The organism is Mycobacterium venezuelense (assembly GCF_054919535.1).
In genome coordinates this window covers 1-57,540 of record NZ_JBONDW010000024.1, presented here as the reverse complement: position 1 = coordinate 57,540, position 57,540 = coordinate 1, and the positions used below count along the sequence as shown (strand labels likewise).

General features: G+C 65.2%; 50 protein-coding genes (1 of these 50 only partly in view). 22 read left to right on the top strand and 28 right to left on the bottom strand.

The features are described from left to right. Nucleotides 1-104, top strand: the 3' portion of a protein-coding gene (mscL, locus tag ACRCUN_RS29615; RefSeq protein WP_462145190.1) for a large-conductance mechanosensitive channel protein MscL. Its footprint begins 364 nt before the window's first position; 104 of the gene's 468 nt are visible here — the last part of the coding sequence; its start codon lies off the left edge, out of view; the stop codon is at nt 102-104. Nucleotides 105-185: 81 nt separating this feature from the next. On the opposite strand, the gene ACRCUN_RS29610 is transcribed toward mscL, so the two are convergent. The 8 genes from ACRCUN_RS29610 to ACRCUN_RS29575 all read right to left on the bottom strand — a co-directional run bounded on the left by ACRCUN_RS29610 (nt 186) and on the right by ACRCUN_RS29575 (nt 7,128). After that, nucleotides 186-821 carry a porin MspA gene (locus tag ACRCUN_RS29610; protein WP_067844230.1) on the bottom strand — a complete coding sequence of 212 codons (636 nt, stop codon included), beginning with the start codon at nt 819-821 and terminating at the stop codon, nt 186-188. A gap of 390 nt (nt 822-1,211) precedes the next feature. After that, nucleotides 1,212-1,370, bottom strand: coding sequence for a hypothetical protein (locus ACRCUN_RS29605; protein ID WP_462145189.1), 159 nt, complete (start codon nt 1,368-1,370; stop codon nt 1,212-1,214). A gap of 148 nt (nt 1,371-1,518) precedes the next feature. Further along, on the bottom strand, nt 1,519-2,082 hold the full coding sequence (locus ACRCUN_RS29600; protein WP_462145222.1) for a MogA/MoaB family molybdenum cofactor biosynthesis protein: 564 nt from the start codon (nt 2,080-2,082) through the stop codon (nt 1,519-1,521). A 23-nt stretch (nt 2,083-2,105) separates the two neighbouring features. Further along, the gene (locus ACRCUN_RS29595; RefSeq protein WP_462145188.1) at nt 2,106-3,410 is read right to left on the bottom strand and encodes a S1C family serine protease; all 1,305 of its coding nucleotides are present in this window, start codon (nt 3,408-3,410) and stop codon (nt 2,106-2,108) included. A 160-nt stretch (nt 3,411-3,570) separates the two neighbouring features. Next, a complete protein-coding gene (locus ACRCUN_RS29590) occupies nt 3,571-5,046 on the bottom strand; it encodes a HAMP domain-containing sensor histidine kinase (protein ID WP_462145187.1) in 1,476 nt (491 codons plus the stop codon). 6 nt (nt 5,047-5,052) lie between these two features. Further along, complete coding sequence (locus ACRCUN_RS29585) at nt 5,053-5,739, bottom strand: response regulator transcription factor (protein ID WP_462145221.1); 687 nt, start codon at nt 5,737-5,739, stop codon at nt 5,053-5,055. Between the two features lie 153 nt (nt 5,740-5,892). After that, entirely contained in the window at nt 5,893-6,066 is a 174-nt protein-coding gene (gene rpmF / locus ACRCUN_RS29580) for a 50S ribosomal protein L32 (RefSeq protein ID WP_067844880.1), read from the bottom strand. Between the two features lie 138 nt (nt 6,067-6,204). Next, a complete protein-coding gene (locus tag ACRCUN_RS29575) occupies nt 6,205-7,128 on the bottom strand; it encodes an NADP-dependent oxidoreductase (RefSeq protein ID WP_462145186.1) in 924 nt (307 codons plus the stop codon). Between the two features lie 103 nt (nt 7,129-7,231). Between ACRCUN_RS29575 and ACRCUN_RS29570 the strand changes: the two genes are divergently transcribed. From ACRCUN_RS29570 to ACRCUN_RS29530, 9 genes are all read left to right on the top strand, one after another. Further along, the gene (locus ACRCUN_RS29570; protein WP_462145185.1) at nt 7,232-7,711 is read left to right on the top strand and encodes a MarR family winged helix-turn-helix transcriptional regulator; all 480 of its coding nucleotides are present in this window, start codon (nt 7,232-7,234) and stop codon (nt 7,709-7,711) included. Nucleotides 7,712-7,782: 71 nt separating this feature from the next. Continuing rightward, nucleotides 7,783-9,474 carry an acyclic terpene utilization AtuA family protein gene (locus ACRCUN_RS29565; RefSeq protein ID WP_462145184.1) on the top strand — a complete coding sequence of 564 codons (1,692 nt, stop codon included), beginning with the start codon at nt 7,783-7,785 and terminating at the stop codon, nt 9,472-9,474. Then, nucleotides 9,471-10,619: an acyl-CoA dehydrogenase family protein gene (locus ACRCUN_RS29560; protein ID WP_462145183.1), complete on the top strand. Its 1,149-nt coding sequence runs from the start codon at nt 9,471-9,473 to the stop codon at nt 10,617-10,619. Before ACRCUN_RS29565 ends, ACRCUN_RS29560 begins: the two co-directional genes overlap by 4 nt. Further along, complete coding sequence (locus ACRCUN_RS29555; protein WP_462145182.1) at nt 10,616-12,211, top strand: acyl-CoA carboxylase subunit beta; 1,596 nt, start codon at nt 10,616-10,618, stop codon at nt 12,209-12,211. Before ACRCUN_RS29560 ends, ACRCUN_RS29555 begins: the two co-directional genes overlap by 4 nt. An 8-nt stretch (nt 12,212-12,219) precedes the next feature. Continuing rightward, nucleotides 12,220-14,157: an acetyl/propionyl/methylcrotonyl-CoA carboxylase subunit alpha gene (locus ACRCUN_RS29550; RefSeq protein ID WP_462145181.1), complete on the top strand. Its 1,938-nt coding sequence runs from the start codon at nt 12,220-12,222 to the stop codon at nt 14,155-14,157. Beyond that, a complete protein-coding gene (locus tag ACRCUN_RS29545; RefSeq protein WP_462145180.1) occupies nt 14,154-15,314 on the top strand; it encodes an acyl-CoA dehydrogenase family protein in 1,161 nt (386 codons plus the stop codon). Before ACRCUN_RS29550 ends, ACRCUN_RS29545 begins: the two co-directional genes overlap by 4 nt. Further along, complete coding sequence (locus ACRCUN_RS29540) at nt 15,314-16,084, top strand: enoyl-CoA hydratase family protein (RefSeq protein ID WP_462145179.1); 771 nt, start codon at nt 15,314-15,316, stop codon at nt 16,082-16,084. Before ACRCUN_RS29545 ends, ACRCUN_RS29540 begins: the two co-directional genes overlap by 1 nt. A 71-nt stretch (nt 16,085-16,155) precedes the next feature. Then, the gene (locus ACRCUN_RS29535; protein WP_462145178.1) at nt 16,156-17,397 is read left to right on the top strand and encodes a mechanosensitive ion channel family protein; all 1,242 of its coding nucleotides are present in this window, start codon (nt 16,156-16,158) and stop codon (nt 17,395-17,397) included. A gap of 161 nt (nt 17,398-17,558) precedes the next feature. Then, entirely contained in the window at nt 17,559-18,008 is a 450-nt protein-coding gene (locus tag ACRCUN_RS29530; RefSeq protein WP_462145177.1) for an ester cyclase, read from the top strand. 11 nt (nt 18,009-18,019) lie between these two features. On the opposite strand, the gene ACRCUN_RS29525 is transcribed toward ACRCUN_RS29530, so the two are convergent. Further along, nucleotides 18,020-18,595, bottom strand: a complete 576-nt coding sequence (locus ACRCUN_RS29525) for a chloramphenicol phosphotransferase CPT family protein (protein ID WP_462145176.1) — start codon at nt 18,593-18,595, stop codon at nt 18,020-18,022. A 142-nt stretch (nt 18,596-18,737) separates the two neighbouring features. Between ACRCUN_RS29525 and ACRCUN_RS29520 the strand changes: the two genes are divergently transcribed. Further along, complete coding sequence (locus ACRCUN_RS29520; protein WP_462145175.1) at nt 18,738-20,120, top strand: NAD(P)/FAD-dependent oxidoreductase; 1,383 nt, start codon at nt 18,738-18,740, stop codon at nt 20,118-20,120. Here ACRCUN_RS29520 and ACRCUN_RS29515 read toward each other — a convergent pair. Beyond that, a complete protein-coding gene (locus ACRCUN_RS29515; protein ID WP_462145174.1) occupies nt 20,068-21,453 on the bottom strand; it encodes an HNH endonuclease signature motif containing protein in 1,386 nt (461 codons plus the stop codon). The two genes, ACRCUN_RS29520 and ACRCUN_RS29515, sit on opposite strands and share 53 nt — an antisense overlap. A gap of 431 nt (nt 21,454-21,884) precedes the next feature. On the opposite strand from ACRCUN_RS29515, the gene ACRCUN_RS29510 reads away from it, so the two are divergent. From ACRCUN_RS29510 to ACRCUN_RS29495, 4 genes are all read left to right on the top strand, one after another. Beyond that, nucleotides 21,885-24,050: an alpha/beta hydrolase family protein gene (locus tag ACRCUN_RS29510; protein WP_462145173.1), complete on the top strand. Its 2,166-nt coding sequence runs from the start codon at nt 21,885-21,887 to the stop codon at nt 24,048-24,050. 69 nt (nt 24,051-24,119) lie between these two features. Beyond that, nucleotides 24,120-24,581 carry a hypothetical protein gene (locus ACRCUN_RS29505; RefSeq protein WP_462145172.1) on the top strand — a complete coding sequence of 154 codons (462 nt, stop codon included), beginning with the start codon at nt 24,120-24,122 and terminating at the stop codon, nt 24,579-24,581. Between the two features lie 54 nt (nt 24,582-24,635). Beyond that, entirely contained in the window at nt 24,636-25,397 is a 762-nt protein-coding gene (locus ACRCUN_RS29500; protein ID WP_462145171.1) for an SDR family oxidoreductase, read from the top strand. A 95-nt stretch (nt 25,398-25,492) separates the two neighbouring features. Continuing rightward, nucleotides 25,493-26,074, top strand: a complete 582-nt coding sequence (locus ACRCUN_RS29495; RefSeq protein ID WP_462145170.1) for a DUF1707 SHOCT-like domain-containing protein — start codon at nt 25,493-25,495, stop codon at nt 26,072-26,074. A 56-nt stretch (nt 26,075-26,130) separates the two neighbouring features. On the opposite strand, the gene ACRCUN_RS29490 is transcribed toward ACRCUN_RS29495, so the two are convergent. From ACRCUN_RS29490 to ACRCUN_RS29470, 5 genes are all read right to left on the bottom strand, one after another. After that, nucleotides 26,131-26,688, bottom strand: a complete 558-nt coding sequence (locus tag ACRCUN_RS29490; RefSeq protein ID WP_462145169.1) for a hypothetical protein — start codon at nt 26,686-26,688, stop codon at nt 26,131-26,133. A gap of 241 nt (nt 26,689-26,929) precedes the next feature. Beyond that, on the bottom strand, nt 26,930-28,375 hold the full coding sequence (locus ACRCUN_RS29485) for a hypothetical protein (protein ID WP_462145168.1): 1,446 nt from the start codon (nt 28,373-28,375) through the stop codon (nt 26,930-26,932). Nucleotides 28,376-28,752: 377 nt separating this feature from the next. After that, the gene (locus ACRCUN_RS29480) at nt 28,753-30,711 is read right to left on the bottom strand and encodes a hypothetical protein (protein WP_462145167.1); all 1,959 of its coding nucleotides are present in this window, start codon (nt 30,709-30,711) and stop codon (nt 28,753-28,755) included. A 340-nt stretch (nt 30,712-31,051) separates the two neighbouring features. Beyond that, nucleotides 31,052-32,266, bottom strand: a complete 1,215-nt coding sequence (locus ACRCUN_RS29475) for a PE-PPE domain-containing protein (protein ID WP_462145166.1) — start codon at nt 32,264-32,266, stop codon at nt 31,052-31,054. 156 nt (nt 32,267-32,422) lie between these two features. Next, the gene (locus ACRCUN_RS29470; RefSeq protein ID WP_462145165.1) at nt 32,423-34,027 is read right to left on the bottom strand and encodes an alkaline phosphatase D family protein; all 1,605 of its coding nucleotides are present in this window, start codon (nt 34,025-34,027) and stop codon (nt 32,423-32,425) included. A 150-nt stretch (nt 34,028-34,177) separates the two neighbouring features. Between ACRCUN_RS29470 and ACRCUN_RS29465 the strand changes: the two genes are divergently transcribed. After that, entirely contained in the window at nt 34,178-35,548 is a 1,371-nt protein-coding gene (locus tag ACRCUN_RS29465) for an alpha/beta hydrolase-fold protein (RefSeq protein WP_462145164.1), read from the top strand. On the opposite strand, the gene ACRCUN_RS29460 is transcribed toward ACRCUN_RS29465, so the two are convergent. Continuing rightward, complete coding sequence (locus tag ACRCUN_RS29460) at nt 35,545-36,456, bottom strand: class I SAM-dependent methyltransferase (RefSeq protein ID WP_462145163.1); 912 nt, start codon at nt 36,454-36,456, stop codon at nt 35,545-35,547. The two genes, ACRCUN_RS29465 and ACRCUN_RS29460, sit on opposite strands and share 4 nt — an antisense overlap. Further along, nucleotides 36,443-37,150, bottom strand: a complete 708-nt coding sequence (locus tag ACRCUN_RS29455; protein WP_462145162.1) for a TetR/AcrR family transcriptional regulator — start codon at nt 37,148-37,150, stop codon at nt 36,443-36,445. The genes ACRCUN_RS29460 and ACRCUN_RS29455 overlap by 14 nt, the downstream gene beginning before the upstream one ends. 181 nt (nt 37,151-37,331) lie before the next feature. Between ACRCUN_RS29455 and ACRCUN_RS29450 the strand changes: the two genes are divergently transcribed. After that, entirely contained in the window at nt 37,332-37,934 is a 603-nt protein-coding gene (locus tag ACRCUN_RS29450; RefSeq protein ID WP_462145161.1) for a YdcF family protein, read from the top strand. On the opposite strand, the gene ACRCUN_RS29445 is transcribed toward ACRCUN_RS29450, so the two are convergent. The 3 genes from ACRCUN_RS29445 to ACRCUN_RS29435 form a co-directional block, all read right to left on the bottom strand. After that, nucleotides 37,920-38,816: a type IV toxin-antitoxin system AbiEi family antitoxin gene (locus ACRCUN_RS29445; protein WP_462145160.1), complete on the bottom strand. Its 897-nt coding sequence runs from the start codon at nt 38,814-38,816 to the stop codon at nt 37,920-37,922. The genes ACRCUN_RS29450 and ACRCUN_RS29445 overlap by 15 nt on opposite strands. Nucleotides 38,817-38,932: 116 nt before the next feature. Next, nucleotides 38,933-40,927, bottom strand: a complete 1,995-nt coding sequence (locus ACRCUN_RS29440) for a VWA domain-containing protein (protein ID WP_462145159.1) — start codon at nt 40,925-40,927, stop codon at nt 38,933-38,935. Continuing rightward, nucleotides 40,920-42,302 (bottom strand): sigma 54-interacting transcriptional regulator, encoded by a 1,383-nt coding sequence (locus tag ACRCUN_RS29435; protein WP_462145158.1) that lies wholly within the window; start codon nt 42,300-42,302, stop codon nt 40,920-40,922. Before ACRCUN_RS29435 ends, ACRCUN_RS29440 begins: the two co-directional genes overlap by 8 nt. 113 nt (nt 42,303-42,415) lie before the next feature. Between ACRCUN_RS29435 and lpqN the strand changes: the two genes are divergently transcribed. Next, nucleotides 42,416-44,245 carry an envelope biogenesis lipoprotein LpqN gene (gene lpqN / locus ACRCUN_RS29430; protein WP_462145157.1) on the top strand — a complete coding sequence of 610 codons (1,830 nt, stop codon included), beginning with the start codon at nt 42,416-42,418 and terminating at the stop codon, nt 44,243-44,245. Between the two features lie 10 nt (nt 44,246-44,255). On the opposite strand, the gene ACRCUN_RS29425 is transcribed toward lpqN, so the two are convergent. The 6 genes from ACRCUN_RS29425 to sfnG all read right to left on the bottom strand — a co-directional run bounded on the left by ACRCUN_RS29425 (nt 44,256) and on the right by sfnG (nt 50,732). Further along, entirely contained in the window at nt 44,256-44,906 is a 651-nt protein-coding gene (locus ACRCUN_RS29425; RefSeq protein ID WP_462145156.1) for an LpqN/LpqT family lipoprotein, read from the bottom strand. Between the two features lie 31 nt (nt 44,907-44,937). Next, nucleotides 44,938-46,500, bottom strand: coding sequence for a bifunctional phosphoribosylaminoimidazolecarboxamide formyltransferase/IMP cyclohydrolase (gene purH / locus ACRCUN_RS29420; RefSeq protein WP_462145155.1), 1,563 nt, complete (start codon nt 46,498-46,500; stop codon nt 44,938-44,940). Between the two features lie 10 nt (nt 46,501-46,510). Then, nucleotides 46,511-47,143 carry a phosphoribosylglycinamide formyltransferase gene (purN, locus tag ACRCUN_RS29415; protein WP_462145154.1) on the bottom strand — a complete coding sequence of 211 codons (633 nt, stop codon included), beginning with the start codon at nt 47,141-47,143 and terminating at the stop codon, nt 46,511-46,513. Between the two features lie 10 nt (nt 47,144-47,153). Beyond that, the gene (locus tag ACRCUN_RS29410) at nt 47,154-48,584 is read right to left on the bottom strand and encodes a cell division protein PerM (RefSeq protein WP_462145153.1); all 1,431 of its coding nucleotides are present in this window, start codon (nt 48,582-48,584) and stop codon (nt 47,154-47,156) included. A 60-nt stretch (nt 48,585-48,644) separates the two neighbouring features. Beyond that, a complete protein-coding gene (locus tag ACRCUN_RS29405) occupies nt 48,645-49,454 on the bottom strand; it encodes a DUF5336 domain-containing protein (protein WP_462145152.1) in 810 nt (269 codons plus the stop codon). Between the two features lie 147 nt (nt 49,455-49,601). Beyond that, complete coding sequence (sfnG, locus tag ACRCUN_RS29400) at nt 49,602-50,732, bottom strand: dimethylsulfone monooxygenase SfnG (protein ID WP_462145151.1); 1,131 nt, start codon at nt 50,730-50,732, stop codon at nt 49,602-49,604. Nucleotides 50,733-50,861: 129 nt separating this feature from the next. Here sfnG and ACRCUN_RS29395 point away from each other — a divergent pair, with 129 nt between their 5' ends. Next, nucleotides 50,862-51,710, top strand: coding sequence for an LLM class F420-dependent oxidoreductase (locus ACRCUN_RS29395; protein WP_462145150.1), 849 nt, complete (start codon nt 50,862-50,864; stop codon nt 51,708-51,710). Here the strand turns inward: ACRCUN_RS29395 and ACRCUN_RS29390 are convergent, their stop codons facing one another. After that, nucleotides 51,711-52,466 (bottom strand): sensor domain-containing protein, encoded by a 756-nt coding sequence (locus ACRCUN_RS29390; protein ID WP_462145149.1) that lies wholly within the window; start codon nt 52,464-52,466, stop codon nt 51,711-51,713. It lies immediately after the preceding gene. Nucleotides 52,467-52,645: 179 nt separating this feature from the next. Further along, nucleotides 52,646-54,172: an acetyl-CoA acetyltransferase gene (locus ACRCUN_RS29385; protein ID WP_462145148.1), complete on the bottom strand. Its 1,527-nt coding sequence runs from the start codon at nt 54,170-54,172 to the stop codon at nt 52,646-52,648. Between the two features lie 103 nt (nt 54,173-54,275). On the opposite strand from ACRCUN_RS29385, the gene ACRCUN_RS29380 reads away from it, so the two are divergent. The 3 genes from ACRCUN_RS29380 to ACRCUN_RS29370 all read left to right on the top strand — a co-directional run bounded on the left by ACRCUN_RS29380 (nt 54,276) and on the right by ACRCUN_RS29370 (nt 57,506). Then, nucleotides 54,276-54,863 carry a hypothetical protein gene (locus tag ACRCUN_RS29380; RefSeq protein WP_462145147.1) on the top strand — a complete coding sequence of 196 codons (588 nt, stop codon included), beginning with the start codon at nt 54,276-54,278 and terminating at the stop codon, nt 54,861-54,863. Nucleotides 54,864-54,936: 73 nt separating this feature from the next. After that, nucleotides 54,937-55,554, top strand: coding sequence for a TetR/AcrR family transcriptional regulator (locus tag ACRCUN_RS29375; RefSeq protein WP_462145220.1), 618 nt, complete (start codon nt 54,937-54,939; stop codon nt 55,552-55,554). Nucleotides 55,555-55,634: 80 nt separating this feature from the next. Next, nucleotides 55,635-57,506 carry a S9 family peptidase gene (locus ACRCUN_RS29370; protein WP_462145146.1) on the top strand — a complete coding sequence of 624 codons (1,872 nt, stop codon included), beginning with the start codon at nt 55,635-55,637 and terminating at the stop codon, nt 57,504-57,506. The last annotated feature ends 34 nt before the right edge of the window (nt 57,507-57,540 follow it).

Sequence of the window (57,540 nt, the reverse complement as noted above, 5' to 3'; positions counted from 1 at the left end):
TGCTGGCCGAGAACGGCAACGGATCCACCGGCAAGCACGTCACCGGCCCCGGCACCGGTCCGAGCCCGGATACCGCCAAGCACACGAGCGCTGACCGCACCTGACCGTTACGGCGCACACAAAAAACAGCCCCCGGCCGAAGCCGGGGGCTGTTTTTTGTCTGGGTCGAACTAGTCGTTCATGTACTAGTTCATGTTCCAGGGCTCGCCGTAGGTGGTGACGCTGTCACCGGTCGAGGCGATCAGACGGGCGAACGGACGCAGCAGCACACCGCCGGCCGCACCGGTCACGGTGCCGTGGGCGTTGGAGACCGCCACACCACCGGCCGCACCGGAGACGTCCACCGAGAAGGTGGCGACTTCCTGGATGCCCGGGCCGTTGCCCAGGTCAGCCGAGATCGACACGCCGGGGAACAGGTTCGGGGTGATGACCGACTCCAGGCCGAACGGCGGCTGGGTGATGTTGCCATCGTCGATCAGGATGTTGGGTGTGGTGTAGCTGAAGTTGATGCCAACGCCCAGCGACCACGGGAAGCCGATCTGGTAGCCGAGTTCCAGGGTGCCCTCGAACTCATCGGCACCGGGGCCGGCGACGATGTACTTGGCACGACCGGAGTGGAACCACTCACGGGTCAGGCGGTTGCGGTCCAGGGGGAACACACCGTTGAGGAAGGTGTCCCACTGCTGGATGGTCAGGGTGCGGTCCTGACCATCAACCAGGCTCAGCTCGTTATCCAGACCTGCGTGAGAGGTGCCAGTGCTCGTAAATAGAGCCGCGATGGCCGCAACCAACGCGATCAGCACCCGACTGATTGCCTTCATGTTCTCCCTAGCTATGTCGCCGGCGGATCCCGGAGGTCCGCCGATTTTGTTGTTTGGTGCCCGGCCCTATGCAAGACCACACACCTTGCAAGACCTTCATGTGGTGCGAATTAAAAACTCCACATGCTGCTCTTACGTTTCGCTCATCGTTGACACGAGGAACATAACGGGGAGGCATCCGACCGGCAACGCAAGGACACACATGCGTGGACCCGTATGGCCAGTCGGGGGAACTTTGCTGAGATTGCCCTGAGAGATCAGTAACTGCGGCGCCAGGGTGCGACTTGGCCCACCTGGCAATGATGTGACGTAGTTCGCTTTGCTAATGACGAGCGACGCAGGTCACACACCGCGACCATGCGTTTTAGGCGTTCACTGCCCTGTCGCAGCTCAATCGTGATGAGGCGGAATATTGTCCCGCAGCCACCTGTCGTGGTCGGCGTCGTCGTCTGGCGAAGCCGTGTCGCGTTCGTCGGGCGCGATGCCGGGTAGTTCCTCACCGAAGATCTTGTTAACTGTGCGCCGGGTCAGCTTGTCCGGATTCGTCATCGACATTCCCCTTTGTGACGAAGATCACATTCGACCATAGCGCCGAGTGAGGCACTTGTTAACCTGCTGGTAACCACGAGCACCCCGCTCCTTCCGCGTTCGCCACACCTACGAAAACGGCGGCCGTTTGGCCGCCGTTTCCTCCTGCTTAGATCTCCAAGCTTGATAGCTGGCCGATTATCTGTACGGCCAGCGGACTTAAGGTGGCCATGCCGTCGCGCACAGCCGCTCGCGACCCGGCGATGTTCACGACCAGCGTGCTGCCAGAGATACCGGCCAATCCGCGGGACACACCCGCGTCGACGATGCCCGCCGACAGACCCGACGCACGAAGCGCCTCGGAGATCCCCAGCAGCTCGCGATCGAGGATGTCGCGAGTTGCCTCGGGAGTGACGTCGCGCGGAGTCACGCCGGTACCGCCGACTGACACCACGAGATCGACCCCACCGATAACGGCAGTGTTCAGCGCGTTGCGGATCTCGACCTCATCAGCCGAGACGACGACAACGCCGTCGACGACGAATCCGGCCTCACCCAACAACTCGGTGACCAACGGACCGCTGTGGTCCTCTTCGCCATGCGCTGTGCGATCGTCGACGACGACGACGAGCGCGCGCCCCACCAACTCCCCTGCCTGTTCCATGTCTGCAACCGTATATGTGGGGACGGACAGTGGCCCATCCACCGCTGATGTCACTCGCAACGTGACCATTCCCCGGCCCGGCGTCAGCGTCCTCACTGCTCGGCCCTACCCAAGGTGACCTCCAGGGTTTGTGGTTTGCCAGCCGGATCGAGGTAGGTCAGCGTGACCTTCTCGCCGGGTGCTTTCGACCGGACTGCCGCCACGAGCGCATCGGCGCTGCCGATCACCCGGTCGTCGACTTTCGTAACCACCACGCCACTTGGCAGACCGGCAGCAGCAGCCGCGCCGCCGTTGGTGACCTCGACGATCTTGGCCCCGTCACTGGCTTTGTCGTTGGCCACCTGAACGCCCAACGAGGCGTGCGATGCGGTGCCGTTCTGGATCAGTTCGTCGGCGATTCGCTTGGCTTGGTCGACGGGAATCGCGAAGCCGAGGCCGATCGACCCGCTCTGTGCCTGCGGTGAATCGCCGCCCATCGTGGCGATCGCCGAGTTAACCCCGACAAGTTCGCCATTCATGTTGACCAGCGCACCGCCGGAGTTGCCCGGGTTGATCGCGGCATCGGTCTGGATGGCGTCGAGCACGGTGTTCTGGTTGCGGGTGTCGCCGCCCGCGGCGACCGGACGGTTCAGCGCGCTGATGATGCCCGTGGTGACGGTGCCCTCAAGGCCGAGCGGCGACCCGATGGCCACCACGTCCTGACCCACCCGCAGGTTGGCCGAGGAACCGAGCGTGATCGGCGTCAGACCCGACACGTCCTGTGCCCGCACCACCGCGATATCGCTGCTCGGATCCGTACCGACGACGGTGAAGGGTTTCGTGCTCCCGTCCGAGAACGTCACCTTGGTCTGTGCGGCGGCGGGAGCGCCCGGCCCCTGCTTCGCCGCCTCGACGACGTGGTTGTTGGTCAGGATCAGGCCGTCAGCGGTCAGGATGATGCCCGAACCCTCCTCGGAGGCACGGCCCAGATCGGTCTCGAGCTTCACCACGCTCGGCACCACCTTGGCCGCAACCTGCTCGACCGAACCCGCGGGCAGCGCTGCCGCGGGAACCGTCGGCGCCATGCTGCTCGACGAGCCGAGGCGCGGACTGTCCTGATGCACGAACGTCGCGACACCGCCACCGACCCCGGCCGAAACGACCGCGACAGCCAAGGCGCCTGCGGCCAAACCGGCCTTGGACCGCTTCTTGGTGACCACGACCGGCGGCTGCGGGTTCGCCGGGATCCGGTACGGATCGTATGGCGCGCGATAAGCCTGCTGCGTCTGATGGGACTGCTGGGCATAGCGCCAGTCGTAGTGTTGCTGCTGGTACGGATCAGGGCGTCCACCCGAGTAACCGGGCGCGGCGCCAGGACGCTGGTCCGGCTGCTGTGTGTACCTCGGATGGTTCGTCATGTCGCTGCGGTGCTTCTCTCTTCTTAAGGGTCCTGCGATTGTCTTGTGCTCACTACATCCAACGAAGGTGCTGGCCATCAGGTTGCATAGGCGGACTGAGAATCCACTTAGAGATCATTCGGCCGCACCCATGAACCGCCCCCCGGCTGAGTTAACTGTCTCACCTTTTGTCGGCGCCGACTGTGTCCTCATCGTGGTCGCTGTGCTCGAGTGTCGCGCCGCCGGCCGGGAGCGGTCGGCCGGGCAGCATCATGTGAATCGACGTGCCCGGCGGATTGCCGCCCGGCACGGTCTCGTCGATGCGAAGGGCGCCACCGTGTTTCAGCACTACCTGCTGCACGATGGCCAGCCCGAGACCCGATCCTGGCATCGCCCGTGCCGCTGCCGAGCGGTAGAACCGCTCGAACACCAGACGCCGTTCCTGGGGCGGGATGCCTGGCCCGTGGTCGGACACGACAAGCTCGGCGTGCACCGGGTCGATCTGGTACAGCCGCACGCCGACGCGCCCGCCTGGCGGGCTCCACTTCGCGGCATTGTCGAGGAGGTTCAGCACCGCGCGGCCCAGCCCGGGACCGTCGCCGAACACCTGCCAGCCGATCACGTCGACGTCGAACTCGATGTCGTTGCGGCGCCGCCGGACCCGTTCGAGGCTGCGGTCCACGACGTCGGTCATGTCGACCGGCTCCGGCGTGATACCGCCCGCGTCGTCGCGGGTGAGGTCAACGAGGTCGCCGACCAGAGTGGACAGCTCCTCGATCTGGGCGATCACGTCGGCACGCAGCCCCGCCATCTCCTCTTCGGGGAGCCGGGGCGCGCCCGGTTCCTGCGCGGCCATGAGCAGCTCGACATTGGTGCGCAGTGAGGTCAGCGGGGTTCGCAGCTCGTGGCCGGCATCCGACACGAGGCGGCCCTGCCGGTCGCGGGATTCCGCCAGGGCGCGCAACATCAGGTTGAACGCCTCCGTCAGCCGGGCGAGTTCATCGCTGCCGACGACGGGTATGGGCCTCAGATCGTCGGTGCGCGCCACCCGTTCGGCGGCTTCGGTGAGTCTGCCGACTGGGCGCAGCCCCGCTCTGGCGACGGCACCACCTGCCATCGCGGCAACGGCCACGCCGATCCCGCCCACGATGAGCAGCACCGTGCCGAGCCGTCGCAGCACCTGGCCGGTGGGCGCCAAGCTCTTGGAGATCAGCAGCGAGCTGCCGTTGGCCAGATGCACCGCGAGCACTCGCTGGTGATTGGCGGTGCGCAACGACATCAGCAGCTCGCCGGAGATGACGTCTTTCTCCGGTTGCCCGAGCGGCAGCATCTGGCCCTGCTGGTTGGCCGTGTATATGGATCGGCCGGGGATCACGAGCATCGCGTTCACATCGGAGTAGGCGGTGCCCTCGATCGCCTTGCCGGGATCGGCGGCCAGCGATCCACTCTCGATCAGCAGTCGAGCCCGGCTGTGAAGCTGATTGTCGAGGTCGTCGTAGAGCGCACGCGACACCACGGCATAGACGGCCACCGCCATCAGCACCACCACCATGGCGACCATCGACATCGCGAGCATCATGACGCGCCAGCGCAGCGACAGTGAGCTGGTGTTCGGCAGCGCGGTGGTGGGCCGCCAGAAGTTGGAGTTGAGTGCCATCACCGATCAGGGCGGGGTTTCGCGCAGCACGTAGCCGACCCCGCGCACGGTGTGGATCAGCCGGGGCTCGCCTTCCGCTTCGGTCTTGCGGCGCAGGTATCCGATGTACACCTCAAGAGCATTGCCCGAGGTGGGGAAATCGAATCCCCACACCTCTTCGAGGATTCGGCTACGGGTGAGCACGCGCCGCGGATTCGCGATCAGCATCTCGAGCAGCGAGAACTCGGTGCGCGTGAGGCTGATCTGCCGCTGGCCGCGCGTGACCTCACGGGTCACCGGGTCGAGCGTCAGATCGGAGAACGACATGATCTGCGATTCGGCCCCGTCATCGGTGACCGTGCGACGCAGCAACGCCCGCATGCGCGCGAGCAGTTCTTCGAGAGCAAACGGCTTGGGCAGGTAATCGTCGGCCCCGGCGTCGAGCCCGGCCACCCGCTCGGAAACCGAGTCGCGGGCCGTGAGCACCAGGATCGGCAGATCGTCGCCGGTGCTCCTGAGCTGACGGCACACTTCCAGCCCGTCAAGCCGCGGCATCATCACGTCCAATACCACGGCGTCGGGCCGGTCGTTCGCGATCAGATCGAGGGCTTCGACACCGTCTTGGGCAAGCTCGACCGAGTAACCATTAAAGGAAAGCGACCGGCGCAGAGATTCGCGCACAGCGCGATCGTCATCAACGACAAGAATGCGCACAGGCACAGTCTCATCCTGCTATCTGAGAGAGGGCTGAGAGGCGCGCCGCAAATTGACCCAACATTTGTGCCCGCACGTCGAATGCTCACCGAATCCGCACACGCGAAAAAGCGCTATCACACGTGATAGCGCTTTTCGGTTGCGTGCGGAAGGTTAGCGCTTGTCGAGGTCGATCAGACCGAGGCGAGCGGCCTTGAGCAGACGACGCGGCACCTTGCGCTGCTGACCCGCGACATTGACGCTGACGAGACCCGTGGCCTCGGCCTTCCACTGCGCGCGCCGGCTACGGGTGTTCGCGCGCGACATTCTGCGCTTGGGCACAGCCATGACGTGCATCTCCTTGCTTGGGGTGGTGCGGCCGCGCGAACGTGTTCTCTCGCCGGCGGCGACGATTGCACTACAGAGTAACGGTTGACCTGCGTCGGCTCCAAAACGTCGCCGTGCCGGCGCAGGCCCGTCACACAATCACGGGGTCAGGATCGTCTTACCCGCCAACCGCCCGGCGTCGGCCTCGGCGTGCACAGCGGCCGCTTCAGCCAGCGGGCGACGGTCGGCGACGTGGATACGTAACTGCCCCGCGTCGACTCGCCACACGAGGCCACCCAACTGCTCGGCGTCGCTCCGGGCGAACACGCGCACTGTGCGGACCTTGCGATCCTCCGGCGCCGGCGTGGTCGTGCTGACGAGCACACCACCGTCTTTGACCAGGCCGACGAGCGCGGCCGTCTCCTCCGGCGTGGTGCTGACCAGGTTGAGTACGACGTCGAACGGCGCACCGTCGACCGGAAAAGCCGAGTAATCGAGATGGCCGATGATGCGGTCGGCGCCGTATGCCTCGACACGCTCGGCGCTGCGCGCACCGGCTGTAGCGGTGACGACGGCGCCGGCCTGCTTCGCAAGTTGGACGGCGTATCCGCCGACCGCTCCCCCGGCACCGTTGACCAGGATGTTCTGGCCGGCCTTCAGTTCGGCATGCTCGAACAGCGATTGCCAAGCGGTCAGCCCGACGGCAGGCAGTGCGGCCGCGTCGGCCAACGGCACGGCGTTCGGCGCGGTGGCGAGCACGTCGGCGGGTGCGACGACATAGTCGGCGGCGGCGCCGTCGGCGTTCATGGGCAGGAACCCCACGACCGAGTCGCCCACGTGCCAGTTCGACACTCCGTCGCCGAGCTGTGCGATGGTGCCGGCCACATCGATGCCGGGTACATGAGGAAAACCGATCGGGAACGCGTCGGCGAGATACCCGGCCCGGATGGCCGCGTCGACCGGGTTGAACGACGTGGCGGCCACCTCGATCAGCACTTGGCCTTCGCCGGGTACCGGCCGGTCGACGTCGTCGTACTTCAGGACATCGCTGTCGCCGTAACGGTCGTAGCGGACTGCTTTCATGACTCCTCCTTCATCGGACTTGCTTCGAGTTCGAAGCATCTACGGCAGGCACAACCGCTTCGAACTCGAAGCAATTCCCGGAACGGCCGAATACCCTGATCCGGTGGGCGACGCATTGGAGCCAGAACAGCTACAGACGTACTTCGCACTGATGGAGGCGGTCAGCCTGCTCCAGCACGCGGTCGCGCAGCAGCTGCGCGCCGAGGGCGACCTCAGCTATGTCCAGTTCCAGCTGCTGGCCAAACTGGTCGATGCCGACAAACCGCTGACGATGACCGAACTGGCCGACGGAGTCGTCTACAGCCGCAGCGGATTGACCCACCAGGCCGGGCTCCTCGAGAAGGCCGGGCTTATCGAGCGACGGCACAACACCGACGATCAGCGCTCAACCCTCGTCAGCATCACCAGAAGCGGACGGGCACTGGTGGCCAAGGTGCTGCCCGGGCACATCGAGGTCACGCGCAGTCTGCTGTTCGACCCATTGACCGACCGGGATCTGCGTACCCTCGGCGACATCATGACCCGGGCCCGCGATCACATGCGCAGCCTGCCGCCCCGCTCGGCGCGCCGGCGCACCCCTTGACGTGAGACCGGCGGTACCCGCTAACCTACCGGTTGGTTGGGTACCGAGGGTCAGCGACGACGGGAGTGTGCGTGACGGTTCGCATCGGCAACTGTTCGGGCTTCTACGGCGACCGGCTTGCCGCGATGCGGGAGATGCTCACCGGCGGAGATCTCGACTATCTCACCGGCGACTATCTCGCCGAGCTCACGATGCTCATCCTCGCGCGGGACCGCGCCAAGGACGCCGACCGTGGCTACGCCAAAACCTTCCTGCGCCAGCTCGAAGAGTCGCTCGGACTCGCGCTCGACAAGGGCGTGAAGATCGTCGCCAACGCGGGCGGCCTCAACCCGCCGGGGCTCGCGCATGCGATCAGGGCCATGGCCGACCGACTCGGCCTGACCGTCAACGTCGCCCATGTCGAGGGCGACGATCTGGTAGCCCGTGCGGGCGAGCTCGGGTTGGGCACCCCGCTGGCCGCCAATGCCTACCTGGGCGCGTGGGGCATCGTCGACTGCCTCAACAGCGGCGCCGACGTCGTGGTCACCGGCCGCGTCACCGACGCATCGGTGATCGTGGGCCCCGCTGCCGCGCATTTCGGCTGGGGCCGAACGGATTACGACGCGCTGGCCGGTGCGGTGGCCGCAGGCCACGTGATCGAATGTGGCACCCAGGCGACGGGCGGAAACTATGCCTTCTTCACCGACGTAGCGGACTTGCGCCACCCCGGCTTCCCACTCGCCGAGATCTCGGCGGACGGCTCGTCTGTCATCACCAAACACCCCGGCACCGGCGGCCAGGTCAGCGTCGGCACGGTTACCGCCCAGCTGCTCTACGAGATCGGCGGCGCGCGGTACGCGAACCCGGACGTGACCCTTCGCGTCGACTCGCTTCAGCTGACCCAAGATGGCGCCGATCGCGTGCGCATCTCCGGGGTGACGGGCGAAGCCCCGCCGCCCACGTACAAGGTGTCGCTCAACAGCATCGGCGGTTTCCGCAACGCCACGACGTTCGTGCTGACCGGCCTGGACATCGAGGCCAAGGCGCAGCTCGTGCGCGACCAGTTGGAGGGCGCGCTGAAAGTCAAGCCGGCCGAACTGGAATGGACGCTGGCCCGCACCGACCATCCCGATGCCGACACCGAGGAGGCCGCGAGCGCGCTGCTGCACTGCGTCGTCCGCGACCAGGATCCCAACAATGTCGGCCGCCAGTTCTCCTCCGCTGCAGTCGAACTCGCGCTTGCCAGCTATCCGGGATTCACCGCGACGGCGCCGCCCGGCGACGGCCAGGTGTACGGCGTGTTCACACCCGGGTATGTCGATGCCGCACAGGTGCCACACGTCGCCGTGCACGCCGACGGCACACGCACCGATATCGCACCCGCCGCCGAAACCCTCGAGCTGACGCCGGTCCCCGAACCGGCTCTCCCGGAACCAGTTTCAGCCGGGCCCACCCGTCGGGCACCGCTTGGCACCATCGCCGGCGCACGCAGCGGCGACAAAGGTGGATCCGCCAACGTCGGGGTGTGGGTGCGCACCGACCAACAGTGGCGGTGGCTGGTCCACACACTCACCGTGGACAAGCTGCGGGAACTGCTGCCCGAGGCGGCCGATCTACCGGTGACACGACACGTACTGCCGAATCTGCGGGCGGTGAACTTCGTGATCGAGGGCATTCTCGGCCAGGGCGTGGCCTACCAAGCCCGATTCGATCCGCAGGCCAAAGGGCTGGGCGAATGGTTGCGCAGCCGTCATCTCGACATCCCGGAGGAACTCATCGGATGAGCATCTGGACCACACCCGAGCGCGAAGAGCTGCGAAAGACCGTGCGTGCCTTCGCCGAACGCGAGGTGCTGCCCAACGTCGGCGAATGGGAACGCACCGGTGAACTGCCGCGCGAATTGCACCGCAAAGCCGCCGACGCCGGTCTTCTGGGTGCGGGTTTTCCCGAGTCGGTCGGTGGCGGCGGCGGGGACGGCGCGGACGCGGTGGTCATCTGCGAGGAGATGCACCAGGCCGGTTCGCCTGGTGGGGTGTTCGCGTCGCTGTTCACCTGTGGCATCGCGGTGCCGCACATGATCGCCTCGGGTGACGAGCGGCTGATCGAGACGTACGTGAAGCCCACGCTGCGCGGCGAGAAGATCGGTTCCTTGGCCATCACCGAACCGGGCGGCGGCTCGGACGTCGGGCACCTCACGACGAAGGCCACCCGGGACGGGGATGACTACATCCTCAACGGCGCCAAGACCTACATCACGTCCGGCGTGCGCGCCGACTACGTCGTCACCGCGGCCCGCACGGGTGGCCCCGGCGCGGCCGGAGTGTCCCTGATCGTCGTTGACAAGGGCACGCCAGGATTCGAGGTCAGCCGCAAGCTCGACAAGATGGGTTGGCGCTCAAGCGACACCGCCGAGCTGTCCTACACCGACGTGCGGGTTCCGGTCGCGAATCTGGTCGGAGCCGAGAACTCCGGATTCCTGCAGATCGCCGCGGCGTTCGTGTCCGAACGGGTTGGCCTTGCCGCTCAGGCGTATTCGAGCGCGCAGCGCTGCCTGGATATTACGGTCGAGTGGTGCCGCAACCGCGAGACGTTCGGCAAGCCGCTGATCGCGCGGCAGTCGGTGCAGAACACGCTTGCGGAAATGGCCCGTCGCATCGACGTCGCACGCGTGTACACGCGCAATGTGGTCGAGCGGCAGCTGGCCGGTGAAACCAACCTGATCACCGAGGTGTGCTTCGCCAAGAACACCGCGGTCGAGGCCGGCGAGTGGGTGGCCAACCAGGCCGTGCAGTTGTTCGGCGGCATGGGCTACATGGCCGAATCCGAGGTCGAGCGGCAGTACCGCGACATGCGGATTCTGGGCATCGGCGGCGGAACGACGGAGATCCTCACCTCGCTGGCCGCAAAGACGCTGGGGTTCCAGTCATGACCACGCTCAAATCCACGCTGGACCCGGCCTCCCCCGCGTATGCCGAAGCCGCCGAGGTCATGGCCACCAAGCTGGCCGAACTCGAAACCGAGCACGCCAAGGCCCTGGCCGGCGGTGGCACCAAGTACGTCGAACGGCATCATTCCCGCGGCAAGCTGACGGCGCGCGAACGCGTCGAACTGTTGCTCGACCCCGATGCGCCGTTCCTGGAGCTGAGCCCGCTGGCCGCGTGGGGCAGCGATTTCGCCGTGGGCGCCAGCGTCGTGTGCGGTATCGGTGCGGTCGAAGGCGTCGAATGCCTGATCGTGGCCAATGATCCGACGGTCAAGGGCGGCACCAGCAATCCGTGGACGCTCAAGAAGATCCTGCGCGCCAATCAGATTGCGATGGAGAACCGGCTTCCGGTGATCTCCCTCGTGGAGTCGGGCGGGGCTGACCTGCCCACACAGAAAGAGATCTTCATCCCCGGCGGCCAGATGTTCCGCGATCTGACCCGGCTGTCGGCGGCGGGCATCCCAACCATTGCGCTGGTGTTCGGCAACTCGACGGCAGGCGGCGCGTACGTGCCGGGCATGTCCGATCACGTCGTGATGATCAGGGAACGGTCGAAGGTCTTTCTGGCCGGTCCGCCGCTGGTCAAGATGGCCACCGGTGAGGAATCCGACGACGAGTCCCTGGGCGGTGCCGAAATGCATGCCCGCACCTCGGGTTTGGGTGACTATCTGGCCAACGACGAGCACGACGCCATCCGCATCGGCCGCCGTATCGTGGCCCGGCTCAATTGGCGAAAGAAGGGCCCGGTGCCGGCGCCGGTCGTCGAGCCGTTGTACGACCCCGAGGAACTCATCGGCATCGTGCCGGCCGATCTGCGGATACCGTTCGACCCACGCGACGTGATCGCGCGCATCGTCGACGGATCGGATTTCGACGAGTTCAAACCGCTCTACGGGTCGTCACTGGTGACCGGGTGGGCCACACTGTACGGCTACCCGGTCGGCATCCTGGCCAACGCACGCGGTGTGCTGTTCTCCGAGGAGTCCCAGAAGGCCACGCAGTTCATCCAGTTGGCCAACCGGGCCGACACTCCACTTCTGTTCCTGCACAACACCACCGGCTACATGGTGGGTAAGCAGTACGAAGAGGGTGGCATGATCAAGCACGGCTCGATGATGATCAACGCGGTGTCCAATTCGACGGTGCCGCACATCTCGCTGCTGATCGGCGCCTCATACGGCGCGGGTCACTACGGCATGTGCGGGCGCGCTTACGATCCGCGGTTCCTGTTCGCGTGGCCGAGTTCGAAATCCGCGGTGATGGGCGGCACGCAGCTCGCCGGGGTGCTCTCGATCGTCAGCCGCGCGGCGGCCGAGGCCCGTGGCCAGCAGGTCGACGAGGCTGCCGACGCCGCACTGCGGGCCGCTGTCGAGGCGCAGATCGAAGCCGAATCGCTGCCGATGTTCCTGTCCGGCCGGCTTTACGACGACGGTGTGATCGACCCTCGCGACACTCGCACGGTGCTCGGAATGTGCTTGTCCGCCATTGCCAATGGCCCGATCGAGGGGACGTCGAACTTCGGCGTCTTCAGGATGTGAGCGGCTCGATGATCACCAGAGTTCTGGTCGCCAACCGCGGAGAGATCGCCCGCCGCGTGTTCGAAACCTGCCGTCGTCTCGGTATCGGCACCGTCGCGGTCTACACCGAACCCGACGCCGGTTCGCCGCATGTCTCCGAGGCCGACGCCCGCGTTCGGCTGCAAGGCAACAACGGTTATCTCGACGCAGCACAACTTATCGCCGCGGCGCGCGCCGCGGGTGCCGATGCGATTCACCCCGGCTACGGATTCTTGTCCGAGAACGCCGATTTCGCGGCCGCGGTCATCGACGCGGGGCTGACGTGGATCGGGCCTCCGGTCGCAGCCGTGCAGGCCATGGGTTCCAAGATCGAGGCTAAGAAGATGATGGCCGCGGCCGGTGTCCCTGTCCTGGCCGAGCTCGACCCGGATACCGTCACGGCCGATCAGCTGCCGGTGCTGGTGAAGGCCTCGGCAGGCGGCGGTGGCCGCGGTATGCGCGTCGTGCGCGAACTTGCGGATCTGCCTGCCGAAGTCGCCGCGGCGCAGCGTGAGGCCCAGTCGGCGTTCGGTGATCCGACGGTGTTCTGCGAGCGGTACCTCGCCGCGGGCCACCACGTCGAGGTGCAGGTGCTCGCCGACGCGCACGGCACGGTGTGGGCGGTAGGTGAACGTGAGTGCTCCATTCAGCGCCGTCACCAGAAAATCATCGAAGAGGCGCCGTCACCGCTCGTCGAGCGCACACCGGGCATGCGCGCCAAGCTGTTCGACGCCGCGCGCCTGGCAGCCGACGCCATCGGCTACACCGGCGCGGGCACGGTCGAGTTCATGGCCGACGATAGTGGTGAGTTCTTCTTCCTCGAGATGAACACACGACTACAGGTCGAGCACCCGGTGACCGAGGCGACAACGGGCCTCGACCTCGTCGAACTTCAGATACGGGTCGCCGAGGGTGCCCGGCTCGACCCCGAAGCACCGCCGTCGCGCGGCCACGCCATCGAGGCACGGCTGTACGCCGAGGACCCGGCGAAGAATTGGCAGCCGCAGGCCGGGACGGTGCACCGCTTCGATGTCACGGGGAACGTACGCGTCGACACGGGCATCGTCGACGGCTCGGTGGTGTCGATCTTCTACGACCCGATGCTGGCCAAGGTCATCTCGTACGCCCCGACCCGTCTACAGGCCGCCGGCGTCCTGGCCGATGCGCTGGCCCGCACCAAGATTCACGGCGTGCGCACCAACCGCGACCTGTTGGTCAACGTGCTGCGGCATCCCGCGTTCCTCGACGGGGCTACCGACACCGCGTTCTTCGACACGCATGGTCTCGACGCGTTGGCCGCGCCACTGACCGATCCGGCGGCCGTGACGCTGTCGGCCATCGCGGCCACACTCGCCGATGCCGCGGATAACCGGGCCGCCGCAACGGTTTTCGGAGCCGCCCCGAGTGGGTGGCGCAACCTGGCTTCGGGCTATCAGTCGCGGATGTTCCACAACGTTGCGGGCGAAGAGCTACCGGTCCGGTACCGATTCACCCGAACCGGTGTCGAGTTGCCCGACAACGCCACTGTCGCGCTCGTGTCGGCCACGCCCCGGCACGTCGTGCTCGCGGTCGACGGAGTGGAGCGGCCGTTCGAAGTGGCCCGCTACGGTGCGGACGTCTTCGTCGATTCGCCCCTTGGTGCAGTGCAATTGACTGCCCAGCCGCGGTTCCCCGATCCCGACGCCGCCGTCGCACACGGTTCGCTGCTGGCGCCCATGCCTGGCTCGGTCGTCCGGGTCGGCGCCGCCATCGGCGACACCGTGACCGCGGGCCGACCGCTGATCTGGCTTGAGGCCATGAAGATGGAGCACACCATCGCCGCACCCGAGGACGGGGTGCTGGCCGAACTGAATGTCGAGGCCGGCCAACAGGTCGAAGTCGGCGCCGTACTTGCCCGCGTCCAAACCCCTGAAGGAGAACAGTCATGAGCGGCTTCATCGAATCCGAGGAACAGCAGGCGCTGCGTCAGGCCGTGGCCGCGATGGCCGCCAACTATGGCCAGGACTACTACCTGGAGAAGGCCCGCGCCGGCGAGCACACCACCGAATTGTGGAATGAGGCAGGCAAACTCGGTTTCATCGGCGTGAACCTGCCCGAGGAGTACGGCGGCGGCGGGGCAGGCATGTACGAGCTCAGCCTGGTCATGGAGGAGATGTCGGCCACCGGCTGCGCGCTTCTCATGATGGTGGTCTCCCCCGCGATCAACGGCACGATCATCTCCAAGTTCGGCACCGAAGAGCAGAAGAAGCGCTGGATCCCCGGCATCGCCGACGGATCGATCACCATGGCGTTCGCCATCACCGAACCCGATGCCGGCTCCAACAGCCATCGCATCACCACCACGGCTCGAAAAGACGGCAGCGACTGGATCATCAAGGGCCAGAAGACGTTCATCTCGGGCATCGACCAGGCCCAGGCCGTACTGGTGGTGGGCCGTACGGAAGACCACAAGACCGGCAACCTCAAGCCCGCGCTGTTCGTGATCCCCACCGACACGCCAGGCCTGAGCTGGACCAAGATCGACATGGAGATCGTCAGCCCGGAAAGCCAGTTCCAGGTGTTCCTCGACGACGTCCGGCTGCCTGCCGACGCGCTGGTGGGTTCGGAGGACGCCGCGATCGCGCAGCTGTTCGCCGGGCTCAACCCCGAACGGATCATGGGTGCGGCCAGCGCGGTCGGCATGGGCCGGTTCGCGATCAACAAGGCCGTCGAGTACGTCAAGAACCGTCAGGTGTGGAAGGTTCCGATCGGCAGCCACCAGGGCCTGTCACATCCATTGGCCCAGAACCACATCGAGATCGAGCTGGCCAAGTTGATGATGCAGAAGGCCGCAACGCTCTACGACACGGGCAACGATTTCGGGGCGGCCGAGGCCGCCAACATGGCCAAGTACGCCGCGGGTGAGGCGTCGGTGCGTGCGGTGGACCAGGCCGTGCAGTCCTTGGGCGGCAACGGCTTGACCAAGGAGTACGGCATCGCCGCGGCGGTGACGGCATCCAAGCTGGCCCGCATCGCGCCGGTGAGCCGCGAGATGATCCTCAACTTCGTCGCGCAGACGTCGCTGGGTCTGCCCCGGTCGTACTGATGTCCGAGCTCGTTCGGTACACGGTCGACGGTGCCGTCGCGCGCCTGACGCTCGACTCACCGCACAACCGCAATGCGTTGTCGACTGCCCTCGTCGAGCAATTACACGAGGGCTTCGCCAGCGCCGCAGCCCAACCCGGCGTACGCGTGGTGGTGCTCGGTCATACCGGTGGAACATTCTGTGCGGGGGCTGATCTGAGCGAAGCTGCGGGGCGCGATCCCGGCGATATCGCGGTCGATCGGGCGCGGGAGATGACCAAGCTGCTGCGCGCGATCCTCGAGCTGCCACTGCCGGTGATCGGCGTGATCGACGGGCACGTCCGGGCCGGTGGTCTCGGTCTCGTCGGTGCCTGCGACCTGGTGGTGGCCGGCTCCAACAGCACGTTCGCACTGACCGAGGCACGCATCGGTGTTGCGCCGTCGATCATTTCGCTGACCCTGCTGCCGAAGATGACGCCCCGTTCGGCCGGGCGCTACTTCGTCACCGGCGAAAAGTTCGGCGCGGCCGAGGCGGCTGCGATCGGCCTGATCACAGTGGCCGCCGACGACGTCGCAGCTGCCGTTGCGGCATTGACAGCCGAGATCGCCAAGGGTTCACCGCAGGGTCTGGCGACGTCGAAAGCATTGACCACCGCGGCGATCCTGCGCAGTTTCGACGGGCACGCCGAGGAGCTCACCCAGCAGTCCGCGCGGCTGTTCGTGTCGGACGAGGCCCGCGAAGGAATGATGGCTTTCCTACAGAAGCGGCCGCCGAGTTGGACGACGGTGTGATCTGACTCTCAAATAGCGATTGGCGTCGATATCCGGTTTGGCCCTCCGGGAGCCGTGGGAAGGCCACGTACGTGCCTGAGACGATCGAGCTCGAGTCCGCTACCCATTTCGCCATGACGGCGGCGTGGGTGGCCGCTGCCGTCGCCCTTGCATACGGGGTTGGCCTGACGCTGTCGTGGGTGATGCAACGACTTGGCAGGCGAAGCGCGGTACTGCGCGATGTCGCACAGCTGACGCGACGGCCGGTACGTGCCACGCTCATGGTCATCGCCGCCACGGTCGCGCTCCGACGGACCTCCGACGCGCAGGCGAGCTGGCGGGGCTGGCTCGACCACATCTTGGTCATCGCGCTGATCGCCACGATCACGTGGCTTGTCGCGAGTTTGGTGGTGGTCGCCGAACGCCGCGCGATTGCCCGCTTCGCCGGTGGCGACACCGGCCTGACCGACGCCGATCGGCACTGGCGCAAGATCCGTACTCAGGTGACCGTACTGCGGCGAATCGTCATCGCGATCGTGGCCGTACTCGGCGCCGCCGCGGCGCTGATGACGTTCCCGTCGTTCAGCGATATCGGCAAGACGCTGTTTGCGTCAGCTGGTGTCTTGTCGGTTGTTGCGGGCCTGGCTGCGCAGACGTCACTCGGCGCCGCGTTCGCGGGCATCCAGATCGCGTTTTCGGATGCGATCCGGGTCGGCGATGTCGTCGTGCTCGAAGAAGAGTGGGGCCGCATCGAGGAGATCACGTTGACCTACGTCGTCGTCCACCTCTGGGACGAGCGACGTCTGGTGTTGCCGTGCACGTATTTCACCACCACGCCGTTCCAGAATTGGACCCGCAATGCCACCGAGTTGCTTGGCACGGCCGAACTCGATGTCGACTTCACGGTGCCCCTGGACGAGATGCGGGCGGAGCTGGACCGGCTGCTGCGGGCCAATCCGTTGTGGGACGAGCGGGTCGGTGTGCTGCAGGTGACCGACGCCGTGGGCGGCCTGGTCCGCGTGCGGATGTTGGTCAGCGCATCGAATGCCGGTGCCTTGTTCGACCTGCGCTGCGATGTCCGCGAGGGCATGGTCGAGTGGATGCAACGGACCCATCCGGGCGCGCTTCCCCGCCAACGATTGGAGATCCCGCGCGAGCAGTCGGTGGAACTCCCAAGGCGGACAACCAATCTCGATCGGCCCCAGGCCGATTCCGGACTGTTCACCGGCACCCCCGAGGCTGAGCGCCGGGGACGTGCGTTCGATCAGACCGACTCGGAAGCTCCCGACCGGTCCGATCGCGAATTGGTGCGAGTTCCATACGCTGATGAGTGATCTATGGTGCGGTTTACGCAGGTAATCATGCATTTCTGAAGGTTGCGGATTGTTGCTAGAGGCAGCATTTGTCGCCCGGGCTCTGTTGCACCCGGCGGCGTGAGGCATACCGTTCTCGTGCGGACGTCCTCTGCCGCGCGGGTTCACCGAAAGGCCGGATCATGGCCGAAGATCAGAACAAAGCTGTAGCTCGGCGCGTTTGGGAGGCGTTCGCCTCCGGCGACCTGGACGCGTTCGACGAAATCATCGCACCGGGAGCCGCATTCCACGACACGCAAGACCCGTTCGGGAACCAGCGCGGACCCGAGCACATGAAGAACCTCATCCAGATGTACCGAAATGCCTTCTCCAACATGCGTTTCGACGTGAAGCTACAGGTCGCTGAGGGTGACTACGTCTGCACGCTCCTGGAAGCGCAAGGCGACAACACCGGCGAACTCATGGGGCAGCCGGCCACCGGCAGACACAGCAGGATTCAGATCACCGACACCGACCGCATCGTCGACGGCAAGATCGAAGAAACGTGGGTCACCTGGGACACCCTCGGCATGCTGCAACAACTCGGCCTCATACCGACGGCATCGCAGACAACCCGCACCGAAGTGGTGTGACGCCGTCACCATCACTCCCCAGCGACTGATTCCCGGAGGCGGTCGAAGGCGCGCGCATGAGGCGCCGGATGACGCAGGTAGGCGCGGATCTGCGCCGAGCAGCTTTCGACGGAGTCGGCACTGGTGTCCACCTCGACGTCATAGAGGCGGTGAGCGTGGACGGTCGCGATCTGACCGATCGCGGTACCCAACGACCGGTCGCCGCGGCGACCTTCGCGCTCGTGCGCGTCGGCGACCGCACAGTGGACACCGACGAGCACGACATCGATACCGGCCATGACCGTGAGCAGGTCGCGCAGCCGCCAGGGCTCGCTGAGCACATGGTCCATCACGATGTTGTTGCCGGCCCGCGCCATCCCAGCGACGGCGCGATGGAATCCGGCGCGGGTACGGCGCAACACCTCTCGCAGATCAGTCGGGCTGCATTCATAAGTGCGCTGCTCCGCGCGCATCGCACCGAACATGTCCACGGCCATGTGAAACCAGGGACTCTCGAAGTCAGCGAGTAGCTGCCGAGCGATCGTCGACTTTCCAGAACTCGACACCCCGTTGAGTAGGACGACCTGGCCGGGCGACGCGAAGCTCATACTCCGATTCTGCCCAATAGATTCTTCTTAACTTGACCTTATTTTTGTCTTATATTTCTTAGAGTTCGGGTACGGTGGCTTTACGACACCGAGGGGGAACATGGGCATCGTTGGTGAACACGCTGTCGTCGTAGGGGCTGGAATGGCCGGTCTGCTCGCGGTCGGAGCGGTATCGGCGCGCTTTCGATCGGTGACCGTGGTCGAGCGGGACCCGTTGCCCGACAACGCGATATATCGCAAAGGCGTGCCGCAGGGCCGTCATCTGCACAGCTTTCTCAGCCGCGGGCCGCAAGTTCTCGACGAGTTGTTCCCCGGCCTGCTCGATGAACTTGCCGATGCGGGAGCGGTCGTCATCGACGACGACAGTTTGTCCCGGGTCTACGCCCGCATCGGCCACCACGAGTTCAACCAGTCGGGCCGGCTCGCCGATCCGTCGGCATTGCGGTTGTACCTGGGCAGCAGGCCGTTCATCGAAAGGCATGTTCGCCGACGCGTCCGGACGATCGACAATGTCAGCTTTCTGGACGGGCACGACATGCTTGAACCGGTCGTCACGGCGGATTCGGTTTCGGGTGTGCGCATACGCAACCGCAACGATGGCGTCGAATCAGTGCTGCAGTGCGACCTTTTGATCGACGCCAGAGGGCGTACCGCCCGTCTTCCCGCATTCCTCGACGAACTCGGCTACGGCATGCCGGCCGAAGAGACGTGCCCGTCGGATTGGGCTTATTCGAGTCAGTTGATGACATTGCCGCAGCCAGGGTTCGTCGAGCGGCTACTGATAGCCAACAACGGCAACCACAAGCCGCGAGTGCTGCTGGTCGCCTATGAACACGGCCGGTGGATGCTCGCGGTCGGACGGTCCGGCCGTTTCGGTGCGCCGCCGTCGGATTTCGCGGGCATGCTCGCGTCGGTCGCGGACGCATTCCCTGAGCGAATCGCGTCCGGACTGCACGGCGCACAGCCGGTCGGCGGCGTATCGATCTTCCGCAAGACAGACTCGGTGTGGCGGCGTTTCGATCAGATGACCCGATTCCCGGCGGGCTATCTGGTGACCGGTGACGCGTTGTGCAGCCTCAATCCGCTCTACGGCCAAGGTATGACGATGGCTGCGCTCGAGGCCCTCGTCCTGCGCGACTGCTTGACGGCCGGGCGGGATGCGTTGTGGCAGCGCTTCTTTTCCGCCGCCGCCGTCCACATCAGCCCCACCTGGGCGCGCAACCGCGCCAACGACCACGTCCCGCTGACGACGGAACGCCCGAAACTCGATCAGCGCCTCCAGAAATGGTTCGTGACCTCCGCACTCATCGCTGCACATTCCGACGTCCGGGTGGCTGAGCAACTGCTGCGCGTGAACAATCTCGTCGACCCGCCCGCCACGTTGCGGGATCCAGCGCTTCTTCTCCGTGTCGTCGCGGGCCGGGTGCGCGCGCGTCCGCAGGTGCGCCCATTCCGTGGTGCGCACCCGTGGATCAGGCGCATTCGGGTCCGTCGAAGTACCGCTCCGGATGGTGGTACTCGTTGACCCGCGCCTGGCCAATGTCCAGCTGGGGCGGTGGAATCCACTCCGTGCGGCCATCTTTGCGTCTTCGCGTTCGCCAACCTTTGTTCGTCAGCAATCGATGGTCGGGCTTGCACGCCAAGGTCAGCTCGTCGATGTTGGTGTGCCCTCCGGCGATCCAATCTTTGTCGCGGTGGTGAACCTCGCACCAGTAGGGCGGCGCCGTGCAGCCCGGCCGCGTACACCCGCGATCCCGCGCGTACAACACGATTCGTTGACCCGGTGAGGCGACGCGTTTGGTGCGGCCGAGATACATCGGTACCTCGGTGTGCGATTCGTAGATGCACAGATAGTGGTAGGCGTGGCTGGCCAGCCGTATCACATCGGCCATGGGGAGCACGCTGCCGCCGCCGGTGACGGCCCAGCCCTCCCCCGACTCGATCTCGGCAAGCGTGGTGGTGACGACGACGGTGCACGGCAATCCGTTGTGCTGACCCAATTCACCGGAAGCCAACATTGCTCGGCCGACGGCCTTGAACGCGTCGTGGTTGCGTTGGATCTGGGTGCGGCTGTCGCGTTGGACGGCCTCCTTGTCGGGTTCGCCATCTACACAAGTAGTTTCGTCGTCCGGATTGCACATGCCGGGCGCGGCCCATTTGGCTGCGATCGCATCCCACACGGCCCGACTCTCGGGGTCGAGCAGGCCCTTGACCTCGCTCATGCCGTCGGCACCCTGCTTGCCGATGTACAGGTAGCGACGTCGGGCGCGGTCCGCGTCGGACGGTGGCTTCCCGTCCGGGTCGATCGTCATCAACATCCGATCGGTGGCCTGACGCAGTTCGTCGGGCGACAGTCTCGGGGCGGACTTGGCCAGGATCGCCTCGGCCTTGGTCCGGTCGTCGGCACCGACCCACCCGGGCAAGCTCGCGAAGAACTTGCGGATCACCCGAACGTGTTCGGTGCCGATGTCACCACGCGACTGTGCGGCAGCGGTCATGGCCAGCTTTGGTTGCAACGATTCGCCGTTCACTGCCCGTCTCGGCCCGAGATCCTCGGCGTCGGCGATACGCCGCCCAGCTTCGGCTCGACTGATTCGCAAGCAATTCACCAACACATCACGCATCGAATTGCCGCCCATTGCTTGGGGTGTGGCCTCGTCGGTCATTCGGGCGACGATCACGTTGTCCACCGCACCCTGCGCGCGTTGAATCCGTTCGCGAAGCATCGCCACCCGCATCAGGTCCGGCAGCGTCAACGCGTCGTGAGATGCCGCGGCGATGAGGGCGCCAGTCTCTTCGAAGACCTCATAGAGCGCAAGCAGCGTTTCGCGATCGATTCGCTCACGGGTTGCGCCCATGATTCGAACACTAGTGCGAAGGTCTGACAAGTTGATGCCGTGGAGTTGAAAGCGGAACCAAAGTGACCAGAGTTTCTTGAATCGACAATGAGGCGCGGTTCGCGACACAACAAGATCATGCAAATTCGGCAACCAAACTGACAGTGGCTGCCACGAACGCGCAACCAACCGGCTCGCACCAGACTTCAGACCTGGGGTCCCACTAGACGCCATCCCCACCGGAGTGAGATCGCCCCGGCGAGTACAAATATCGCGTACCAACCGAGCCGGGAACTTATCGATCACCACGCCGACATCGGTGGCTCGGCAGAACAAGCTGCACACATTGACGCCATGGAAAGTTTCTTCCGCAAACCTGAGATTTGGCTGAGTACGGATTGCTACGGTGTGCGAGCACTGTTGGCCAGCTCAAACCGAAGGCGGCGCGCTTAATGTCCAAGCCCACCCCTCCCCGTCTCCAGAAAGCCAAAGCGGCCGCAGTCACCGCGGCCGTCGTCGCGACGACCGCTGCGCTCACCGCCGGGGCCGCCTCCCAGGCACCCGAGGCCTACTTGGCTCACAAACGGACGGTCGAGGCCGAGGTTGCGTTGGCGGCTGCGCCTCAATTGCCCGCGGTGCCCGACATCGTCGGCCTCTACGGCGTGGGTCCGATCTTTTGGGCTGCACAGCTTTTGGGCCTCACCCCGACCGACATCATCGAAGCCGCTGCCGGACTTCTCGGCGGCAGCGAGGTGGCCGGCGTCGTCACCCAGCTCCTGGGGCTGCTCGAGACCCTCTCTCCCATCGAAGCCGGTATCAAGGGCCCACTACCCAGCGATGTGTACAACGCCGTCAACGGTTTGGAATACACCGCATCCGGCCTGTTGGACATGATCGGAGGACCGATCTCGACGATCGTCGGACCGACAGTCTGGAATGCGCTGAAGGGTCTGCTCGACGAGATAATCGAGGAGGCGCCAATCCTCAACCAGCGCAGGGCGGTCATCTTCTCGGAGAGCCTTGGCGGGCTGACGACCTCCCTCGCCTACCGAGACATGATCAAGGCAGTCCAATCCAACAGCGAGGACTGGGGTGTCGGAGTTACCGGCCAATGGTTGATCTTCTTCAACAATCCCAGCCGTCCCGGCGGCGGTCTGTTCGCATTAGCGACACCGATCACCAACTTGTTCGGGCTGAATCTTTCGACGCCGCCGGCCGGCAGCTACACCAACGAGGATGCCGACGGTGACATCACCAAGGTCCTCAACACCTCGATCCTCGACATCACCTGGGCTTACAACATCCTGTCGGACGCACCGACGACGCTGAATCCGTTGGCGTGGGCCAACGCGGCGACAGGCGCGGTGTTCCTGACCTACCTGCTCCCGAGCGAGGGCAACAACATCGGGAGTCACGTGGTGCCGTTGGCACTCCTCGGTATTGCCGACGGATTGAAGGTGATGCTCGATCCGACGGGTGGCCAAGGTCTAGAACTCGTGCCGCTTTGGGACGAGATCGTCGATATCGCCGATGCAATCGACTTCCTGAACCTGGGTCTCGATGAGGCTCTCGAGGCCATCGCGGACGCCAGCAAGTTCCCCGGCACGGCCACGTACATCACTTATGACTCAGGCAATCTCCCGTTGCTCGAGCCGTTCCGGATGGTGCCGCGGCTTCTCAGCTTGCTCCCCGGCGTCGATATCCCCACGCCGATCACCGACAGTTTCGAAGACGCGCTGCGAATGATGGTCAACATGGGCTATCAGGATGTCGACCCTGTGACGCTGGAGCGCGGCTTCGACATGGCGGGTGAGCAAGCGTATTTCTATGATTCGCCGCTCACTCCGACGCAGAAGCTCGCCGCCAGGCAGACGATCTTCAATGCGTTGATCGACGGTATCCAGGACAACGCCTTGGATCCGGCAAAATGGACACCGACGCTCCCCGGCGTCGACCTTTCGCCGGTGTTCGAGAATCCGCTCACCGAGACTGCCGCAGCGGCGCTTTCGGCCGCCCTGGAAGCCATCCAGGATGCGGCCAACCCGATGTTCGACGCCGTCGAGACGGGCCTGGCGCCGGTGACGGGCGTGCTCGACCAGGTCGACGCGCAGGTCACCGCGGCCCTCGACAATGTGTTCAAGGTGGACGAGCCGCAACCGGGCGGGCCGGCAAGTCCGCTGTCGGCCAACTCGGTGCCCTCGGACAACAACACGCTACGCACCCTCAATGTGTCGGCCGAGGACGTCGGACCGGTCGTGGAGAAGGCGGATGAGACGATCGAGCCGGAAACCGCAGACGCGCAGACAACGCCCCTCAGCGATGCGCTGAAAGACCTTGGACTCGACAAGGATTCGCTCAAGGAACGCGAGACGCCGAAGGGCCTGAAGAAGATCACGGAGTCATTCAAGGCATCACCAGGCAAACATGCCGCCGATGCAGGCGATCCGGTGAAGAAGTCGGTGCAAGAGACGGTCGAGAAGGTGAAGGACACCGTCGACAAAATGGAGAAGGCCGGCAAGGACGTGGCCAAGACGGTCGAGAAGGCCGCCAACGACGCCAAAGACTCGGTGTCGAAGAAGCAGGCCAAGGACACTTCGAAAGACAAAGCGGCGGCCTAGCCGTAAAGATTTCGTCTGAATCGAGGAGACCTACACCCACGTTTCCATCGAGGCGTGGACGATGAGCACATGAGCGAACGCCCGCGCCATCGCGCAATGTGGTTGGCGGTCGCACTCGTCACGGTGGGAGCGTCGGGCTGTGGCAGCCCCGCGTCCGAGGCTCCTTTCCCATCCGCGGACGAACAATGCCCCGGTTCGGAGTTCGCCGTCGAGCAATTCACCGGTGACTGGCAGGAACAGGGCAGCCCGACGACGCTCTCGCTAGGCGCCCACGGTGAGTTGAAATCCGACACCGACGGTGTAACCGAGTTGGGCACTTGGCAATTCACGCAATGGGATAACACCCCGGTGAAAGACCGCCAACTCGAATCCGCTGCCGACGTGTGTGTGCTGTGGTTGCACTGGGCCGACGTCGCAGATGATCAGGACTTCGTCTACGTACCGCTCAAGGTCGACAAGGATCGGATGGAACTGAGTTACGTCGGCCGGGGCAACACACTTGTCTGGCTACGCTCGCCGGTCAGCCAGTGATCGACTGACCGAAGCGCCTGACAGCATCGGCGATGCGTCGGTAGCGTGGCGCACATGCCACGCACTGTGCTCGTCACTGGAGCGACCGGCACCCTTGGTCACCATGTAGTGCCCGAGGCGACCGAAGCCGGTCATCACGTCAAGGCGCTGAGCCGCCGTGATCGGGTGGGCTACACCGGAGTGCACTGGCAGCGCGGTGATCTGATGGCCGCCGGCGGGTTGGATGGTGCGCTCGCCGGCGTCGACGTCGTCGTGCACTGTGCTACCCAGCCCACAGGGAGTAAGGACGTCACGGCCACCCGCAACCTGATCGAGGCCGCGCGCCGCGCCGGCGTCGGTCACGTCATCTACATCTCGATCGTCGGGATCGACGATATTCCGTTGCCGTATTACAAGACCAAGTTGCGAGTGGAGCAGTTACTGGCTTCGTCGGGTTTGGGCTACACCGTGCTGCGCGCGACGCAGTTCCACGAGCTAATCGAAATGGTCTTCGCGGTCCAGCGGTTCTCCCCCGTTTTGTGGGCGCTGCGCGACGTGAGATTCCAGCCGATCGACACCCGCGATGTCGCGCGCCGGCTGGTCGAGTTAATCGATACAGAACCGGCGGGACGCGTCGCGGATATAGGCGGACCGGAGGTTCGCCCTCACTCAGAATTGGGACACTTGTATCTCTCAGCGCACAATAGCGGGCGGCACGTGGTCAGTTTCACGATGCCGGGACGCATCGTTGCGGGTTACAGGTCTGGAGCCAATCTGACCCCGCAGAACAGCGTTGGAACCACAACTTTCCAGGATTATCTGGATTCCACCGCATAAACTTTGGCGTCCTAGTGGGTTCGCCGCGTCAAGGTATCGCCAGAGTTCGGCCATCGGCCTTGCATGTGCCAGCGATAGTCGTAGGCTCATCAGTGATGAGCACTTCAGCGTCGCAGAATGGATCGTTGCGGGCTGCTGACACCGATCGAATTCAGGTGGCGCAGCTGCTCACTGATGCTGCCGCTGCGGGCCGGCTGCCAATGGCCGAATACGAGGACCGGCTGGCAAAGGCCTATTCGGCTGAGACCTACGGCGATCTCGCCCGAATAAGCGCGGACCTGCCGGGTGCCGTCAACTATTCACGCGGCGCCGGTCGCCCCTGCCCTTCGACCCTGCTGCTGGCGATCATGAGTGGTTTCGAGCGTCGCGGCCGCTGGAACGTTCCGAAGAAACTGACGACGTTCGCACTCTTCGGTGGCGGCGTGGTCGATCTGCGGTACGCCGACTTCACCGCCACCGACGTCGAGATCCGCACTTACTCGATCTTTGGCGGGCAGACGATCCTCGTGCCCCCCGAAGTGAATGTGGACGTGGACGGCGTCGGGGTGATGGGGAACTTCGAGCACAACATCAACGGCGAGGGCACGCCCGGTGCTCCCCGTGTTCACATCCGCGGGTTCTCGCTTTGGGGCAGCGTCGGCGTCAAGCGCAAGAAGCGCCGTAAGCAAGTCGACTAGCTCGATACACACGAAAGGGCGGGCCCGAGGGCCCGCCCATCTTTGTTCGAGTTACGTCAGCAGCTGGCGGCTTGAGCGCTCACCTTGGTCTTGGCTGTCGACGTGGTGCAGGTGTTCGACAGCTTCTCCGCCGATCCTGTCTTGGCAGCCTTGGTGTTCCCGCTGAGCACCTTCGGCACGACACCCGGCAGATCCTTCTCGCCCGGCAGCGGGATTCCGGCGGCCTGAGCCTGGTCGTAGTAGTACTTGCCGGCGTTGACGTTCAGCTCGCCCACGACGACACCGTTCTTGCCCGGGGTGATGCCGTCGGTGCTCGTGGTGCCGAAGTTGAGGTGATAGACGCGCCCCAGACCACTGTCATCGAGAGCCTTGTTGACCGGGGTGTTCTGGTTGAAGACGTGATCACCGATGGCCTGTGCGGCACGAACACCCGGCGCGGGGTTGTCCAGCGACGCCCTACCCACGGCGTCGGCGGACGGGTTGCCGGTGTTGGTAGGCACCGCGAACGCCGCGCCCGCCGGGCCGGCCATCGCCAACGCACCGCCTGCGAGAACACCGCCTACCAACGTCCGGGTCCGCACCGACCGCTCGGAGATCTTCCGATGTTTTGCCATGCCCGTTGCCTCTCATGATTGGCGTTGCGCCACAGTCATATTGGGGCCAACGGCGACATTGCCGCTGGCCCGGAGGAAACGTATGGCACCTGGGCAGTTCGCGAAAGATACTGGTAGCGATATTCATTGGGTGTTCGGCCGTCGCTCACGAAATCAGACAGCCAACCCACAGCGACTTCACAAACAGCGAAAACACAACGGCCCCCTCTGTTTTGGAGGGGGCCGTTGTGTTGGCTATTGATTACTCGTCGCCAGAGTCGTTCTTCTTCTCGGCCTTCTTGGTGTCGGCCTTCTTCTCGGTCTTCTTCTCCGACTTGCTTTCCTTCGACCCTGCGTCCTTGGAGTCGGCGTCCTTGGCGCTCGAATCCTTGGTGTCGGCGTCGGAGTCGGCGCTCTCGGACTCGGAATCCTTCGGCGAGGACAGGCCGAGCGATTCGCGAACCTTCTCACGACGCTCCGCGACGCGCGCCTGGAACTTGGCGCGACGCTCTTCGGCCTTCTTCTGAATCTCGTTGGTGGTCTCCTCGACGGCGGTCGCCGTCTTGTCGACCTGCTCCTGAACGGCAGCCGTGGTCTTCTCGATGTTCTCCTGGACCGTGGCAGCGGCGTTCTCGACGTTCTCCTTGAGCGTCGAGGCTGGCGTCTCGGCCTCGTCCACAACCTCGTCCGCCGGGGTGGCCTCAGGCTCGGTCTCAGGCTCGGCCTTCAGCGACACCAGGTTGCCGAGGTTGAGCTTGGCGGAACCCGGATCTTCCGTCGAGGCCTCAGTCGAGGTCTCCTCGGCGCCTTCGACATTGGCGACGAGCGTGGAGAACACGCTCCCTTCCTGTACCTCCGACTGGAGACCTTCGAACGGGTTACCGACGACGTAGTTGAACGCGCCGACAACGCCCTCTTCGAAGAACGCGTCGTTGAGGCCCTTGGTCCACTCACCCAGGGGGGTGTCAGGCAGGTTGTCGTTGATCAGGTTCTGCACAACGAGGGCGGCTCCACCCTCAAACAGATCCTCAACGCGACGGGTCAGGTCGAGACGACCGGTCGGATCGAACTCGTCGATCGTCGCGGCGACGGTGACGGAGGCAATCCGCGCGAACTCGGTGAAGCCAGCCTCGAAGAAGATGTCATCGATCGGGCCCAACGGCAGCAGCTCGTTGCTCAGGTAATACGCGAGACCGGTGAAGCCCTCCAGGCACACAGCGCCGGTTGCGCTGCAGTTGCCGGGATCGGGAACGACGAGAGGATCACCGTCCTCGTTGTAGAACAGATCGCCCTCGTTGAGCGCGCCGGCGGTGGCCGGGACGTATTCGCCGTTCTCGTTCAGGGTGTAGAGGGTGTTGCCCTCGGCGTCGACCAGAAGGGCCGGGTCGCCGTTTTCGTCCACGGCATCAGGAGTGGCTGCGACGAGGTCGCCACTTTCAGGGTCGACAACGAAGGCGGGCTCGGGCACGACACCCTGGTAGTAGTAGCCGCCGTAACCCTCGAAGAAGGAATCCCAAGCGCCCTCCAGGCTGACCGCCAACAGGTTGTACTGTTCGACAGTCAGCGTCTTGGTGGCTGGCGCCGGCGCGGCGGACGGTGCCGCAACCGCGACTTCCTCATTCGGAACGAACAGCGACGGGGTCGCGGCAACCACCGCGGCTGCGCTGAGAAGCGCGGCGCCGGTGGTGATGTATGGCTTGAGTGCCATGCAGTACTCCCTGGGGGACGGGGCGACAGTGGATTAAGCGCTTCGACTGACGCAACTTAGAAGTTCCTGAGAGATCGTAAAGGCAAGTTTGCCCCCCGGCAAGCCGAAATCGCGCACGGTTTCGACTGCCGTCCGAGCCTCAAAAACCCCATCCGCCTTTGGAAGCGGGCCAGGGCCACTTATGTCCGTGGCTCGGGTTTCCCCAAGAAATCCAGGGAAACTCCCTCCACTAACCACATCCCTTTTATTGCGGCAACCACCTCCTGTTGTCCGACAGGTTAATTTCGTGCTGGGATCGATCGCGATCGCCGATCTGGCAACGGATCAGCCAGCGGCAATGTTTGCCAGGCACTGCTGCTCGTCATGCAGTTCAGCGGCTACTCGCCGTCGTCGCTCCCCTGCTCGGAACCCTCGGTCTGCCCGTCATTCGACTTTCCGCCGTTCCCGAATCGATCACGAAGCTTCTTCAAGCCATCACCGGGTTTCCATCCGGGTTTGGCTTCTTCGGAACCAGACGTTCCGCCACCGGTCAGATCGGTGTCATCCGAGTTCTTTGGCGAGAAGTTCAACGACTCACGGATTTTCTCCCGCTGATCGGCGACCGCTTCACGGAAGTCGGCAATTCCTTCCTGCACCCGCGCACCGAAGGTGGATGGCGCCTGCTCCTCCTGGCCCGCAGGAGTGGGTAACTCGGTCGCAGCTTCGGTTCCCGTTTTTTCAGCGGGCGAGGACGGGCGAGGCACAAACCGTTCGACCAGATTCTTGGGCGTCGGCAATTGGAAACTACCGGCCGCGGGATTGTCTGTCTGGTTCGCACCGAAGAGTCCTGACGCTGCCAATCGTCGAGGCTCGGGCTCAAGCGTTGAGTCCATCGTGGTCGGCGGGAAACCACCGCTCAGGAAGGTATCGATCAGCAGCCGCGCCACCCCGACAAACCCACCCGGACTGTCCTCCTCCGGATACCCACCGAAGAAGAACGTGTCGCTAATCGCAGTCGGTAACGAATTCAACCCAAAGATCGCGATAGTCACACCATTGACCAAGCTGCCAACGACTTGGGTGATCCCACCGTCAAAGAAATCGTCCACCACGTCCTGCAACGAGGTCGGTGGCACGCCAATGATGTCCGGCGGCAACGCCGTCGGCGTCACACCCGGCGAAGCAGCGGCGGCCAACGCCGTCGGCGGGAAACCACCGCTCAGGAAGGTATCGATCAGCAGCCGCGCCACCCCGACAAACCCACCCGGACTGTCCTCCTCCGGATACCCACCGAAGAAGAACGTGTCGCTAATCGCAGTCGGTAACGAATTCAACCCAAAGATCGCGATAGTCACACCATTGACCAAGCTGCCAACGACTTGGGTGATCCCACCGTCAAAGAAATCGTCCACCACGTCCTGCAACGAGGTCGGTGGCACGCCAATGATGTCCGGCGGCAACGCCGTCGGCGTCACACCCGGCGAAGCAGCGGCGGCCAACGCCGTCGGCGGGAAACCACCGCTCAGGAAGGTATCGATCAGCAGCCGCGCCACCCCGACAAACCCACCCGGACTGTCCTCCTCCGGATACCCACCGAAGAAGAACGTGTCGCTAATCGCAGTCGGTAACGAATTCAACCCAAAGATCGCGATAGTCACACCATTGACCAAGCTGCCAACGACTTGGGTGATCCCACCGTCAAAGAAATCGTCCACCACGTCCTGCAACGAGGTCGGTGGCACGCCAATGATGTCCGGCGGCAACGCCGTCGGCGTCACACCCGGCGAAGCAGCGGCGGCCAACGCCGTCGGCGGGAAACCACCGCTCAGGAAGGTATCGATCAGCAGCCGCGCCACCCCGACAAACCCACCCGGACTGTCCTCCTCCGGATACCCACCGAAGAAGAACGTGTCGCTAATCGCAGTCGGTAACGAATTCAACCCAAAGATCGCGATAGTCACACCATTGACCAAGCTGCCAATGACGAGAGTGAACCCACCATCGAAGAAGTAGTCAACCAACTGCTGTAACGACGTAGGAGGCAAAGTGACGTCCGGAGGCAACGCCATCGGCGTGACCACCGCGCCGGCTACGGAAGACGCGCCGTTCGCGCCAGCGAGAATGGAAACGGTCCGTAAAGCTCGTGCGAAGTCCTCGCTCGGGGCGCTCACCGATCGTGCCGATCGTGCCGATCGGAGAAGGTCCGTCTGGGCAGCAGTCAGCTCGGTCTGAACGTCTGCGGCAACCTGCAGATCCCGCGGAGTAAGCGGCGGCGCAATCACTGGTGTCGCGGCAACGATGGCGCCTGCGCCAACAAGAGCTGCGACGCTCGTCGTTATACCCGGCCGAAATGCCATGGACCCGTCCCCCTTATTGGAAAACAATGATTTGTAGCGAGAAACCTACGCCGCAATCGGAGGGAAACTATGCGTTTGCCACGAATGTTCACCTAGATCTTGAAAACCGAGGCTTCAAACACTGAACGTGCGTCCCATCTGGAACAACTGTCGCTGTAGTGCCAATTTCTGACGAGTTGGCGTTATTCAAGATCAATAGCTGAGACACCCTTAGCAACTAATTGACTAATCAATAGTTGCTAACGAAAACAGCGATGAAGGCAATTCATCACGAAAGTACAAGTACTCCAATGCCATTGCGAAGAACGCAGACCGTCGGCTGCGAGAACCTCGGATCTTCTCAGTCTTCAGCCGGTTGGTCAGAGGGCTCCGGCGATTCGGCGGGCGACGACGGCCGCTCATGTCGCCCAGTGCTGACCCGCTCGACCATTTCGCGAACACCCTCGAGCGCCGACTTGACCATCGCCGCCCCCGACCTCCGTGGCCTGTCATCGCGCGATGGCTTCGGTGAGAAGTCGAGACTCTTGCGCACGAGCGGCCGCGTGACTGTCGATGGGTCGCTGTCTCCCCGAAGAATTTCGACACCCTCGTCGACGCCGGCCTTGAACTCGTTGACGAATCGCTCGGTTTCCTCCCTCGTCGGCACAAGGCGGGCCGACACGTACTTGTCGGGGTTGGCCAATGGATCGTTGTCGGGATATCCGTAGTCGACGGCGGCGCGCAGCGCAGGTGTCACCGCGTCCGCCAACCGATTGCCCGGCTCACCGAACGCCCGCAGTGGTGCCACGAGTGGGAGGTTCGTCGACTCGTAGCCCACGTAAGTGGTGTCGTCGACGCGACTGATCCGGACCGTCTGACCGTCGGCCATGGTGCGTTCGATCGTCCCGCCGGAGTCCAGCCTCGCTTCGCACGTGGCGTCGCAGTCGCGCACCTGCCCGTCCGCATCGATCGGGAAATCGAGGCTCTCCTGATTGAGTCGCCGCTCGAAGTAGGCCATCAACGAGTTCGCCATCGCCGGCGCGTTCCAAAGGTAGGCCGGGATGTTGGAGTTGATGTCGTACTCGTAGACCACGTTCACGACAGGCACGCCAGGATCGGTCGGCGTCGGGATCGGGTTCACGCCGATCACCGCGAACGCCGGCAGCCGGGTTCCGAATCCGCCGTTGGGACTGGCGACGTTGTTGTCGAGGACATAGAGATTGGGGCCGGCGAGCACTGGGTCGTTCGTCGCTTTGAGGTAACTCAGCAGCAGGCTCGTGTTGGCCGCACCCCACCCCGACGAAAGCACGACGTTGTCGTCGTCATCCCGGTTGTCGTGGATCGCGCGATAGATCCCGGGTGGTCCGGTGAAGAAGTTGGCGACGACGGTTTCACCCGGCCCCTGCTGATAGAGCCCGCCGTAGAAATCCTCGACGCCGTCGCCGCTCGGGTTGGTCGAACTCGCGCCGATGATGAGCGCCGCCAACTGCACGGCCGCCACGGGCTGAGTGACGCCAAGTGCGGCGACCATCGTCAACGCCACGCCGCCCAGGACTGATGCCGTGCGCTTCGCCATCCCCATGCCTTTCATCAGACTGAGCAGAAACTACCGGACCCCGCGACAACCGCGCGCCGCTACAGCAACTTCATCGAGAGAATCCTCACTGAATCAACGACCAAATACTCGTACATCTCGATATGAGGGCAACGTGGGCGCCGGGTCTCGCGCACGCTACGCAGGCCGCAACTCCTTGGCGTACAGGGGCTTTCCGGTTGCATCGCACAAATTCACCGTCAGCGCCCGGGAGTCCGAGTCGATCACCACCTCGCCGAAATGCTGAAACCCCTCAGCCGGGGACGTGTTCTTCTCCGTCGGCGCGTGCACGAACTCGTATTGCGCGCCGAACGTGCCGTCGAGCGGGCTCTCCGGGAACGCACCGGCATTGAGCGGCCCGGACACGAACTCCCAGAAGGGTGCGAAGTCGCTGAACCCCGCCTGGTCGGGGTGGTATGAGATCGCCGCCGTGTAGTGCACGTCGGCCGTGACGAAGACGATGTTTCGAACGTCTTTGGTCTCGGACAGGATGCGGGAGAACGCGATTTCGCGCCCCAGCGGTCGGCCGTTCTCACCTTGCGCGACAGCCTCCATCGATTTGGGACCGTCGACGGGATCGGTCGCCGAATCCGGCACCACGATGCTGATCGGCAGGTCGTTCGCGACCACCTTCCAGACCGCCTTCGACTGCCGCAGGCCGTCGATCAGCCACTGCGTCTGTTCCCGTCCGAGGACGCCGCCGTCGTCGGTTTGCGCCCACGCCTGCGTGTTCGGGTTCTTGTAGGACCGCATGTCCAGAACGAAGACGTCGAGCAGAGGGCCGTAGGAGACCTTGCGGTGCAGGCGGCCGTCGATGGCTTCCGAGGGCTCGACCGGCTGCCATTCGCGCCACGCCTGATAGGCGTAGCCGGCGAGCTTGTCGGCGTCGGTCTCCGTGTAGCCCTTGCGATTCTGCCCGGCGAGCGATTCGCCGGGGAACCAGTTGTTCACCACCTCATGGTCATCCCACTGAACCAACTGCGGGACGGTGGCATTGAAGCGGCGGTAGTGCTCGTCGCTGAGGTTGTATGCGTAGTTGCCGCGGAAGTCTTCGAGCGTCTGGGCCACGTGCTCCTTGGGCGGCGCCGTGACGCTCGCGTACACGCGGCCGTCATTCTGCTCCTGGGTCGCAGGCACCGGATTGTCGGCATAGATCGCATCGCCGGAGTGCACGAAGAAGTCCGGATTGCGGTCGGCCATCGCACCGAAGATCGCCATACCGCCCTGCCGGTTGATGCCCCAGCCCTGGCCGACGACATCTCCCGACCAGACGAACTTGATGTCTTGCGGTTGTGCGGGAACGGTTTTGAAGACGCCTGCCACCGGTTCGGATGAGGCGCCGTTCTCACCTTCCAGCGTCACGCGGTAATGAACGGTCTGCCCCGGCTCAAGACCGGTGATGCGCACGCGCCCGGTTCCGTCGGTCGCCGGCGTCAACTGCGGCCCCTCGATCCGCGTGGGATTTGAGAATGACTCGGTGGCCGAGGTCTCGACGATCATCCGGGCGGTGGCGTCCGAACGGGCCCACACCAGCGCACCGTCGGTTCGCGGGTCGCCGGTGGCGACGCCGTGGGTCAAACGGGGACGGTTCGTGATCAGACCGGTGGTGGTCTGCGGTCCACCCGTTGCCGCGGTGCCACACGCCTGTAACGCGGCCGCGGCGGGGACCAGCAGGGCACCGGCGAGGGACGCACGGAGCAGGGTGCGACGGGGCAGCATCGGTCGACGATCGGTAGAGGCCATGCGCGCCAGCGTGCGGCGTCTCGGCGACGCGATGGCCAACACGCGGTTAGGGGAAGACCCAACTGCCGGTGTCGCATTGGTGAATCGATCGTCTATGAGTGTGATCTAGCGCACAATTGGGTTACTGCTCGTTCAACTTGGGGGTGTCAGATGGTCCGAACACACACGGTCGTCGCGGGGGAAACACTCTCAGCATTGGCGCTGCGCTTCTACGGCGAAGCCGAACTGTATCCGCTGATCGCAACCGCGAGCGGGGTCGCCAATCCGAATGTGGTCAATGTCGGCCAACAGTTGGTCTTTCCCGACTTCACGCGATACACCGCCGCCGCGGGCGACACTCTGTCGGCAGTGGCTCAGCGGTTCTACGGCGACGCCTCACTCGCACGGTTCGTCGCAGGCGCCAGCGGCATCAACACATCCGCATCCCTGACGGCCGGGCAGCGGTTGATCATCCCGGATATCGCGCGGCACAGGGTCGTGGCAGGGGACACGCTGGCCGCGTTGGCGGCGCGGTTCTACGGCAACGCCTCGTTCTATCCCCTGCTCGCCACGGTCAATGGAATCGCCAACCCCGATGTCATCAATGTCGGGCAGACGCTCGTCGTATTCACCGGGCGCAGTGATGGATTCGGGCTGCGGATCGTCGATCGCAACGAGAACGATCCTCGCCTGTGGTACTACCGGCTCCAGACCGCGGCGGTGGGCTGGAACCCGGGCGTCAACGTACTGCTTCCCGACGACTACCGCACCAGCGGACGCACCTACCCCGTCCTGTTCATGTTCCATGGCGGCGGGCCCGACGCGGATTTCCGCAGCTTCGACTTCATGGGAATCCGGGACTGGACGGCGGGCAAGCCGATCATCGTCGTGATGCCCGACGGCGGACACGCAGGCTGGTATTCCAACCCTGTCAGCTCGTTCGTCGGCCCCAGGAATTGGGAGACATTCCACATCGCCCAACTGCTGCCGTGGATCGACGCGAACTTCCGGACCTTCGCCGAGTACGACGGTCGTGCGGTGTGTGGATTCTCGATGGGTGGCTTCGGTGCACTGAAGTACGCGGCCAAGTACTTCGGCCATTTCGCTTCGGTGAGCAGCCATTCGGGACCGGCCAGCCTGCGCCGCGACTTCGGCCTCGTCGTGCACTGGGCGAACATCACCTCCGCAGTCCTGGACCTCGCCGGCGGCACCGTGTACGGCGCACCGTTCTGGGATCAGGCCAGGGTCAGTGCCGACAATCCAGTCGAGCGGATCGAGAGTTACCGCAACAAGAGAATTTTCCTCGTCGCCGGGACGAGCCCCGACCCACTCAACTGGTTCGACAGTGTGAATGAGACGCAGGTGCTTGCCGGTCAACGTGAGTTCCGGGAACGCCTGGGTCAGGCCGGTATCCCGCACGAAGGGCACGAGGTGCCCGGCGGCCACGTCTTCCGGCCCGACATGTTCATCCGTGACCTCGACGGCATCATCGCCAGGCTTCGCCGCGCCGAAATAACCAGGACCACAGAAGAATTCGTCTAGGCTTTAATTTCCCGAAGGGTCGCACTGACGGTCCTGGCATCGGCGAACGCCGCGAACATGTCATCGCCGGGCAGTTCGAAACCGTTTGCGGCATAGACCTCTTCGAGTGTCTGTGACGTCACATCCCAGCCGTATGCGCTCAGGTATTCGGTTACATCGCTCCGCTCGCCCGCATAGACGAGGTCGGACAACTGACCGTCGAAGCCGAATCGGTGAAACCCGTCTGAAACGCGTCGTGCCCGGCTGTCGGAGAACGCCGCGGCGTCGGGGAGGTATTCGGTGGCGAGACGGCTTCCGGGCGCGCTGAGCTGCGTGATGTTGTCGAACAGCCGGTCCTGAGCCTGCGGCGGCAGGTAGATCAGCAGGCCTTCGGCACTCCACGCGGTCGGCTGGCTTACGTCAAACCCGCTGAGCAGCAATGCCTTCGGCCAGTCGTCACGCAGGTCGATGCTGATGGCCCGGCGATCGGCGGTGGGATCCGCGCCCAACTCTGCCAACGTCTTTGTCTTGAACTCGATGACGGCCGGTTGGTCGATCTCGTAGACGACGGTGCCTGCCGGCCAGTCCAAGCGATAGGCCCGCGTGTCGAGGCCGGAGGCCAGGATCACCGCCTGACGGACGCCCTCGGCTGCCGCTTCGGTGAACAGCTTGTCGAAGAATCGGGTGCGGATTGCCATCGCCTCGGCCGCCTGTGTCAGACCGAATGCGCCGGCGTCCTCGTCGGTGGCGGCATCGAGCATGCGTATCGCGGTCTCCGAGCCGACGGCACGCACCAACGGTTCGGCGTAGGGGTCGTGGATGAGCGGATCCGGACCGCGCGCCGCGATGGCGCGCTGAGCCGCCACCACGGTCGCCGTCGAGCCGACGCTTGATGCCAAATCCCAGCTGTCGTTGTCACTTCGGGTCATCTTGTCCTCCTCCGTAGGTAAGCGCCCGGAATTCCTCGGCGAGCCGCTCGTAGTGGGCGATCACTTTTGCGGCGGCGGCGTCGAGGTGCTTGCGGGCGGGAAAACGTGCGGGTTCGAACGCGCGGCGCAACGTACTCGCCAGCTGGTCGGCTTTCTCGTCCAAGCTGAGGCCCAGCTCGTCGGGCACCATGGGCTCGGCCGCGAAGAACCCGAAGACCGAGGCGGTAAGGGGGTAATGAACATCCTCGGGCCGCAGGTCGGCGGCCAACAACCCGTACTCGTGCACAATGATCAGATACTCGCGCCAGCCGGCGAAATTCGTTGCGCCCATGGCCTTCTGGGCACCATCTGCGACGAGGGCATCAACCGTCTCGACGTCTTGGGTGTAGATCGCCCGCAACACCGGCCGGCTCATCGCCTCCACGAAGATGCGGCGCATCAGCCGATGCGGCGCCACCTCCGCCGCATCGGCGCGCAGCGCCGCGACGACAGCATCCACCATCTCGGCGGTTTCCCGGGTTCCGACGGCCGACAGCATCTGCTCACGTGTCCGCCAGTGCAGGTAGACCGTCCCCTTGCCGACCCCGGCCCGTTTCGCGACCTCGTCGATCCGGATCCGCCGATAGCCCCAGCGCAGCAACAGATCCTTCGCCGTGTCGAGGATCCGGTCGGCACGCTCCTGTCGCGCATCCACACATCCAGCCTTGACCAGAATTCATTTTTGGTCAAGAGTCACGTTGGACATATCCCCACGCTTATCACCGAGACCGACGCAATGGTCGAAGTTGTCGCGGCGGATCGACCACTGCGTCGTTTTCGCGCTCTTTGACGGGTGACGTCCGGCCGCTCAATCCCCGGGATGGTCGAATGGGGGCATGGGCATTTGGACGAGAGGGGCGTTTGTTGTCGGCACCGCGTTGGCCGGGTGCGAGTGGTTGACGTGGCGGGCGTCGAGGGAGGATCTGCCTGCCGAAGGCCTTGACCCGGACCGCGTCGAGGAGGGTGAGGTCATCCTCGTGCTGGGCTGTCCTCGGCCGGCTCTGCACCGGTGGCGCGTACGCATCGCGGTGCGCTCGACGGATCCGACGCGTGCGCGCTTCGTCTTCTCCGGGGGAGCGGTGCGCTCGGAGCTTTCAGAAGCACAGATGATGGCCAACTACGCGGTCGTGACGCTCGGTGTTCCCGCAGCGCACATCGCTCTCGAAGACCAGTCGAGGACGACCGTCGAGAACATCACCAACTCGATACCGCTGATGGTCGACGCGCCGGCGGTCAAGATCGCGTCGAACACCTTTCATGCCCGTCGCGCCCGCCGCATCCTTCGGGCCGAATCACCGGATTTGGCTGCGCGTTTGGTCCGTGCCCGCGATTACCTTCCCGGCGAGTGGGGCTTAGCCCACGCGCTGATGGTGGTCCACGAGGTGCTCCGGCGCCGGGTGGCGCGGCATGCCCGCCCGCGAAACCTACACTCTGGTTGAAAAATCCGTGGCGGGACGACCATTGCGTCGGCTTCGGGAAGTGGGTTTCCAGCCGCGTGACAGCAGCGCTGTGCTTGCCTGCTCCACGATGTCGGCACCGTGGTCTTCTTTGATCACGTGGATCACGTGCCAGCCGAGGCGTTGAAGCGTCCGGCTGACCTGAACATCCAGGACATACTGGCGGCGACTATTGAGGTGCTGCTCGCCGTCATACTCGGCTCCGACTTTGAATTGCTCCCAACACATGTCGATTCGCCGGACGTAGCAACCGCGCTCGTCATGAATTACGAATTGCGTAGTCGGGCGAGGCAGCCCCGCATCGAGGAAGAGTAACCGCAGCCAGGTCTCCCTCGGCGACTCGGCACCGCCGTCGACAAGCGGTAACGCCGCCCGTAGCCGCCGCAGACCACGCGCGCCGCGATGGCGCTTGGCCAACAGCACAACATCTTCGACGGGGAACGGCTTGGCGTTCATCAACGCGTCGAGGCGTTCGACCGCCTTGTCGCGCGAAAGATGGCGGCCGAGGTCGAACGCCGTGCGGGCCGGCGTGGTCACGCGAATGCCTGCGACGTCGGTCACCTCGTCCTCATCGAGGGTCTCGTCGCGGACGATCAGCCCCCGCTGGCGTCGCACGCCTGCGATCACCTCGACGGGAACGTCGTCGTCGACCCACTTCGCCCCATGCACAGCGGATGCGGCCACCCCGGCAATCACCGCGCCGGGCGACGCGAGACCCACGCCGACAATCCGGTCGCGCAGCGACACCTGATACCGGCGCGGGACGTAAATGTCGCGGTACAACGGCCGGTACTGGCTGCGCAGGTGAGCTCTCGTGAGGTGGCCGGCAGCTACGGCAGCACTACCGATGAACGGAATCTCCACATCGTTTGGACGCAGCCACCCGCTGAGTGGCTCCCACCGTCACCGAGACCGACGCAATGGTCGATCCGCCGCCGAAGAACCAGCCAAAGCGTCGGCCTGGGTGCAAACAACGCAAACTAGCGCCGACGCGAACGCAGATAGTCCCCCACCACCGCGGCGCCAAGCCCGTCGAGGTCGGGCACCACAACGCGGCCTGCCACGCGCCGGGCCACCTGGTCGATGAACCTGGCGAGCCCTGGATCGGACCCGAGCCGGAAGATCGTCACCTGCGCGCCCAGTCGGGCCACATCGTCAAAACCACGCACGGTGTGCGCGATGGTCCGTGGGTGCGGTGGGTAATCGAAGAAAACCTCGGAACCGTCGTCGAAGCCCTCGAGATGCGCGGTCGGCTCGCCGTCGGTGACCACCAGCACGACCGGCTGTGCGTTGGGGTGACGACGCAGATGCCGTGAAGCGAGGGCCAGCGCATGGTGCAGATTCGTGCCCTGTTCGTAGACGCCCTCTAAGCCGGTCAGCTCGGCCGCGGTCACCGTGCGTGCATAACGGCCGAACGCGATGATCTCCAACGCATCTGAACGGAAGCGGGTCGAAACCAGATGGTTCAACGCCAGCGCGGTGCGTTTCATCGGCAGCCAACGATTCTCCATCACCATCGAGAACGACGTGTCGACGAGCAGCGCCACTGCCGACTGGGTGCGGGTCTCGGTTTCGGAGATCTCGACGTCTTCGACTGCGAACCGGATGGGCCGCTCCACCGTGCCTGTACCGGCTTGGCGCAGTACGGCATTGGTCACCGTGCGGGTGACGTTCCACGGCTCGGTGTCGCCGAACTGCCACGGCCGCGTGGCACCGGTCAGCTCGCCTGCCGCACCGGCACGTCGGGTGTCACGCTCGCCGTGCCGACCCGAAAGGCGTTGCGCCACATCCCGAAGCGCGGTCTGGCCGAGCTGCCGCATGGCCTTGGGCGATAGCCGCCATTGTCCGTCCGAGCCGCGGTCCAGGAAGCCCTGATTGACCAGGGCCCGCTCCAACTCCGCGAGCGTGCGGGCATCGACCGCGGCCTCGTCACCGAGCTGGCGGGCCAGCATGTCGAGATCGACGTCGTCCATGGTGGCCCCGGCGTAGCTCTGCGACAGCGCATCGGCCAACTGCTCCAACTCGGCGATGTCGGACAGTGCCTGGGCGCCCTGCCCCATGCCGAGCGGATCGTCACCGGAGAACCGTTGCGAGCCCGTCCAATCCTCACCGGGCCGCGCCGCCTGCAGGTGCGCATCGAGGCGGTTCAGCGCGTTCATCAACGACGGTGAGCCAAACGCCTGCTGCGCCAGTGCATCCAGCTCGGCCCGCTGCTGTTCGGACAGACTGTTGCGGAACCGCTGCGCGGCGGCGGCGCGCTTGGCCAGCGAGTCCAGCAACTCGTCGATATCGCGCGGGTTCTCCGGGAAGAACTCGCCGTGCTTGTCCATGAAGTTTTGAAAGTCCTGCTGGGTGTCCTCGCCGCGCGCGTGCTTGTCCAGCAGGTCGTTGAGATCGTCGAGCATGTCGTTGACACGCTGACGGTCCTCGTCGGTGGCGTTCTCCAGCGCCTCTTTCATGCCGGCGAAACGCTGATCGAGCATCTCGCGCCCGAGTAGATCCTTGATCTGCTCGTACTTCTCGCGAGCTTCTTGCGAACGCCAGTCGTACTCGGAGAGCTCCTGCACGGCCTTGGCCGGCGACGGCGACAGCGAGTCGAGTTGCAGTTCCCCGAACCGGGCATCGTCGTCCAACGCCCTGGCCAGCTCCTTGCGCTCGGCCAGCACCGCCTCGTCCAGCAGTTTCTTGATCTCCTGCAACGTGCCGTCGAGGTTGTTGCGCTGCAACAGTTCCCGCCGCCTGCGGTTGGCCTCGGCAGCCAACCGGTCCGCGCCACGCATATCGCGGGTGCCGCGGCGCATGAGCTCCGACAGCGCGCGCCGCGGCGAGCTGCCCTCCATCACGTTCTGCCCGATCTGCTCGAGGGCGTCGCGCAGATCGATCGGCGGCGCCAACGGGTCGGGGCCACCGGTGTACCTCGAATACCGCGAGGTATGCCCATGGCCCCGGCCAACGCCGCGGCCCGGATCAGCCATAGACGGTCTCGCCCTCCCCTGACACCTTGTCGATGCGTTTGGCCAGATACAGCGCTTCGAGCGCCAATTCGACCGCCGCTGCCCGCTGCCCGATGGAATTTGCCCCCAGCCGGGTCGCGATCGCGTCGACCGCGGGCAGGTCCGGCAGCGCGGCCAACACGTCCTTGGCCGAGACCCGCTCGCCCGTGGTCACCGGGGATCCTTCCTCGACCGCGGCCACGACCGGGCCGACGTCGATGCCGCCCAGCAGGCGCTGTGCGGTGTCGGCAGTCGCGCGTCGCAGCAGATGCTCCAGGACGGCCTGCTCACGACCCTCCTCGCCGGTCTCGAACTCCAACTTGCCGCGCAGGACGTCGATCACGGTGGCGAGATCGACCACGCGGGCCACCGGATCGTCCTCGCCGAGGATCGCCGAGCGGTGCCGGGCCGACGCCGCGACCGTCTCGGCCGCCGCGATCGCGAACCGGGCCGACACACCGGACCGCTGATCGATCGAGTTCGACTCACGCAGATTGCGCGCGAACCGCGCCAGGATCGCGAGAAGGTATTCGGGCACCTCGGCCGCCAGATGCGCCTCCTGACGGATGACGCCCACCTCGGCATCGATCTCCAGCGGGTAGTGCGTGCGGATCTCGGCGCCGAACCGGTCCTTGAGCGGCGTGATGATGCGCCCACGGTTGGTGTAGTCCTCGGGGTTGGCGCTCGCGACCACGAGCACGTCCAGCGGCAGCCGCAGCGTGTAGCCGCGCACCTGGATGTCGCGCTCCTCCATCACGTTGAGCATCGACACCTGGATGCGCTCGGCGAGGTCGGGCAGCTCGTTGACCGCCACGATGCCGCGATGCGCCCGCGGAATCAGCCCGTAGGCGATCGTTTCGGGGTCTCCGAGGCTGCGCCCCTCGGCGACCTTGATCGGGTCGATGTCGCCAACTAGATCGGCCACGCTCGTATCGGGCGTGGCCAGCTTCTCGGTGTAGCGCTCACTACGGTGGCGCCATTCGATCGGCAGATCCTCACCCGAGTCAGCGGCACGGCGGATCGACTCCGGCGTGATCGGGCTGTAGGGGTGCTCACCCAGCTCGGCCCCCGCGATCACCGGTGTCCACTCGTCGAGCAATCCCGTCAGCGCCCGCAACAACCGGGTCTTGCCCTGGCCGCGCTCACCGAGCAGCACCACATCGTGTCCGGCGATCAAGGCCCGCTCCAGCTGCGGGATCACCGTGTCGTCGAAACCGAGAATCCCGGGCCAGATGTCGCGACGGTCCGCGAGTGCTGCCAGCAGGTTCTCCCGGATTTCGGCCTTGACGCCCCGCTCGCGGTGACCAGAAGCACGCAGCTCACCGACGGTCCGAGGCAGATCCTTGGGTTGACTCACCACTCCAAGCTACGACTGTGCGCGCCAGTAGGCATGGCCACCTACCTGACTCGGGGTTCTCATACCCCCGCCAAAGTCGTGGCGAGCGCCGTGCGACCGGTAGTCTGCGGGCCATGCCGTTGGCTAGCGGTCAAGTCTTCGCGGGGTTCACCATCGTCCGGTTGGTGGGCACCGGTGGCATGGGCGAGGTGTATCTGGCAACGCATCCGCGGCTGCCACGTGAAGACGCTCTCAAAGTGCTGCCCACGAGTGTGAGCTCGGACAACGAGTTCCGGCAGCGGTTCATCCGAGAGGCCGACATGGCTGCCACGCTGTGGCATCCGCACATCGTCGGTGTCCATGACCGCGGCGAGTTCGAAGGCCGCCTGTGGATCTCGATGGATTACGTCGACGGTCACGACGCGGCACGGCTGCTGCACGATCAGTACCCGGCAGGCATGCCCGCCGAGGACGTGATCGACATCGTCACCGCGGTCGGTGACGCGCTCGACTACGCACATCAGCGCCAATTGCTGCACCGCGACGTCAAGCCGGCCAACATCCTCGTCACGAGCAAACAGGGTACGAAGCGGCGCATCATGCTGACCGACTTCGGGATCGCACGCCGCACCGACGATGTCAACGGGCTCACCTCCACCAACATCACGGTGGGCTCGATGTCCTACACCTCGCCCGAGCAGCTGATGGGCCAGCCGCTCGACGGCCGCGCCGATCAGTACTCGCTTGCCGCGACCGCCTACCGGCTGTTCACCGGGGCACCGCCGTTCTCGCACAGCAACCCGGCCGTGGTGATCAGCCACCATCTGAACTCGCCACCGCCCAAGCTCGCGGACACGAAACCCGAACTGGCCAAGTTCGATTCGGTGATGGCCAAGGCGCTCGCCAAAGACGCCAAGGACCGCTACGACACGTGTCACGACTTCGCGGTCGCACTCGCCGAAGCCGCCACCGGCACCGTCCCGGGAGTCGCGGCGGCACCGACCGCGGTTCCGTCCGCGCCGCCGACCATGCCGCTGAAGGCCCAACCGCTTCCGGTGCCGCTCTCGCCGTCGAACCCGCAGATGCACCCGGCGCAGACACCGTCGCAGCCGCCGGTGTTCCAATCCTCGTGGACCGGCACCGACGACCTGTCCGGCAAACAGCCGGTCGCCAGCAGGCCGGGCCCACCGCCGCCTCCGCCGACGAACTTCGGTCCGCCGCCGCTGCCCTACACGCCGCCGCCGCGCAAGTCCGGCGACAAGCGCAAGCTGATCCTGGCGGCCGCCGCGATCGGCGCGGTGGTGCTGCTCGTCGGCGGTATCACCCTGGCCGTGACGTCGGGCGGCGACGATTCGGCTGCCGCCGACCAGACCACGACATCGGTCGAGACGTCGGAGACCACCACCGAGACGACGGTGTCGACCACTCCGAAGCCGCCGGGCGGCCGCTCGTACACGATCGCTGACTACATCCGCGAGAACAAGATCACCGAAACCCCGATCCACCGCGGCGATCCCGGTGCTCCGGTGTTCACCATGCCCACCCCGCCCGGGTGGGTCGACGCCGGCCCGCGCACACCGGCCTGGGCGTATTCGGCGATCGTCAACGACGCGATCTCACCGACCGATCCCCCGTCGGTCATCTCGCTGATCTCCAAGCTCGCAGGCAACGCCGACGCGAACAAGCTGCTCGAGTTCGCACCCAACGAACTGCAGAACCTGGCCGAATACGAGCCGATCGGCGGCGTGACGCGCGGCAACCTCGGTGGGTTCCCCGCCGTGCAATTGGGCGGCACCTACTTCAAGGACGGCAAGCGCCGCGCGATAACGCAGAAGACCGTGGTGATCGAATCACCAACGGGCTTCTACGTGTTGCAGATCAACGCCGATTCGCTCTACCGCGATTTCCAGGCGTTGGTCGACGTCAACAAGGCCATCGACCAACAGGCCACCGTCACGCCCTGACGCTGGGCCCTCAACCCTTCGTCGGGGGCAGCATCTGGAAGCCCGACAGGATCGTCTCGGCGTCGCGCTGATAGGCCGGATTCCCCGGATCGGTGGTCTGCACGGTGACGGCCGCGACGTAGGTCATGTCACCGGTGTGTAAGACCGCGGCGGTCACCATCGCCGGATGCGGCGCGACCAGACCCATCGCGGGCATCTGGTAGTGAATCGTCTCGGCGGGCAACCCGCACAACGTGTGGCTCTCGACCTCGATGCCGGTGGCCCCGAGCCCGGATTCCAACGCGTCGCGCTGGCTTGAGAAAACGACCTCAGGGTCTTCGTTGCCCGGCCCGCTCTCCAGCGTCACCACCGCGGTCGGGGCGAACTCGGGGGTGCCGAGGGCGGGGTTGGCCATCGCGAACCGGATCAGCTCCGAGTCCATCATCGTGGTGCGTTCCCACCCGTCTGGCTGTGGGACTTTGAGCACCGGCTCGTCGGGGTTGCGTGACTCGATCGTCGCGAGCGTGGCGTCGACTTCTTCACAGTCCGGATTGTCGGTGGCGGCGGCCTCCAGCAGATCTGCGCCGGGGACCGCCTGCGCGTCTTCGACGACGCGCGTGCACGAAACCGTGAACAGGGTGAGCATCGCCAGGATGGCGGCAGTACGCGCGGTGGCCCTCATGGCTGCCGCCTTCCTTGCGACGAGTCGCATGCTAGTGCGCGAAATGCCTTGCGCCGGTGAGATACAGGGTGATACCGGCCTTCGCGGCCGCTTCGGTCACGGCGTCGTCGCGCATCGACCCGCCGGGATGCACGATGGCCTTCACGCCCGCCTCGGTGAGGACTTCAAGCCCGTCGGGGAACGGGAAGAACGCGTCGGAGGCCGCCACTGCGCCCGCCACCCGATCAGCCGCGCGCTGCACGGCGAGTCGCGCTGCATCGACGCGGTTCACCTGGCCCATGCCGACTCCCACGGTCGCGCCGTCTTTGGCAACGACGATCGCGTTCGATTTTACTGCGCGGCAGGCACGCCAGGCGAAGGCCAGATCGGACAGCGTCCGCTCGTCGGCGGGCTGCCCGGTCGCGAGTGTCCAGTTGTTCGGATCGTCGCCTTCGGCGTCGAGCGCGTCGCGCTCCTGCAGCAGCACACCGCCGCTGATCTGGCGAAACTCGGTGCCGCCCACGAGCGGCTGGGACGCGACGAGGATGCGGATGTTCTTCTTGCGGGAGAGCACTTCCACCGCACCTGGTTCGTAGGCGGGCGCGATGATCACTTCGGTGAAGATGTCGGCGATGGTCTCGGCCATCTCGACACTGACTTCGGTGTTCGAGGCGATCACGCCGCCGAACGCACTCAGCGGATCACATTCGTGCGCCTTGCGATGCGCATCGGCCACCGACACCGAAGAGATCGCGATACCGCAGGGGTTGGCGTGTTTGATGATCGCCACGCAGATCTGCTCGTGGTCGAACGCCGCCCGCCACGCCGCATCGGCATCCGTGTAGTTGTTGTAGGACATCTCTTTTCCGTGCAGCTGCTCGGCCTGCGCGAGACCCGGCCATGCCGAATCATCGCGGTACACGGCCGCCTGCTGGTGCGGGTTCTCGCCGTAGCGAAGCACCGCACTGCGGTGCCACGTGCCGCCGAACCACTGTGGCAGCTTCTGGGCGGGCTCTTCAGGTGCCAGCGTGGAACCCATCCAGGTCGCCACGGCAACGTCGTACTCCGCGGTGTGACGGAAAGCCAACGAAGCCAAAATCTTTCGCTCCGCGAGGGTGAAGCCGCCGGCCCGTACGGCGGCGAGCACACCGTCATAGCCGATCGGGTCGACGACCACCGCCACGCTGGGATGGTTCTTGGCCGCCGCGCGCACCATGGACGGTCCGCCGATGTCGATCTGCTCGACGCATTCGTCGACCGATGCCCCGGATTCGACGGTCTCGCTGAACGGATAGAGGTTCACCACAACGAGTTCGAACGCCTCGACGTCGAGTTCCTTGAGGGCCGCGACATGTTCGGGCTTGCGAGTATCGGCGAGCAAACCGGCGTGCACGCGCGGGTGCAACGTCTTCACGCGGCCATCGAGCACCTCGGGGAAACCCGTGACGTCCTCGACCGGGGTCACCGGGACACCGGTGCCGGCAATGGTTTTCGCCGTCGATCCGGTGGAGACGATCGTGACGCCCGCCTCGTGCAAACCTTGCGCCAGATCCGCGAGGCCGGTTTTGTCGTACACACTGATCAGCGCCCGCCGGATCGGTTTCTTGTCGCTCATCGCTGTCTCCTCAGCATCCGAAGGTCGCCTTTCGTCCAGTCCAGGTCACGCCGCGGGTCGCCAGCGCGGCCAGCACGTCCACCAGTAGCCGTCGTTCGACGACCTTGATGCGTTCGTGCAAAGTCTCTTCGGTGTCGTCGTCGGCCACTTCGACGGCCTGCTGCGCCAGAATCGGGCCGGTGTCCATACCGGCGTCCACCAGGTGCACGGTGCAGCCCGTCACCCGCACGCCGTAGGCCAGCGCCTCCGGCACGGCATGCGCGCCGGGGAACGAAGGCAGCAGGGCGGGATGGGTGTTGACCACCCGGCCCGGGAAGGCGCTCAGGAACTGCGGGCCAAGTATTTTCATGAAGCCGGCCGAAACCACCAGGTCCGGTTGATGTTCGGCGGTCGCGGCGGTGACCGCACTGTCCCATGCGGCCCGGTCGGCATGGTCGCCCAGACGCACGGTGTAGGACGGCACGCCGGCGTCGGCCGCGATGTCGAGCGCCGCGCACTTGCGGTCGGTGCCGACGGCGACGACCCGCCCGGGATAGTCGTAGACGGCCGCGGCCAGTAGCGACGCGAGCAACGATCCGGTGCCCGAAGCCAGCACTACCAGCCGTGCCGGTGCACTGGGGGGCACACGTAGCGGTTGCTGCACGCGCAGCAGCCTAGTCGGCCTTGTCGCGAGGCTTATCGCCGGACACGTCCTCGTCGGCGATGTCGTCGACGATGAAGTGTTCCTCGGGGTCGTCATGGAGATCGACGACCGGCTCCGGGGTGTGCGGACTGGTGTCCTCCGAGTGCCACGAGACGATGGGTTCGTCGGGCTCCTCGACGTCGACGGGGACCTCCTCGACGTCGACGTAGTCACCATCGTCGGTGTCTGGCACGGGCTCGGTTTCGGGCCCCGGGTCCGGTTCTGGCTCGGGTTCGGGCGCGGGAGCCGGCGCAACCGGGGCCACCGGCCTGCGGCGCCGCGCAAACCCACCGGCCATCGCCACCGTCAACCCGCCGATCCCGACGAACCACAGGAACACCGCGGGCGCGAATGTGGCTTGATCCACCCCCACCTCGCCGAAATTGCCGAGACGACCGCCGCCGGCGTAGCCGAGCAGCGCCATCGTCGCAGCCGCGACCGCCGCGGCGACGACCAATTTGGCCAGCGCGGGCAACACCGGGAGCGGCCGCCGGGCGCACTGTTGGCCGACTGCGACCGCCGAGGCCGCGCCGACGATCAGCAGCGCCACCCAAACCGGGCCGAGCGGCGGTGCGGGGACCGCGGCCAGCACGGGCACGGCCGGGATGTCGCCGCCGAACACCGTGAACGAGCTGAAGGTGGCCAAGCCCACGTGAGCACTGGACCCGACCGCGATGGCCGAGGTGCCGACGATCACGTTCGGTATGTAGAGGATCGACAGCACGGTCAGGCTGAACTGCCCGAACACGGTGTCGGTGATGGCATACAGGTCGTGCATCGTGCCCCAGTGCACAACCAGCGACGCGGCCGTCACCACCCCGGACAGCCCGAACAGCGCGAGCACACCCGCGGCGGCGGCGCGAAACGCGTCGGGCAGCCAGGTGGGCAGCGGCGACGCGGCCAGGGTTCGACGCCCGATCTTCGAGGCCACCCCGATCACCGCGCCGATCGCGTGCACGGCCAACACACCGCAGAACGCCCGCAGCGCGTTGGGGGTTTGCAGTTCGGTGATCACCGAGGCCGCGTCGTGGATCACCGCCAGCAAGATGGCCGCGATCAACAGCGGCCCGCCGAGGGCCGAGGCCACGACCCACCGGGTCACGAACCACGATGAGTTCGGCGCGGTGGCCGCCGCGGTGGTGCGTGCGGTGCCCCAGACCATCGCCAGCACCGGCAGCAGCGGCATGACGCCGAGTTCGCGGCCGCCGATCGATACCGGAACCTGGTGCACGCCCAACCACATGCTGGCGATCGCGCCTGCCGCGCCCGTCATGTCGCTGTTGGCAATGAGCAACTGCAACAGCACGACCGCGGCGATGACGAGCAGCGCCACAACGGATGGCCCGAACGCGACCCGAAGCAGCTCACGCGCCTGGCGTGCGCCGACTGGTCCGTTCTCCACTAGCTGGGCCGCTCCTCGCATGTGATCGCGCGTGCGCAGGTCACGCACGCGCGGATCAGCTTACGACGACGACTGGCCAGATTGCTGCGAGGACGGCTGCTGTGCCTGCGGCTGCGCCGGAACCTGAGTGGTGGGCGCCGACGAGCCGGACTGCTGCGGCTGGCCGTAGGTCGGGAAGCCGGTGGGCGGGGTCGGCGGGCCGCTCTGCTGACCACCCTGAGGCGCGCCCTGGGGGCTCTGCGACGGGAAACCGCTGCTGCCGGGGTAGCTGCCGTACTGCGACGGGTAACCCGGGCGCTGCGGAGCCGACTGCTGGTAAGGCTGGCCACCGGGCTGCGGCTGGCTGTGCTGACCGTAGTACTGCGAGGGGCCGCCGTACTGGCCGTACTGCGGCTGCTGCTCGTAGGCGGGCTTGGGCGCCGGAGGCGTGAGCACGCCCGAGTCGAACAGGAGTGCCGCGATCGCCGAGCCGGCCTGGATCAGCGTGAGCACGAGAACCGTGTACAGCGCCCAGCCCGCTTCTCCCCCGGTCGCGACCAGGTCGGAGATCGCGAGCAGCAGGGCGACGGTGGCGAGCACGCTGACGACGGCCACGTAGTTCTTCTGCTTGGGCAGCAGGCTGACACCGGCCAACAAACCGGCCAGCAGCGACAGCAGGACCGGCAGGGCGCCGAGCCCGGCCGCGGCTTCCAGCGCGAAGCTGACCAGGTAGGTGATCAGGCCCGCGGCGGCGACGACCGCCAGCAGGATTTCCGGCAGCTTGCTTTCACCGGGCGCTACGTCCGTCTTCGCGAACTGCTGTGTTGCGCCGTATTGAGAGCCCGACTGCGGTGCGGGTGGGTATCCGGGGCTACTAGGCGGGTAGGTCATGACCTCTCCTGTGCTGATCGAGCGTCGCGTCGTGCATTCCACGCAGGCATGGATGCGGACCTGGTACGGACCACGTGAGCGATTCGAGCTTCCACGCTAGCGCACCCACATGGGTGCAGGGCACACGCTCTGTATGTCAGACAGGTCTCAAGCAGGTACCAGTACGGGAGCGTCGATTGAATCCTGTTCGGCCGCCTCGATTTCGCGTACCAACGGCAGAACCTTCGCCCCGAAATACTCGATCTCCTCCTGGAAATGCAGGAAGCCGCCGAGGATCAGGTCCACGCCGCGTTTGCGGTACGCCGCAATACGTTCCGCGATCTGTTCGGGGGTGCCGATTAGCTGTGTGCGGAACCCGTCGTTGTACTGCACCAGATCCTCGTAGCTGGAATCGGCCCACATACCCTTCTTGTCCGCGGTGGAATTGCCGGCCTGTTGCACTGCCGAACGGAAGCCCTCGACGGCAGGCTTGTTGGCCTTGGCAATGATCTCTCGCAAGGTCTCCTTCGCCTCAGCCTCGGAATCACGCGCGATGATGAATCCGTTGAGCCCGAACTTCACTTCCCGGTTCGCGGCGCGGGCATGCTCGCGCACCTCGACCACCTGCTCGGTGAGACCGTCGAAATCCTTGCCATTGGAGAAGTACCAGTCGGCGTAATAGCCGCCGTTGCGTCGCGCGGCGGTGGAATTGCCGCCCTGGAACAGTTCCGGGTTGGGCCGCTCCGGTGTGTTGAGCGGTTTCGGCTTGAGGGTGAAGTCGTGAATGCGATAGAAATCACCGCGGAAATCCACGTCGTCCTCGGTCCAGATCTTGCGCAGCACCTGGAGGAATTCAGCGCTGCGACGGTACCGCTCGTCGTGTTCGAGCCATGGCTCGCCGAGATGGGTGAATTCGTCCTTGAACCAGCCGCTGACGACATTCACCGCGAACCGGCCGCCCGACAGGTGGTCGGCCGTCGCGCCGAGTTTGGCCAGCACGGCCGGTTGCCACAGGCCCGGGTGGACGGCGGCGATGACCTTGAGTTTCTGCGTCGCCAGCAGCAAGGCCAGTGAGAAGCTCGTGGATTCGTGCTGGTATTCGGCGCCATAGCTGGCCTCGTAGCGCACCTGGGACAGCGCGTACTCGAAGCCGTTGTTCTCCGCCGTCTGGGCGAGCTTGGCGTTGTACGCGTAGTTCCAGTCGGTGCGCTGCTCGACGTCGCTTGTGACCAGGCCGCCGCTGACATTGGGCACCCAGTAGGCGAACTTGACGTGGTCGGCGATGCGTTCGGTCGTCATATGCGAGATCCCAGCAAACGTGGCTCCGCTCGTCGCGGGTATCGCTCGCGCTGAACTTTTCTCCGCCTTCGGAGCGCCACGAGACGCTGCGTCTTGCTACCCAGACTGAAACACGTTCTAATTCTGGTCATGGATTACGGGCTCGTTCTTTTCACCAGCGACCGCGGCATCACCCCGGCTTCGGCGGCGAAGCTGGCCGATCACCATGGTTTCACCACCTTCTACGTGCCCGAACACACCCACATCCCGATCAAACGCGAGGCCGCGCACCCCACGACCGGTGACGAGTCCCTGCCCGATGACCGCTATATGCGGACGCTGGATCCGTGGGTGTCGCTCGGCACGGCGTGTGCCGTGACGTCGCGCGTGCGGTTGTCGACGGCCGTCGCGCTGCCCGTCGAGCACGATCCGATCACGCTGGCCAAGTCGATCGCGACGCTGGACCACCTGTCCGGCGGCCGAGTCAGTCTCGGCGTCGGATTCGGTTGGAACACCGATGAACTCGCCGACCACAAGGTGCCGCCCGGCCGCCGCCGCACCATGCTGCGCGAATACCTGGAAGCGATGCGGGCGCTATGGACCGAGGAAGAGGCTTCCTACGACGGCGAATTCGTGAACTTCGGGCCGTCGTGGGCGTGGCCCAAGCCGGTCCAGTCGCATATCCCCGTGTTGGTCGGCGCGGCCGGCACCGAGAAGAACTTCAAGTGGATCTCCCGCTCGGCCGACGGATGGATCACCACGCCGCGCGACTTCGACATCGATGAACCGGTGAAGCTGCTGCAGGACACGTGGGCGGCGGCCGGGCGCGACGGTGCGCCGCAGATCGTGGCGCTGGACTTCAAGCCGGACGCCGACAAGCTGGCCCACTGGCGCGAGCTCGGCGTGACCGAGGTGCTCTTCGGCCTGCCCGACAAGTCGGAGTCCGAGGTCGCCGCCTACGTCGAGCGGTTGGCGGGCAAGCTGGCTGCGCTGGTGTAGTCAGTCGCCGATGCGATCCAGGATCCCCTCGGCGATCGCGACGACAGCGCCGGCCGGCTTGGCGTCTTGAAGCTGCACTTCCACCAGAACGTTTCCGCGGGCCGCCACCGCTCTGTCGAGATACAGCTGTTCGCCGTTCATCGCGTTCTGCAGTGTGGTCATGCCGTCGTGGTTCGACTCCGGGGTGCCCAGCGTCCACGACTCGCGTGCGTCCGGACCGGTGTAGGTGAACGTCTTGTCGGCGCAGCGTTTCCACAGTTCGACGTATTCGCCCAACGCGGCTTGCGCGGCATTGGCACTTTCGAACGTCGCCACCGATTGGTCGACGGCGGGCAAGCCCTTCTTGTTACTCGGGCCCGTCCTGGTCTGGAATATCGCCTCGTAGCCGTTCTCGTCGTAGACGACGGACATGCCGCTGTACATCGCGCCGAGGCAGTCCAGCGGGTCGTAACTGTCGGGATCGTCGGCCGTGTCCGGATTCATCCACGACGCGACCGTCACCATGCCCGGCAACTTCACGATGTCCGAGATTTCGTCGGGGCTGAGCAGGAGGCCTTCGAGGTCGGAATCGTCGACGGTGGGGCCTTCGGCCTGCACTGCCGCCGCCTGACCGTCGACCGTTCGCGGTTGCATCCCCCAAAACACCAGGGCCACAATGGCAATCAACGCTATCGCCGCGGCGGCGGCCAGCCCGACGGTACGTCCGGCGCCTGACTTCTTGGGCGGTTTCGGCACCGGGTACCAGGGCTGGGTCATGGGGTCAGCCTACGGACCATCGGGTGTGTCACGGGTCAACACATGCTTTCTGGAGGTCAACCCTCACCCACGTCAGGACAGGTTCGGCCATACCGTGTGACGCACTGTGCCGAACGTGCAGGCTTTTGTGCCCGCGAGCTCGTCGATGCCACAACAAGCTGCACGCTCGCCACAGCAACTCAAGAGAGCGACGCGCGGTTGCCCTTGTCGCCCGAGCGCACCACGATCGCCGCACCGAGCGGATCACCGTCGGACAGCAGCCCGACAAGATCTTCGTCTTTGGTCATCGCCAGGAACCGGCTGCCGTCGGAGTCCAAGCGGCCGATGATGATCCCCGTGCGCACCGCCCAGTCGTATCGCACCGTGTAGGTCTCAATCGTCGCTGCACCGTCGGCGTTTTCGGTGATGGCGACCTTCGGCAGAGCGGCGACCTTCTGTTGCAGCTCGGCGCTGTTGTCGGGTGCCCAGTCAGCGGGTTCGGTCGAATAGATCCCCACCGAGTACTTGCTCGCGATACCGCCGTTGGCGCCGACCAACGCGAATTGCCCTGATTTGTCGCGCATTTCGTTGACAGCTTCGGCGATGCCATGCATCGAGTAGTTGTTGCCCGGGCCGCCGAAGAACGGTAGTCCGCCGGTCAGCGTCAGCCCACGCGGGTCGTCGGTCGCCAGACCGGTTCCGTCGCAGATGTTGAACACCGGGAACGGGAAGCAGCTGTAGAGATCGAAGGCCGCGACGTCATCTAGCCCGATACCGGCGACCCGCAACGCCTCGTTCACCGCCGTCACCGCCACGGCGCTCGCACCGATGTCCGCGCGCTCCAGCAGCTTCTGTTCCTTCATGTCGGCGTGCCCGCGCAGGTACACCCACTTCTCCTCGGGCACCCCGAGCCGGTTCGCGGTCGCGACCGACATCAGCAGCGCGGCGGCGCCCTGGTTGACCTGATCGCGGGCAACCATCAGGCGCGGATACGGATCGCAGATCATGCGGTTGCTGTCGGTGACGGTGGCCAGTTCCTCGACCGAACGGTCCACCGGCGCCGACGAAAACGGGTTCTTGGATGCGACTTTCGAGAACGGCGCGAACAGCTCGGCCATCGCCTGCCGGTAGTCGGCGACCGAGAGCCCCAAGCGGGCCCGGCGGGCGTTTTCCAGCAAGCCGTACTGCACGGGCGCACCGATCAACCCGTGCTTGACCGTGTACTCGTCGAAGATGCCGTCGTAGCCGAAACCGCGGTCTTCCAGTTGACCATCGATCGTCTCGGTGAAGTCCGGCTTGTCGTCCCGCTTGGCGAAATATCGTTCCGTCGATACGGCGTCGGATCCGAACAGCAACACGACGTCGGAGTTTCCGGCCGCAATCGATGCCGCGAACTCGGTCACCAGGTGCTGGGGGCCCTGGCCACCGATCACTTCGAGGATCGCCCGGGCCGGATCGGCGCCGATGCGGCGGGCCACCGAACGCGGGTAGTTGTTGGAGGCACCGAATGGCGGCGGGGTCGGCCCGGAGATCTCGAACTGTCGTACTCCGGCGACGGTATCGATGGCGCGCGCGACGGCGTCGACGTCGGCGCCACAGTCATGGAGAGCCGCCCTGGCCCCCTCTGCGGCCAGTTCCACGGACGACATGCCGCGGTATCCCGGGTCATCGATGCGCTCGGTGAACTGCCCGACGCCGACGATGACGGGTGTGCGGGGATCGACCATGACAAACCTCCTGACACGTGTTAATTCGCCAGGCTAACGGATGGGTCACCCTCGGGCGAATTCGGTGCACATCGACGCTTATCAGCGGCATTACGGTTGATGTGTGAATCGGCGGATGCGCCCGGCAGCGGTGGCGCTCACCGCTGCCCTGCTCTGCGCCTGTGCGCCAACGGTCCCCGGTGAGGCTGTTCCGGAGCCGCCGCCCCATCCCGCGCCCCCGCCCGGCGTCTTTCCCGACTTCGATCTACTCACGCCGGCCGATACCGCGTCGTACACGAGCACCAATTGGCACCACGACACCATCGTCAGGTTCAAGGGGCCTGGTGACGTGTCGTGCCTTTCCTCTGTTTACGGCCAGACGACCGGAGCCGACGGCTTGGGCATGATCGAGTGCAGCGGCCGAAGCATGCCGGGATTTCCCGACAACGCCTCCGGACAGGACATTCGCCGGGACGCGTCGTCGTGGGAAACGATCGTGCAATCCGTCCATCAGGTTTCCAGCGCCGGCTTCGTTTTCACCTATGCGCACGGCGGGGATGCCGCCGAGACGGGTGACGTTCGAGAACTGCCCGCAGGCCACAAACTGGTCGTCAACAACTCGGGCTGCGGCGTCGGCGACGACTTCATCGCGTGCTTCACCGCCTACGACGATGGCTTCGTCATCTCACCGAAGGGCAGTTGGGCGTTTTAAGGCTCCTTGACGAGGTTGTCACTTAGTGACACTCTGGACTTGTCACTAAGTGACAGGACCGGAGGTGAGGGCGATCAGCGACAAGCAGGCGCAAGCGCGGCTCGCCGTGTCCCGGCATGCCTGCGCCTTGTTCTGGGAACGCGGTGTGGCAGGCACGAGTGGTGACGACATCGCCGCTGCCGCAGGGCTTTCCACCCGCACCATCTGGCGCTACTTCCGGACGAAGGAAAGTTGTGTCGAACCTCTGCTGGCCAAGTCGGCCGGCCGATTCCTGGCATCGGCGCGTCGGTGGCCGCACGAGCTGTCCCTCTCGGAACACCTTGCGGCAGACAGCATCGAGCACCCGCTCACCCCGCAGGACATCGAGGATGAGCTCAGCGCGATACGGCTCGCGACGATGACGTCTTCCGAACCCGCTTTGCGCACCGCGTATCTGATGGTGCACGACCGGATGGAGCAGGGGCTCATCCCGGTGATCGCCGACCGACTGGGTCTCCCGGAAGACGATCTCACGGTGCGCCTGTGCGCCGCAGCGGTTACGGGAGCGTTCCGCGTCGTCGACGAGGACGTCAGCAAGGCGATCATCGTCGACGGTAAGAAAGTGAGCCAATCCGAGGCACTTTCGCTCATGGACAGGGCCATCCGCGAGGCCACCAACGGTCGATTGGGCGGTCCGGTCAAACCCCGATAGCACAACTGAATACGCACACTACGAGCCTCCCGGTGGGAGGCCCGGCGAACGAGCTTGCCTCCACACAAGAAAGGACCGCCATGGCCCTCCCAGAACTCATCACCGTCGAGGACTTCTTCAGCCCGCCCGAACGCGCGGCCGCGACGATCTCGCCGGACGGCACCAGAATCGCCTACCTGGCGCCGTGGCGCAACCGCCTCAACGTCTGGGTGCAAGACACCGAATCAGACGCGACCGCGCAGTGCGTGACCGCCGACGAGACGCGCAGCGTCTACATCTACCGGTGGACGCTCGATTCGCGGTGGCTGATCTACATGCAGGACAACGGCGGTGACGAGAACTGGCATGTCTACCGCGTCGACCCCGACAATCCGGATGCGTCGGCCGTCGATCTCACGCCGTTCCCCGGCGCGAGAGCACAATTCGACCTTCTCAAAGGGCGCCCCGGAAAAGCCGTCGTTCAGATCAACAACCGCAATCCCGAACTGTTCGACGCCTACGAACTCGACATCGCCACCGGCGAACTCACGCTGCTCGCGGAGAATCCCGGCAGCGTCGTCCAGTGGATCAGCGGGCCAAGCGGTGACCTCTTCACGAACACTCTGACAGCGGACGGCGACGTCGAGATCTCGCAGTGGGACTCAGCTACACGAACATTGCGCACCATCAAGGTCTACGACGGCAGCGACTACCCCCTTGGCATCAATCCCGTCACCATCACGCCCGACGGCACCGGCATCTGGGTCGGCTCCAATGAGGGCAGCGACCTCACCAGGTTGACGCGGCTCGACGTGGCCACCGGCGAGGAAACCGAGGTGGACAGCCACCCGACTCTCGACCTGGCCTGGACACTCGGCCTTCCGGTCGCACCACTGATCCTGCGCCGACGCACCGGTGATCTGATCGGCGTCCGCTATTACGGGGAACGACAGGTGATCCATGCGCTCGATCCGAATTTCGCTGCGGTACTGGAGAATTTGACGAAGCTCTCGGACGGGGACCTCACCGGCATGTCCTGCGACGACACCGAACAACGCTGGGTCGTCAGCTTCAACCACGATCGCGAACCCGGCGCCACCTATTTCTACGACCACTCCACGGGTGAGAGCCGACTGCTGTTCCGGCCATACCCGAAGCTGGATCGCGAGAAGCTGGCACCGATGACACCGGTGACCGTCACCGCACGCGACGGCTTGAAACTGCATTCGTATCTGACGCTGCCCGTTGGCGTCGATCCAGTCGACTTGCCGATGGTACTTCTGGTCCACGGCGGGCCATGGGCACGCGACAGCTGGAGCTTTCAGCCCGATGTCCAGATGCTGGCCAATCGCGGATATGCGGTGCTGCAAGTCAACTTTCGCGGGTCGACCGGCTACGGCAAGGCATTCACCAAGGCCGCCATCGGGGAGTTCGCCGGCAAGATGCACGACGATCTGATCGACGCCGTCGATTGGGCCGTCAAGCAGGGCTACGCCGACCGCGATCGCGTCGCGATCTTCGGCGGCTCCTACGGCGGCTACTCCGCGCTCGTCGGTGTCACCTTTACTCCCGACGTCTTCGCAGCGGCCATCGACTACGTCGGCATCTCGAGCCTGGCCAACTTCATGCGTACGCTGCCGAACGTGGCTCGGCCGTTCCTGGCCACCAACTGGCATCTGTACGTCGGCGATCCGTCAGACCCCGAGCAGGAAGCCGACATGCTGGCCCGCTCCCCCATCACGCGCGTGGATCGGATCCGCACGCCGCTGCTCGTGGTGCAGGGCGCCAACGATTCCCGCGTCGTACAAGCCGAATCGGACAACATGGTTGACGCACTGCGGAAGCGCGGCGTCGAGGTCGAGTACATGGTCAAGGAGGACGAGGGTCACGGATTCCTCAACCCGGACAACAACATCGACATGTACCACGCGGTCGAGCGGTTCCTCGCCGAGCATCTGGGCGGGCGGATGTAACTGCCGAACAGACGCAAAAGCCCCCGACACGCCG

Excerpts from the sequence above, each read along its gene's own strand:
- ACRCUN_RS29610 (WP_067844230.1), bottom strand. The coding sequence starts at position 821 with ATGAAGGCAATCAGTCGGGTGCTGATCGCGTTGGTTGCGGCCATCGCG.
- ACRCUN_RS29605 (WP_462145189.1), bottom strand. The coding sequence starts at position 1,370 with ATGACGAATCCGGACAAGCTGACCCGGCGCACAGTTAACAAGATCTTC.
- ACRCUN_RS29600 (WP_462145222.1), bottom strand. The coding sequence starts at position 2,082 with ATGGTCACGTTGCGAGTGACATCAGCGGTGGATGGGCCACTGTCCGTC.
- ACRCUN_RS29595 (WP_462145188.1), bottom strand. The coding sequence starts at position 3,410 with ATGACGAACCATCCGAGGTACACACAGCAGCCGGACCAGCGTCCTGGC.
- ACRCUN_RS29590 (WP_462145187.1), bottom strand. The coding sequence starts at position 5,046 with ATGGCACTCAACTCCAACTTCTGGCGGCCCACCACCGCGCTGCCGAAC.
- rpmF (WP_067844880.1), bottom strand. The coding sequence starts at position 6,066 with ATGGCTGTGCCCAAGCGCAGAATGTCGCGCGCGAACACCCGTAGCCGG.
- ACRCUN_RS29575 (WP_462145186.1), bottom strand. The coding sequence starts at position 7,128 with ATGAAAGCAGTCCGCTACGACCGTTACGGCGACAGCGATGTCCTGAAG.
- ACRCUN_RS29560 (WP_462145183.1), top strand. The coding sequence starts at position 9,471 with ATGAGCATCTGGACCACACCCGAGCGCGAAGAGCTGCGAAAGACCGTG.
- ACRCUN_RS29555 (WP_462145182.1), top strand. The coding sequence starts at position 10,616 with ATGACCACGCTCAAATCCACGCTGGACCCGGCCTCCCCCGCGTATGCC.
- ACRCUN_RS29550 (WP_462145181.1), top strand. The coding sequence starts at position 12,220 with ATGATCACCAGAGTTCTGGTCGCCAACCGCGGAGAGATCGCCCGCCGC.
- ACRCUN_RS29545 (WP_462145180.1), top strand. The coding sequence starts at position 14,154 with ATGAGCGGCTTCATCGAATCCGAGGAACAGCAGGCGCTGCGTCAGGCC.
- ACRCUN_RS29540 (WP_462145179.1), top strand. The coding sequence starts at position 15,314 with ATGTCCGAGCTCGTTCGGTACACGGTCGACGGTGCCGTCGCGCGCCTG.
- ACRCUN_RS29530 (WP_462145177.1), top strand. The coding sequence starts at position 17,559 with ATGGCCGAAGATCAGAACAAAGCTGTAGCTCGGCGCGTTTGGGAGGCG.
- ACRCUN_RS29525 (WP_462145176.1), bottom strand. The coding sequence starts at position 18,595 with ATGAGCTTCGCGTCGCCCGGCCAGGTCGTCCTACTCAACGGGGTGTCG.
- ACRCUN_RS29520 (WP_462145175.1), top strand. The coding sequence starts at position 18,738 with ATGGCCGGTCTGCTCGCGGTCGGAGCGGTATCGGCGCGCTTTCGATCG.
- ACRCUN_RS29515 (WP_462145174.1), bottom strand. The coding sequence starts at position 21,453 with ATGGGCGCAACCCGTGAGCGAATCGATCGCGAAACGCTGCTTGCGCTC.
- ACRCUN_RS29510 (WP_462145173.1), top strand. The coding sequence starts at position 21,885 with ATGTCCAAGCCCACCCCTCCCCGTCTCCAGAAAGCCAAAGCGGCCGCA.
- ACRCUN_RS29505 (WP_462145172.1), top strand. The coding sequence starts at position 24,120 with ATGAGCGAACGCCCGCGCCATCGCGCAATGTGGTTGGCGGTCGCACTC.
- ACRCUN_RS29500 (WP_462145171.1), top strand. The coding sequence starts at position 24,636 with ATGCCACGCACTGTGCTCGTCACTGGAGCGACCGGCACCCTTGGTCAC.
- ACRCUN_RS29495 (WP_462145170.1), top strand. The coding sequence starts at position 25,493 with ATGAGCACTTCAGCGTCGCAGAATGGATCGTTGCGGGCTGCTGACACC.
- ACRCUN_RS29490 (WP_462145169.1), bottom strand. The coding sequence starts at position 26,688 with ATGGCAAAACATCGGAAGATCTCCGAGCGGTCGGTGCGGACCCGGACG.
- ACRCUN_RS29485 (WP_462145168.1), bottom strand. The coding sequence starts at position 28,375 with ATGGCACTCAAGCCATACATCACCACCGGCGCCGCGCTTCTCAGCGCA.
- ACRCUN_RS29480 (WP_462145167.1), bottom strand. The coding sequence starts at position 30,711 with ATGGCATTTCGGCCGGGTATAACGACGAGCGTCGCAGCTCTTGTTGGC.
- ACRCUN_RS29475 (WP_462145166.1), bottom strand. The coding sequence starts at position 32,266 with ATGGCGAAGCGCACGGCATCAGTCCTGGGCGGCGTGGCGTTGACGATG.
- ACRCUN_RS29470 (WP_462145165.1), bottom strand. The coding sequence starts at position 34,027 with ATGGCCTCTACCGATCGTCGACCGATGCTGCCCCGTCGCACCCTGCTC.
- ACRCUN_RS29465 (WP_462145164.1), top strand. The coding sequence starts at position 34,178 with ATGGTCCGAACACACACGGTCGTCGCGGGGGAAACACTCTCAGCATTG.
- ACRCUN_RS29460 (WP_462145163.1), bottom strand. The coding sequence starts at position 36,456 with ATGACCCGAAGTGACAACGACAGCTGGGATTTGGCATCAAGCGTCGGC.
- ACRCUN_RS29450 (WP_462145161.1), top strand. The coding sequence starts at position 37,332 with ATGGGCATTTGGACGAGAGGGGCGTTTGTTGTCGGCACCGCGTTGGCC.
- ACRCUN_RS29440 (WP_462145159.1), bottom strand. The coding sequence starts at position 40,927 with ATGGCTGATCCGGGCCGCGGCGTTGGCCGGGGCCATGGGCATACCTCG.
- lpqN (WP_462145157.1), top strand. The coding sequence starts at position 42,416 with ATGCCGTTGGCTAGCGGTCAAGTCTTCGCGGGGTTCACCATCGTCCGG.
- ACRCUN_RS29425 (WP_462145156.1), bottom strand. The coding sequence starts at position 44,906 with ATGAGGGCCACCGCGCGTACTGCCGCCATCCTGGCGATGCTCACCCTG.
- purH (WP_462145155.1), bottom strand. The coding sequence starts at position 46,500 with ATGAGCGACAAGAAACCGATCCGGCGGGCGCTGATCAGTGTGTACGAC.
- ACRCUN_RS29405 (WP_462145152.1), bottom strand. The coding sequence starts at position 49,454 with ATGACCTACCCGCCTAGTAGCCCCGGATACCCACCCGCACCGCAGTCG.
- sfnG (WP_462145151.1), bottom strand. The coding sequence starts at position 50,732 with ATGACGACCGAACGCATCGCCGACCACGTCAAGTTCGCCTACTGGGTG.
- ACRCUN_RS29395 (WP_462145150.1), top strand. The coding sequence starts at position 50,862 with ATGGATTACGGGCTCGTTCTTTTCACCAGCGACCGCGGCATCACCCCG.
- ACRCUN_RS29390 (WP_462145149.1), bottom strand. The coding sequence starts at position 52,466 with ATGACCCAGCCCTGGTACCCGGTGCCGAAACCGCCCAAGAAGTCAGGC.
- ACRCUN_RS29385 (WP_462145148.1), bottom strand. The coding sequence starts at position 54,172 with ATGGTCGATCCCCGCACACCCGTCATCGTCGGCGTCGGGCAGTTCACC.
- ACRCUN_RS29370 (WP_462145146.1), top strand. The coding sequence starts at position 55,635 with ATGGCCCTCCCAGAACTCATCACCGTCGAGGACTTCTTCAGCCCGCCC.